The organism is Saccharopolyspora spinosa NRRL 18395, assembly GCF_000194155.1.
Lineage (GTDB): Bacteria > Actinomycetota > Actinomycetes > Mycobacteriales > Pseudonocardiaceae > Saccharopolyspora > Saccharopolyspora spinosa.
The window spans coordinates 496,181-546,156 of record NZ_GL877880.1; the positions used below are offsets into that span (position 1 = coordinate 496,181).

The 49,976-nt window shown below is 68.3% G+C and carries 44 protein-coding genes, 1 tRNA gene and 2 pseudogenes; 18 read left to right on the plus strand and 29 right to left on the minus strand.

Going from position 1 to position 49,976, the window contains the following annotated elements:
* Positions 1 to 328: 328 nt before the first annotated feature.
* Together SSPN_RS46935 and SSPN_RS0133025 are read right to left on the minus strand one after the other, a co-directional pair.
* Positions 329 to 1,384, minus strand: coding sequence for an N-acetylmuramoyl-L-alanine amidase (locus tag SSPN_RS46935; RefSeq protein ID WP_010313438.1), 1,056 nt, complete (start codon positions 1,382 to 1,384; stop codon positions 329 to 331).
* A 170-nt stretch (positions 1,385 to 1,554) separates the two neighbouring features.
* Complete coding sequence (locus SSPN_RS0133025; protein WP_010313440.1) at positions 1,555 to 2,808, minus strand: glycosyltransferase 87 family protein; 1,254 nt, start codon at positions 2,806 to 2,808, stop codon at positions 1,555 to 1,557.
* 299 nt (positions 2,809 to 3,107) lie between these two features.
* On the opposite strand from SSPN_RS0133025, the gene glf reads away from it, so the two are divergent.
* The 7 genes and pseudogenes from glf (at position 3,108) to SSPN_RS52510 (ending at position 10,489) form a co-directional block, all read left to right on the plus strand.
* Complete coding sequence (gene glf, locus SSPN_RS0133030; protein WP_010313442.1) at positions 3,108 to 4,298, plus strand: UDP-galactopyranose mutase; 1,191 nt, start codon at positions 3,108 to 3,110, stop codon at positions 4,296 to 4,298.
* Position 4,299: 1 nt separating this feature from the next.
* Positions 4,300 to 6,261, plus strand: a complete 1,962-nt coding sequence (locus SSPN_RS0133035; RefSeq protein WP_010313444.1) for a glycosyltransferase — start codon at positions 4,300 to 4,302, stop codon at positions 6,259 to 6,261.
* 20 nt (positions 6,262 to 6,281) lie between these two features.
* On the plus strand, positions 6,282 to 6,863 hold the full coding sequence (locus tag SSPN_RS0133040; protein ID WP_010313446.1) for a phosphatase PAP2 family protein: 582 nt from the start codon (positions 6,282 to 6,284) through the stop codon (positions 6,861 to 6,863).
* A gap of 271 nt (positions 6,864 to 7,134) precedes the next feature.
* Complete coding sequence (locus SSPN_RS0133045; RefSeq protein ID WP_187764805.1) at positions 7,135 to 8,061, plus strand: decaprenyl-phosphate phosphoribosyltransferase; 927 nt, start codon at positions 7,135 to 7,137, stop codon at positions 8,059 to 8,061.
* Positions 8,034 to 8,465, plus strand: a complete 432-nt coding sequence (locus tag SSPN_RS46940; protein ID WP_337466387.1) for a Uma2 family endonuclease — start codon at positions 8,034 to 8,036, stop codon at positions 8,463 to 8,465. Before SSPN_RS0133045 ends, SSPN_RS46940 begins: the two co-directional genes overlap by 28 nt.
* Positions 8,466 to 8,627: 162 nt before the next feature.
* Positions 8,628 to 10,189, plus strand: a pseudogene (locus SSPN_RS46945) (alkaline phosphatase D family protein).
* Positions 10,190 to 10,360: 171 nt separating this feature from the next.
* Positions 10,361 to 10,489 (plus strand): SDR family oxidoreductase, encoded by a 129-nt coding sequence (locus tag SSPN_RS52510; RefSeq protein WP_010313453.1) that lies wholly within the window; start codon positions 10,361 to 10,363, stop codon positions 10,487 to 10,489.
* Between the two features lie 103 nt (positions 10,490 to 10,592).
* Here SSPN_RS52510 and SSPN_RS0133065 read toward each other — a convergent pair whose 3' ends face one another.
* The 5 genes from SSPN_RS0133065 to SSPN_RS0133085 all read right to left on the minus strand — a co-directional run bounded on the left by SSPN_RS0133065 (position 10,593) and on the right by SSPN_RS0133085 (position 17,506).
* Positions 10,593 to 11,861: an NAD(P)/FAD-dependent oxidoreductase gene (locus SSPN_RS0133065; protein ID WP_044576140.1), complete on the minus strand. Its 1,269-nt coding sequence runs from the start codon at positions 11,859 to 11,861 to the stop codon at positions 10,593 to 10,595.
* Positions 11,858 to 12,265 carry a GtrA family protein gene (locus tag SSPN_RS0133070; RefSeq protein WP_010313458.1) on the minus strand — a complete coding sequence of 136 codons (408 nt, stop codon included), beginning with the start codon at positions 12,263 to 12,265 and terminating at the stop codon, positions 11,858 to 11,860. Before SSPN_RS0133070 ends, SSPN_RS0133065 begins: the two co-directional genes overlap by 4 nt.
* On the minus strand, positions 12,252 to 13,262 hold the full coding sequence (locus SSPN_RS0133075; protein ID WP_083822252.1) for a glycosyltransferase family 2 protein: 1,011 nt from the start codon (positions 13,260 to 13,262) through the stop codon (positions 12,252 to 12,254). Before SSPN_RS0133075 ends, SSPN_RS0133070 begins: the two co-directional genes overlap by 14 nt.
* 88 nt (positions 13,263 to 13,350) lie before the next feature.
* Entirely contained in the window at positions 13,351 to 13,563 is a 213-nt protein-coding gene (locus SSPN_RS0133080) for a hypothetical protein (RefSeq protein ID WP_010313461.1), read from the minus strand.
* 775 nt (positions 13,564 to 14,338) lie between these two features.
* Positions 14,339 to 17,506: an arabinosyltransferase domain-containing protein gene (locus SSPN_RS0133085; RefSeq protein WP_010313463.1), complete on the minus strand. Its 3,168-nt coding sequence runs from the start codon at positions 17,504 to 17,506 to the stop codon at positions 14,339 to 14,341.
* Positions 17,507 to 17,688: 182 nt separating this feature from the next.
* On the opposite strand from SSPN_RS0133085, the gene SSPN_RS0133090 reads away from it, so the two are divergent.
* Positions 17,689 to 19,164 (plus strand): hypothetical protein, encoded by a 1,476-nt coding sequence (locus tag SSPN_RS0133090; protein WP_010313465.1) that lies wholly within the window; start codon positions 17,689 to 17,691, stop codon positions 19,162 to 19,164.
* Positions 19,165 to 19,205: 41 nt separating this feature from the next.
* On the opposite strand, the gene SSPN_RS0133095 is transcribed toward SSPN_RS0133090, so the two are convergent.
* The 6 genes from SSPN_RS0133095 to SSPN_RS0133125 all read right to left on the minus strand — a co-directional run bounded on the left by SSPN_RS0133095 (position 19,206) and on the right by SSPN_RS0133125 (position 27,377).
* The gene (locus tag SSPN_RS0133095; protein ID WP_010313467.1) at positions 19,206 to 20,027 is read right to left on the minus strand and encodes a class I SAM-dependent methyltransferase; all 822 of its coding nucleotides are present in this window, start codon (positions 20,025 to 20,027) and stop codon (positions 19,206 to 19,208) included.
* 378 nt (positions 20,028 to 20,405) lie between these two features.
* A complete protein-coding gene (locus SSPN_RS0133100; RefSeq protein ID WP_044576143.1) occupies positions 20,406 to 21,746 on the minus strand; it encodes a hypothetical protein in 1,341 nt (446 codons plus the stop codon).
* A 239-nt stretch (positions 21,747 to 21,985) separates the two neighbouring features.
* Positions 21,986 to 23,266: a hypothetical protein gene (locus SSPN_RS0133105; RefSeq protein WP_010313472.1), complete on the minus strand. Its 1,281-nt coding sequence runs from the start codon at positions 23,264 to 23,266 to the stop codon at positions 21,986 to 21,988.
* A 624-nt stretch (positions 23,267 to 23,890) separates the two neighbouring features.
* Complete coding sequence (locus tag SSPN_RS0133115; protein ID WP_010313476.1) at positions 23,891 to 24,652, minus strand: decaprenylphospho-beta-D-erythro-pentofuranosid-2-ulose 2-reductase; 762 nt, start codon at positions 24,650 to 24,652, stop codon at positions 23,891 to 23,893.
* Positions 24,649 to 26,013, minus strand: coding sequence for a decaprenylphosphoryl-beta-D-ribose oxidase (locus tag SSPN_RS0133120; RefSeq protein ID WP_010313478.1), 1,365 nt, complete (start codon positions 26,011 to 26,013; stop codon positions 24,649 to 24,651). The genes SSPN_RS0133115 and SSPN_RS0133120 overlap by 4 nt, the downstream gene beginning before the upstream one ends.
* Positions 26,013 to 27,377, minus strand: a complete 1,365-nt coding sequence (locus SSPN_RS0133125) for a decaprenylphosphoryl-beta-D-ribose oxidase (RefSeq protein WP_010313480.1) — start codon at positions 27,375 to 27,377, stop codon at positions 26,013 to 26,015. Before SSPN_RS0133125 ends, SSPN_RS0133120 begins: the two co-directional genes overlap by 1 nt.
* A 184-nt stretch (positions 27,378 to 27,561) precedes the next feature.
* On the opposite strand from SSPN_RS0133125, the gene SSPN_RS0133130 reads away from it, so the two are divergent.
* A complete protein-coding gene (locus tag SSPN_RS0133130) occupies positions 27,562 to 28,002 on the plus strand; it encodes a GtrA family protein (protein ID WP_010313482.1) in 441 nt (146 codons plus the stop codon).
* A 186-nt stretch (positions 28,003 to 28,188) separates the two neighbouring features.
* Here the strand turns inward: SSPN_RS0133130 and SSPN_RS0133135 are convergent, their stop codons facing one another.
* From SSPN_RS0133135 to SSPN_RS0133160, 6 genes and pseudogenes are all read right to left on the minus strand, one after another.
* Positions 28,189 to 28,455 carry a hypothetical protein gene (locus SSPN_RS0133135; RefSeq protein ID WP_029535976.1) on the minus strand — a complete coding sequence of 89 codons (267 nt, stop codon included), beginning with the start codon at positions 28,453 to 28,455 and terminating at the stop codon, positions 28,189 to 28,191.
* A gap of 227 nt (positions 28,456 to 28,682) precedes the next feature.
* On the minus strand, positions 28,683 to 31,985 hold the full coding sequence (locus tag SSPN_RS0133140; protein ID WP_010313485.1) for an arabinosyltransferase domain-containing protein: 3,303 nt from the start codon (positions 31,983 to 31,985) through the stop codon (positions 28,683 to 28,685).
* 178 nt (positions 31,986 to 32,163) lie between these two features.
* Entirely contained in the window at positions 32,164 to 33,078 is a 915-nt protein-coding gene (gene glfT1, locus SSPN_RS0133145) for a galactofuranosyltransferase GlfT1 (protein WP_010313486.1), read from the minus strand.
* Complete coding sequence (gene wzt, locus SSPN_RS0133150) at positions 33,075 to 33,893, minus strand: galactan export ABC transporter ATP-binding subunit Wzt/RfbE (RefSeq protein WP_010313487.1); 819 nt, start codon at positions 33,891 to 33,893, stop codon at positions 33,075 to 33,077. The genes glfT1 and wzt overlap by 4 nt, the downstream gene beginning before the upstream one ends.
* A gap of 16 nt (positions 33,894 to 33,909) precedes the next feature.
* Positions 33,910 to 34,762 (minus strand): annotated as a pseudogene (gene wzm, locus SSPN_RS46950) (galactan export ABC transporter permease subunit Wzm/RfbD).
* A 100-nt stretch (positions 34,763 to 34,862) separates the two neighbouring features.
* Complete coding sequence (locus SSPN_RS0133160) at positions 34,863 to 35,393, minus strand: bacterial proteasome activator family protein (RefSeq protein ID WP_010313488.1); 531 nt, start codon at positions 35,391 to 35,393, stop codon at positions 34,863 to 34,865.
* Between the two features lie 237 nt (positions 35,394 to 35,630).
* Between SSPN_RS0133160 and SSPN_RS0133165 the strand changes: the two genes are divergently transcribed.
* A complete protein-coding gene (locus SSPN_RS0133165) occupies positions 35,631 to 36,830 on the plus strand; it encodes a cysteine desulfurase-like protein (RefSeq protein ID WP_010313489.1) in 1,200 nt (399 codons plus the stop codon).
* Positions 36,831 to 37,014: 184 nt separating this feature from the next.
* On the opposite strand, the gene SSPN_RS0133170 is transcribed toward SSPN_RS0133165, so the two are convergent.
* Complete coding sequence (locus tag SSPN_RS0133170; RefSeq protein ID WP_010313490.1) at positions 37,015 to 37,992, minus strand: NAD(P)H-quinone oxidoreductase; 978 nt, start codon at positions 37,990 to 37,992, stop codon at positions 37,015 to 37,017.
* Positions 37,993 to 38,179: 187 nt separating this feature from the next.
* Here SSPN_RS0133170 and SSPN_RS46955 point away from each other — a divergent pair, with 187 nt between their 5' ends.
* Entirely contained in the window at positions 38,180 to 39,700 is a 1,521-nt protein-coding gene (locus SSPN_RS46955) for a M28 family metallopeptidase (RefSeq protein WP_044576148.1), read from the plus strand.
* A 205-nt stretch (positions 39,701 to 39,905) separates the two neighbouring features.
* A complete protein-coding gene (locus SSPN_RS0133180) occupies positions 39,906 to 41,021 on the plus strand; it encodes an endonuclease/exonuclease/phosphatase family protein (protein WP_010313493.1) in 1,116 nt (371 codons plus the stop codon).
* A gap of 679 nt (positions 41,022 to 41,700) precedes the next feature.
* Here SSPN_RS0133180 and SSPN_RS0133190 read toward each other — a convergent pair.
* Together SSPN_RS0133190 and SSPN_RS0133195 are read right to left on the minus strand one after the other, a co-directional pair.
* On the minus strand, positions 41,701 to 41,916 hold the full coding sequence (locus tag SSPN_RS0133190; RefSeq protein WP_010313498.1) for a hypothetical protein: 216 nt from the start codon (positions 41,914 to 41,916) through the stop codon (positions 41,701 to 41,703).
* 165 nt (positions 41,917 to 42,081) lie between these two features.
* Entirely contained in the window at positions 42,082 to 42,570 is a 489-nt protein-coding gene (locus SSPN_RS0133195) for a hypothetical protein (protein ID WP_148272070.1), read from the minus strand.
* A gap of 71 nt (positions 42,571 to 42,641) precedes the next feature.
* Here SSPN_RS0133195 and SSPN_RS0133200 point away from each other — a divergent pair, with 71 nt between their 5' ends.
* Positions 42,642 to 43,262, plus strand: a complete 621-nt coding sequence (locus SSPN_RS0133200; RefSeq protein WP_010313502.1) for a maleylpyruvate isomerase family mycothiol-dependent enzyme — start codon at positions 42,642 to 42,644, stop codon at positions 43,260 to 43,262.
* A 248-nt stretch (positions 43,263 to 43,510) separates the two neighbouring features.
* Here SSPN_RS0133200 and SSPN_RS60750 read toward each other — a convergent pair whose 3' ends face one another.
* Positions 43,511 to 43,648, minus strand: coding sequence for a D-Ala-D-Ala carboxypeptidase family metallohydrolase (locus SSPN_RS60750; protein ID WP_237710869.1), 138 nt, complete (start codon positions 43,646 to 43,648; stop codon positions 43,511 to 43,513).
* Between the two features lie 204 nt (positions 43,649 to 43,852).
* On the opposite strand from SSPN_RS60750, the gene SSPN_RS60755 reads away from it, so the two are divergent.
* Positions 43,853 to 44,974 (plus strand): excalibur calcium-binding domain-containing protein, encoded by a 1,122-nt coding sequence (locus SSPN_RS60755; RefSeq protein WP_148272071.1) that lies wholly within the window; start codon positions 43,853 to 43,855, stop codon positions 44,972 to 44,974.
* Between the two features lie 84 nt (positions 44,975 to 45,058).
* On the opposite strand, the gene SSPN_RS0133230 is transcribed toward SSPN_RS60755, so the two are convergent.
* The gene (locus SSPN_RS0133230) at positions 45,059 to 45,343 is read right to left on the minus strand and encodes a hypothetical protein (protein WP_029535978.1); all 285 of its coding nucleotides are present in this window, start codon (positions 45,341 to 45,343) and stop codon (positions 45,059 to 45,061) included.
* Between the two features lie 55 nt (positions 45,344 to 45,398).
* On the opposite strand from SSPN_RS0133230, the gene SSPN_RS0133235 reads away from it, so the two are divergent.
* On the plus strand, positions 45,399 to 45,782 hold the full coding sequence (locus SSPN_RS0133235; protein WP_044576155.1) for a hypothetical protein: 384 nt from the start codon (positions 45,399 to 45,401) through the stop codon (positions 45,780 to 45,782).
* A gap of 227 nt (positions 45,783 to 46,009) precedes the next feature.
* On the opposite strand, the gene SSPN_RS0133240 is transcribed toward SSPN_RS0133235, so the two are convergent.
* Both SSPN_RS0133240 and SSPN_RS0133245 read right to left on the minus strand, forming a co-directional pair.
* Positions 46,010 to 46,094 (minus strand) — tRNA-Ser (locus SSPN_RS0133240).
* 50 nt (positions 46,095 to 46,144) lie between these two features.
* Positions 46,145 to 46,621, minus strand: a complete 477-nt coding sequence (locus SSPN_RS0133245) for a MarR family winged helix-turn-helix transcriptional regulator (RefSeq protein WP_010313513.1) — start codon at positions 46,619 to 46,621, stop codon at positions 46,145 to 46,147.
* Between the two features lie 97 nt (positions 46,622 to 46,718).
* Between SSPN_RS0133245 and SSPN_RS0133250 the strand changes: the two genes are divergently transcribed.
* The 3 genes from SSPN_RS0133250 to SSPN_RS0133260 are packed head-to-tail and all read left to right on the plus strand — an operon-like array spanning position 46,719 to position 48,926.
* Positions 46,719 to 47,192, plus strand: coding sequence for a MarR family winged helix-turn-helix transcriptional regulator (locus SSPN_RS0133250; protein ID WP_029535979.1), 474 nt, complete (start codon positions 46,719 to 46,721; stop codon positions 47,190 to 47,192).
* The gene (locus SSPN_RS0133255) at positions 47,176 to 48,159 is read left to right on the plus strand and encodes an ABC transporter ATP-binding protein (protein WP_010313517.1); all 984 of its coding nucleotides are present in this window, start codon (positions 47,176 to 47,178) and stop codon (positions 48,157 to 48,159) included. The genes SSPN_RS0133250 and SSPN_RS0133255 overlap by 17 nt, the downstream gene beginning before the upstream one ends.
* The gene (locus SSPN_RS0133260) at positions 48,156 to 48,926 is read left to right on the plus strand and encodes an ABC transporter permease (protein ID WP_010313519.1); all 771 of its coding nucleotides are present in this window, start codon (positions 48,156 to 48,158) and stop codon (positions 48,924 to 48,926) included. The genes SSPN_RS0133255 and SSPN_RS0133260 overlap by 4 nt, the downstream gene beginning before the upstream one ends.
* Here SSPN_RS0133260 and SSPN_RS50080 read toward each other — a convergent pair.
* The 3 genes from SSPN_RS50080 to SSPN_RS60765 all read right to left on the minus strand — a co-directional run.
* Positions 48,895 to 49,200, minus strand: a complete 306-nt coding sequence (locus SSPN_RS50080; protein ID WP_010313521.1) for a DUF397 domain-containing protein — start codon at positions 49,198 to 49,200, stop codon at positions 48,895 to 48,897. The two genes, SSPN_RS0133260 and SSPN_RS50080, sit on opposite strands and share 32 nt — an antisense overlap.
* Before the next feature lie 116 nt (positions 49,201 to 49,316).
* The gene (locus SSPN_RS60760; protein ID WP_337466388.1) at positions 49,317 to 49,787 is read right to left on the minus strand and encodes a DUF5753 domain-containing protein; all 471 of its coding nucleotides are present in this window, start codon (positions 49,785 to 49,787) and stop codon (positions 49,317 to 49,319) included.
* A partial coding sequence (locus SSPN_RS60765; protein WP_237710870.1) for a helix-turn-helix domain-containing protein occupies positions 49,788 to 49,976 on the minus strand: 189 nt, incomplete at its 5' end. It abuts the gene before it with no gap.

Below are 49,976 nucleotides of genomic sequence, written 5' to 3' on the forward strand. Positions count from 1 at the left end.
GGCCGGGACCGCTCGGTCAGCAGCTCTTCCAGCTCGCCATGCGTGATGCCACAGTCAGCGGCGCCGAGCTCCGTGATGATCGACTCGAACACCGCCCGAGAGGATTCGAACGCTCCGGCGACATCGTGGTTCGCGTACCCTGCCACAGGGCTCCTTCTTTACGTTGATGGACGTCAGACACCCACAACGTAACCAGAAGGAGCCCCTTTCATGATCACCACCCACCGACCCCCCCCGACCACAGCTCCCCTCAAAAGAGCCACACCCGTTTCAATTGAAACTGCGAGTCTTCGACGGCTGGTGGTGATCGCTGGTGGTGACCGCAGTTTCAATTGAAACTGCGATCAACCGGTGATGGCCGGTGGTCGCGTTGCATGGCTGTTGCGCGGGCGCGGATCTTGTCGAGCTGCTCGTAGCCGCGCTGCCCCGGGCAGATCGTCTTGCTCACGTCGCGGTGGCCGAAGATCGTCGGTAGCGGAACCGCCGCGCCGGGCGGGAAGTGCGAGTTGTTCGCGGGCCCGGCGATCAGCTCGGTGCGGCCGTCCGCAGGAACCCTGGCGGTGTTCAGCTTCCACCCGCTGATCGCCGCGACCGACTCGATGGTGGCGCCGGAAGGCGCGATGCGGTCGTAGTTGCCCATCATCGACACGCCGAACGTCCCGCCGTTGAAGCCCCGCGCGTGGCCGCCGATGATGTCCTCGCGCAGTCCGCCGGCGCGGCCCTCGAAGATCGTGCCGCACTTGTCGACCAAGGCGTGATAGCCGATGTCGCCCCACTTCAGCTCGACGGCGTGATAGCGGTAGATCGCGCGCACGATGTCGGCCGACCGGCCGCAGTCGTAGTCGTTGGTCCCGGCGGTGTGGTGCACCACGACCGCCTTGGTCTCGGTGCGCTCCGGCGGCCAGGTCATCTGGCTCTCGTCGGCGCCCCACTGCGCGCGGCCGACGACCGGCGGCTGCCCCGGGGCACTTGACCGGGGTGGCGCGGCGGGTGCGGAACCCGGGTTGATCGCGATGAGTTCCAGCTCGCCGGTCACGTCCGCGCCCGTCCGGCTGGCCCGCACCTCGGCGGTGTCGGCGCGCCCGGTCCACAGCGGTTCGCTGCCTTGCGCCCCGTCGATCGCCTCCAGCTCCGACCACGGGGTCCAGCCGGCGGCGCTCCGGGTGCGCACCTCCACGCGGTCCGGAGCGGGGCCGTGCCAGGTGACGCCGACCAGGTCGAAAACCCCGCCGGGATGCACTTCCCGCGTTGCGTCGCGGTTCATCGGCGCGTCGCGCAATGCGACTCGGGTGCTGGTCGTCTCGGGGGTCTCCGCCGCGCTCGCACCGGGAAGTGCGGTCGCGGTGACCAAGAGGACGATCGGGACGCTGAACCGGAGACGCATTGGCGATACCTCGCTTCCGCGACGGCGATCGGGGCGGCCTACGTGAGGCGAGTATCCGGTGGGCCCGGATCCTCCGCTGGTCAACTGCTCTGTCCGAGTGACCACGACCCGGCGTCCCCTGTGGACACCGGTGTGTCGGCCCGCGACACACCGGTGGATGTGGACAACTTCTACGATTTCAATGGAAATCGTCGGTCCGATTTCAATGGAAGTCGCGGGGCGCCTGGACCCCGGAAGCGGACGTAGGCGACCGCCGCCGCGATCAGGAAACCGATGCCGATCAGCGTGTAGGCGTTGCCGACGACCTGCTGCGAGAACGTCCAGTCCAGCTCGCGGTCCTCGGTGTTCGGCAGGTACCACTGCGGGCCGGCGAGGACCGTCAGCGCGCACAACCCGACGGTCAGCAGCACGCCGTACCAGCGGTGCCGCAACGACATGACGAACAGCAGCGCGAGCGCCGGCCCGGCCCAGACCCAGTGGTGCGACCAGGAGATCGGCGACACCAGCAGCACCAGCACGGCGTTGAGCATCAGCGCCAGCGGTGCGTTCGCCATCCGCAGCGCGTACCGCATGCCGAGCACCGCGAGCGCCAGCAGCAGCACCGAACCGAGGACCCACAGCGAGTTCAGCTCGAACCCGGTCAGCGACTGCTTCGCCAGCAGGCTGCGCAACGTCAGATTGCCGGCGTAGACGGTGCCGAAGGAGTCCCCGGTGGACAGCATCTTGTCCAGCCACCAGTCCGCCGAGTCCTTCGGCGCGGCGACCAGCCCGATCAGCACGGTGGCGGCGAACGTCAGGCCCGTCACGGCCATCGCGCGGTAGTCCCGGCGCAGCAGGAACAGCAGCAGGAACCCGAGCGGCGTCAGCTTGATCGCCGCCGCGATGCCCACCAGCAACCCGCGCGGCCACCTGGTGCGCGGCAGCAGGCAGTCGGCTGTGACCAGCGCCATCAGCACCAGGTTGATCTGACCGTAATTGATCGTCTCGCGGGCCGGCTCGATCAGCGTGAACCACGGCATCAGCACCGCGGTGGCTACCGCCACCAGCCCGGCGCGCGGCGCGAGGTAGTTCGACGAGCGGGCCAGCGAGTAGGCAGTGACGAGGATCGCGATGTGCGACAGCACCGCCACCAGCACGATCGCTCCGTCCACCGACAGCCAGGTCAGCGGGATGAACAGCAGCGCCGCGAACGGCGGGTAGATGAACGGCAGCGTGGCGGAGTCCGGGCTCTCCGGCGTCAGGTCGTCGCCGTACACCTGGTAACCGTTCAGCCACGCCCGGGCACCGAGCCGGTAGATCTCGGTGTCCATGTAGCCGCGGGTGTCGATCCAGTGCACGAACCAGATCGCGAGTACCTCGATCACGACCGCCGCGACCAGCAGGAACCGCCCATCACGTGCGCGTGCCAAGCCGATGTTCACCATCCCAGGATCCGGCCCCGCTACCGCGCCGGTCACCGGCCCGCGGCGGCTGCGGGGCGAGTCGACGCCGCGCGCGATGCTACCTGCGGCACGACTCGCCGGCCGCGTCGCCTGACGGGTAATAACAGCTGCGAATAGCTGCGGACGGTACTCGCGGAATCACCGGTTGTATGACGAAAGACCTGATCAAGGGTGGGGAGTCCGCTGAGCGAGGCGATATCGACACGCCACGTAGCTATGCGTAGCGGCGAACGTCAACGCGGTTTCGGGCCGGTGGTTTGCCCCCGCTACCCTCGACTGCTGTGAGCTTCGCAGGCTATGACCTGATCGTTGTTGGTTCCGGATTCTTCGGCCTCACGATCGCAGAGCGCGCCGCCACCCGGTTGGACAAGCGGGTGCTGGTGCTGGACCGACGTGACCACATCGGGGGCAACGCCTACTCGGAGGCGGAGCCCGAGACGGGTATCGAGGTGCACCGCTACGGCGCTCACCTCTTCCACACCTCGAACAAACGGGTCTGGGACTACGTGAACCAGTTCACCGAGTTCACCGACTACCAACACCGGGTGTTCACCAAGTACCAGGAGCAGATTTACTCGTTCCCGATGAACTTGGGCCTGTTGTGCCAGTTCTTCGGTCGCTCGTTCACCCCGGACGAGGCCAAGGCGCTGGTCGCCGAGCAGGCGTCCGAGATCGACACCGCGGACGCGCAGAACCTGGAGGAGAAGGCCATCTCGCTGATCGGCCGCCCGCTGTACGAGGCGTTCGTGCGCGGGTACACGGCCAAGCAGTGGCAGACCGACCCCAAGGAGCTGCCCGCGGCCACCATCAGCCGGCTGCCGGTCCGCTACAACTTCAACAACCGGTACTTCAACGACAGCTTCGAGGGCCTGCCGGTCGACGGCTACACGGCCTGGCTGAAGAAGATGGCCGAGCACTCGAACATCGAGGTCCGGCTGAGCACCGACTTCTTCGACGTGCGCGGCGAGCTGCCCACCGACGTCCCGGTCGTCTACACCGGTCCGCTGGACCGCTACTTCGACTTCGTCGAGGGCGAGCTGGGCTGGCGCACGCTGGACTTCGAGACCGAGGTCGTGGCCACCGGCGACTTCCAGGGCACGTCGGTGATGAACTACGCCGACGAGGAGGTCCGGTACACCCGGATCCACGAGTTCCGGCACTTCCACCCGGAGCGCGACTACTACCCGAAGGACAAGACGGTCATCGTCCGCGAGTACTCGCGGTCCGCGGAGAGCGGCGACGAACCGTACTACCCGATCAACACCCCGGAGGACCGGCAGAAGCTGGAGGCCTACCGCGAGCTGGCCAAGAAGGAGGCCAACGAGCGCAAGGTCCTCTTCGGCGGAAGGCTCGGGACCTACAAGTACCTGGACATGCACATGGCCATCGGTTCGGCGCTGAGCATGTTCGACAACAAGATCGCCCCTTACTTCACCGAGGGGCGTTCGCTGGACGGCTCGCTGGAGGACTGACGTGACCGACCGGACCCCCCGAGAGGACCGTGCTGCCGCCGCGGGTGAGAGCAAACTCAGCGACGTGACGTCGGTGCGCTCCGGAACCGCCGATGTGGCGCCCGAGCAGGTGTTGCAGCGCGTCGTGTTCCCGCGCAGCGAGGACCCGCTGGACGTGCGTCCGCTGTACATCGACGAGCCCGTGGCGCTGGACAGCTCCGCGACCGTCGTGTCGCGGCGCCGCCTGCTGGTGCCCGCGCACCGCAAGATCTCCCTGGCGTCCTACTTCAACGCCTTCCCGGCCAGCTATTGGAAGCGTTGGACCAAGGTCGACGAGGTCGTGCTGCGGCTGAAGGTGAAGGGGGCTGGTCGGCTCGACGTCTACCGTTCGAAGGCCAACGGCGACAGCGTCCACCTGGAGGGCACCCCGGTGGCCAGCGACGACTGGAAGTCGCTGGAGTTCCGGGTGTCGCTGACGCCGTTCGAGGACGGCGGGTGGATCTGGTTCGACCTGTTCACCAACGACGCCCCGCTGGAGATCGATGAGGCGGCGTGGACCACCGACGTCCCGCTGCCCAAGCAGAAGGTGCTGATCGGCACCACCACGATCCGGCCCGCCGACTGCGTGCTCGCGCTGCAGACGCTGGGCGAGGACCCGCAGGTGATGGACGTCGTCGAGCGGGTTGTGGTGGCCGACCAGGGCCCGCAGAAAATCCGCGACACCGAGGGCTTCGACGAGGCCGCCCGGCGGATCGGCGACAAGCTGCACGTGATCGAGCAGGACAACCTCGGCGGCTCCGGCGGCTTCACCCGGGTCATGTACGAGGGCGTCCACAACTCGGACGCCGCGCAGGTCATGGTCATCGACGACGACATCGCGCTGGAGCCGGACGGCGTGCTGCGGGCGAACGCGTTCGCGCGCGCCGCCTCGAACCCAGTGATCGTCGGCGGCCAGATGCTGAACCTGCAGGCCCGCTCGCGGCTGCACACTATGGGTGAGGTCGTCGACCTCACCCAGGGCATCTGGCGGGCCGCGCCGGGCGCGGTCACCGACCACGACTTCGCGAAGAAGCCGCTGCGCAAGACCACCAAGCTGCACCAGCGCATCCACTCCACCTACAACGGCTGGTGGATGTGCCTGTTCCCGCGCGAGGTCATCGAGCGCACCGGGTTGCCGCTGCCGCTGTTCATCAAGCACGACGACTCGGAGTACTCGCTGCGCGCGGGCGGGCACGGGTTCCCGACGGTGACGCTGCCGGGCGCGGCGATCTGGCACATGCCGTGGACCGACAAGAACGACGCCACGGACTGGACTTCGTACTTCCACACCCGCAACCGGCTGATCCTGGCCGCGCTGCACAGCCCGGAGGAAGTCAAGACCAACATCGTCAAGCAGGGCCTCAAGCTCACGCTCCGGCACCTGCTGTCGATGGAGTACTCGACGGTCGCGGTGCAGCAGAAGGCGATCGAGGACTTCATGGCGGGCCCGGAGGGGCTGTTCGACAGCCTCCGCTCGGCGCTGCCGGAGGTCCGCGAGCTGCGCAAGGACTACGACGACGCCAAGACGCTGCCGTCGGCCCGCGAGTTCCCGCCGCCGTCGGCGGACCCGATCATGGCCGAGGGCCTGCTCAAGCCGCCGGTGAACCCGGCGGTGATCGCGGCCCGCGCGTCGAAGGCGTTGCTGCACAACCTCAAGGAGCCGACGCAGTCGGCCACCGACCGGCCCCAGCTGAACGTGCCCGCCGCCAGCGCTCGGTGGTTCCTGCTGGGCAACCTGGACAGCGCGACCGTGTCGAACGCCGACGGCAGCGGGGTGGCGTTCCGGCGCCGCGACCCGGAGGAGTTCCGCCGGCTCGGGATGCGCGCGCTGGCGAACTACAAGCGGCTGGCGCGGGAGTGGGGGCGGCTGCGGTCCGCCTACCGCGCCGCACTGCCCGAGTTGACCAGTGCGGAGTCCTGGAAACAGGTCTTCGACCAGAAGTGACCCCGACACCCGGAGACGATGTGGCAGAGCTGACGACGGCGACCGCCCCCGAAGAACCGGCCGCCGCACCCACCGACGAGGCACCGGCAGCGGTCACCCCCGAGACCGTCGCACTGCGCAAGGTGCAGGGCGTGCTGGCGAAGCCGGCGGTGGTCAAGACCGCCCAGGCGATGTCGCTGTTCGGCGAGCACGCCGGCGGCTGGCTGGCCATCGGCGCGGTCGGCGCGCTGGTGGACCGCAAGCGCCGCGGCGAGTGGCTGACCGCCGCCGCCGGGGTCGCCGCCGCACACGCGGCGTCGATTGCGGTCAAGCGCGTGGTGCGGCGCCGCCGTCCCGCCGACCCCGAGGTCCAGGTGCTGGTGGGCACGCCGAGCAAGCTGAGCTTCCCGTCCTCGCACGCGACGTCCACCACGGCCGCCGCGGTGCTCTACGGCGGGTTGACGGGCAAGAAGCTGACCCCGGTGCTGGTGCCGCCGATGATGGTCAGCCGGCTTGTCCTGGGGGTTCATTATCCGAGCGATGTGGTCGCCGGTTCAGCGCTCGGCGGTGCCGTGGCGTGGGGCGTGCGGCGATTCATGAGACGGCGGAGGAACCGTGGCTGACAAGAACGAAACCGAGGTCGACACCGGGAAGCCCGATGCCCCGGCCGAGGCCGACGCGGAAGGCAGCAACGGTGCCCAGGTCGGCGACGCGGTGCTGACCGGCACCGGCAAGTCCGACGAGCCCGGCGATGAGGCGAAGGCCGGCGACGAGGCGAAGCCGGACGAGACCGCGCAGGAGAAGCGGGTCGAGGTCGAGGCGGATGCGGACGGCACCATCGGCGCCGAGTTCGGCGACGAGGCGCTGGAGGTTCCGTCGGCCAAGTCCGACGACATCAAGGACAAGTCCTCGGACGCCTACCACGCGAAGGTGACCGCCAAGGCGGGTACCACGGCGGGCCTGGTCTCCGGCCTGATCAAGGAGCTGCGCCCCAAGCAGTGGGTGAAGAACGTCCTGGTCCTGGCCGTACCATTCGCGGCGGGCGAGATCCTGAACCCGGGCATCCTGGGTCACGCGGTGATCGCTTTCCTCGTGTTCTCGATGGCCGCGTCCGGCATCTACTTCGTCAACGACGCGATCGACGTCGAGGCAGACCGCCAGCACCCGACGAAGCGGAACCGCCCGATCGCCGCCGGCCTGATCCCGGTGCCGATCGCGTACGCGGTGTGCGCGCTGCTGCTGGGCGGTTCGCTGGTGATCTCGGCCCTGACCAGCACGCCGCTGCTGGTCGTGATGGCGGTCTACATCCTGGTGCAGCTGGGCTACTGCTTCGGCCTGAAGCACCAGCCGGTGATCGACCTGTGCATCGTGGCGTCCGGCTTCCTGCTGCGCGCCATCGCCGGTGGTGCCGCCGCGAACCTGGTCATCACGCAGTGGTTCTACCTGATCGTGGCGTTCGGCTCGCTGTTCATGGTGGCGGGCAAGCGCTACGCAGAGGTCAAGCTGGCGATGGAGACCGGCGCGAAGATCCGCAAGTCGCTGAAGGCGTACTCGCCGTCCTACCTGCGGTTCGTGTGGGCGATCGCGGCGGCCATCACGATCATGTGCTACGCGCTGTGGGCGTACGACATCCGGGAGTTCGAGTCGTCCCGCTGGGGCCTGATCTCGATCATCCCGATGGTGGTGGCGATCCTGCGGTACGCGGTGGACATCGACAAGGGCGTGGCGGGCGAGCCGGAGGAAGTGGTCCTGAAGGACAAGGTCCTGATGGTCCTCGGCGTGATCCTCGCCGGCTGCCTTTTCCTGGCGTTCTACCTGTAGGACCGAACCACCGGCGCCCCCGACCGAACCAGGCCGGGGGCGCCGTTGTTTTCGCTGCACAGCGTCTCTGTTGGGTCGAACTCGTCGAACGGACTCTTCACGTAAGTCCTCGGCCGGTGTCCATCTACCGGTTGGCACTGATGGAACTCGGCTACCAATTGCGAGCGCAGCTCCCCAAGTCCTTCGCTGCGCTGGCTGAGGTTGAAGTCGTGCTCTTCGAGCACTTGGCCACCGTGCGAATTCCTGATCGGATCGTCGTCCCCGTCGAATTGGCGCAGGAGAACCCCGCACGAAACCGGGCCTCGGATCTGGTCTTGGCGGTCGAGGTGGTTTCGCCGGGCTCGGGAAGGACCTACAGAGTCCTCAAGTTCGCCGAGTACGCGGAGGCCGGGATTCCCAACTAACTGGATCGTCGATCTTGAAAAGCCGACCAGCTTGGCCGCGTACGAGCCCAAGGACGGGTGGTATCTCCTGCCCCGGTGAGGTATGGGGTGTTCATTCTCCGATCATTCGGAGGGCGGCAGGTCTTCACTGTCCGGGGTGAGAGTTGGATCGTTTCCCGGACGATGGAGGTCGTTTTGTCCGAAACCACACTTTCGCGGCGCGGAGTGCTGCTCGGCGGGACCCTGGCGGGCGCTGCCGCATTGTCCACCGTGGCCGGTTTGCCCGCGGCCGCGCTGACCGGTGCCGGGGTGGCCCGCCGCGACGAGGTCTTCACGCTGGGCGTCGCCTCCGGCGATCCCGCGCCCGACGGCGTTGTGCTGTGGACCCGTCTGGCGGCGAACCCGCTGGCGGAGGACGGCATGGGCGGCATGCCGAACCGGACGTTCCCGGTGAGCGGTTCACGCGCGTCGTGCAGCGCGGCGAGTCGCAGGCCGCACCGGAGTTGGGCCACAGCGTCCACGTCGAGCTGACTGGGTTGCGCCCGGACCGCGAGTACTTCTACCGCTTCCGCGCCGACGGTTCCCTGTCGCCGACCGGCCGCACCCGCACCGCTCCGGTGCCCGGTGCGCTGACCAGCCTGTCGATGGCGTTCGCGTCCTGCGCGCAGTACGAGCACGGCTACTTCACCGCCTACCGGCACCTCGCCGAGGAGCACCCCGACCTGGTGCTGAACCTCGGCGACTACCAGTACGAGTACAAGGCCGGGGTCTACGTCGCACCGGGCGGCAACCCGCGCGACCACGTCGGCCCGGAGACCGAGACGCTGGCGAACTACCGGCAGCGGCACGCCCAGTACAAGGCCGACCCGGACCTGCAGTACGCGCACTCGGTGGCCCCGTGGGTCGTGGTGTGGGACGACCACGAGGTCGACAACAACTGGGCCGACGAGGTTTACGAGAAGCCGGAGATCCCGCAGCCGAACTTCTTGGAGCGCCGCAAGGCCGCCTTCCAGGCCTACTACGAGAACATGCCGCTGCGCCGCGCGCAGGTGCCGCACGGCATCGACCTGCGGCTATACCGGCGGATCCAGTGGGGGCGGCTGGCGACGTTCCACATGCTCGACACCCGCCAGTACCGCGACGACCAGGTCGGCGGCGACAAGTTCCCAACGCAGGACCCGGCCCGGCTGGACCCGAAGCGCAGCCTCACGGGCGCGGAGCAGGAGCGCTGGCTGCTCCAGGGCCTGCGCAGCTCCAATGCCAAGTGGGACGTGCTCGGCCAGCAGGTCATGTTCGCCGAGATCGACTACCTCAACGGCGCGGAAAAGGCCTACAACCCGGACGCCTGGGACGGCTACGTCGGCTCGCGGAACCGCGTCATCCAGGGCTGGCAGCAGGCGAAGACCCGCAACCCGGTGGTGCTGACGGGCGACGTGCACACCAACTGGGCCAACGAGATCCGCCGCGACTACGAGGTGGTGGCTACGGAGCTAACCACTACGTCGATCACCAGTGGCGGCGACGGCTCGCCGGACCTGACGGCCGAGGAGAAGGCGTACCTGGCGGAAAACCCGCACGTCCAGCTCTACAACAACCAGCGCGGCTACATCCGGACGAGGTTCACGGCGAACGAGCTGCGAGCGGACTACCGGGTGGTCCCGTACGTCTCGAAGCAGGGAGCCCCGGTGGAAACCCTGGCGTCCTTCGTGGTCGAAGACGGCAAACCCGGCCTCAACAAGGCCTGACGGCGACGGCGGCGTGCGGTCCCAACAGGCTGCACGCCACCGTGGTTCAGGTTCGCTGGCGCGTGGTGGCGGCCAGCGTGCCGAGCAGCGCCAGCGCCTCGCTGCTCGTCGAGCCGGGCTACGCGTGGTACGCGACGAGTTCCAGGCTGCGCTGGACCCCACGTCGGCGGGGTGCATTCGATCGGCCGCATCGGACGCCCGGCGGAAGTCGCCGAGACCGTCGCATTCCTGGTCTCCGACGCCGCGACCTTCATCACCGGCACGCTCGTCACCGTCAACGCCGGATGGACCGCGCAGTAAGCGGTTCCGCTTGCCGCACCGGCGCGGGATCCGCTGTTTCGCCGCCCCCGCCGCCCCCGCCGCCCCTGCCGCCCCTGCCGCCCTCGGCACGCTGGGGCCGGGTTCACTCCAGGTCGAGGCGGAGGCGGTTGGTCACTTCGTGGGCCATCGCTATGGCGTAGGACTGGCCCCTGTCCTGCGGGTAGATCTGGGACATCGTCGCCAGGGTCACGCCGGGCATCGCCGTGTGGTGGCCGGGGATCAGGGACCGGTACTGCGGAGTCACGATCGGTTGGGCGAAGCCCGCCTTGGAGAAGTGCCAGTCGAGGATCCAGGACCGGTCGAAGTCCGGGTTCAGCTTGCGCAGCCAGGGGATGTAGCGCTCCAGCAGTTCGGCCGGATCGGTGGTGAACCGCCAGTCCTCGCGCGGCACGTAGTTGCCGACGTAGACGATGTGCCGCCCGCCGTACTCGCTGCGGTCGACCATGTTGGTGTGCTCGACGACCGCCAGGAACGGGAACGCCGGGTCGTTGATGTTCAGCCAGTAGTGCGGGATGACGCTGCGGTCGCACTCCAGGACGAAGCAGGTCGCGCCGAGGTACTGGTTCTGCCACAGCACGTGGTCTGATGCGATCCCGGCGGCCTTCGCGAACACCGGTTGCGGCACGGTCACGATCAGCCTGTCGAACTCGTAGCTGCTGCCGTCCCCGGCGCCCACCAGCACCTTCGCGCCGGGCTGGCGGATCGACTCGACCGGCTTGCCGAACTCCACCTTCCCACCGCGCTCGGTCACCGCGTCCAGCAGCGCCCGGTACACCTGCTCGAAACCGCCGTGCACGTAACCGAGTTCGAAGGTCCGGTAGTGGATCCGCGCCCACAACCAGGCCATCGAGATCTGCTCGGCGTGGACGCCGAACTTGCCGGTCAGCAGCGGCTCCCAGATCGTCTCGGTGACGCGCGGTCCGGCCCAACGGCGCATCCAGTCCAGCGCCCGCACCGAGTTGAACCGCTGTCCATTTCGGACGAACTTCAGCACCGCCGACGACGCCCCGAAGCGGAACCGGTCCAGCAGCGAGAACTTCGGGAACCGCAGCATCTCCTGCGGCGTGCCGAAGTCGTGCAGCTCCCCGTCGATGTACACGCCGGTGCTGGGCTTGTGGAACCGCAGCAGGTGCCCGAGGCCGAGCTCCTCGACCAGCTCGATCATCGCCCGGTCGGTGCGGAAGCTGTGGTGGTAGAAGCGCTCCAGCGGCGTCCCGCCGACCTCGATCGACGCCGCCAGCCCGCCCAGTTCCGCGGACGCCTCCAGCACCGTCACGTCGTGCCCGGCCTTCACCGCGTCGAACGCCGCGGTCAAACCGGTCGCGCCCGCCCCGACGACGCCCACTCTCATCCGAAGCTCCACTTCTTGTTGATCGAGTACTGGAAAATCAGCACCACCGGCAGCGAACCGGCCTTGACCAGGTTCGGGTCGATGCCCAGCCAGCCGGAGAACACCTGCAGCAGCACGAACGACCACACGATCCCGGCCACGCCGACGGCGTAGAACCGCAGGAACCGCACCAGGATCCGGTCTCGCTTGCGGAAGTTGAACAGCGTGTTGAGCACGAAGTTGTTGGTGATCCCGGCCGTCGTGCTGATCGCGTTCGCGATCTGCTCGTGCAGACCGACCGCGTTGAACAGCAGCAGGAACAGCAGGTAGTCCAGCAGCACGCCGCTGGCGCCGATCACCGCGTAGCGCAGCAGCGACCGGCTGATCAGCCGGTCGCTGCCGCCGATCGGTTCAGTCTTCGTCATGCGAGATCACGTTCCGCACTATGTAGAGGGGGCGCTGCTGCACCTCGTGGTAGATCCGGCCGACGTAGCTGCCGATGACCCCCAGAGACAGCATCTGCAGCCCGCCGAGGAACAGCATCGCGACCATCAGCATGGTCCACCCGGAGACCGTGATCGAGGGGAAGAACAGGCGCAGTGTCACCGCGTAGATGATGCCGAGCATCGCCAGGCCCAGCGTGATGAACCCGATCCGGGTGATCAGTTTCAGCGGTACGGTGGAGAAGCTGGTGACCCCGTCGGCGGCCAGTCGCATCATCTTCCGCAGCGGGTACTTGGTCTCGCCGGCCATCCGCTCGTCGCGGTCGAAGAGCACCTCGCGCTGCTCGAACCCCATCGAGGCGACCATGCCCCGGATGAACCGGCTGCGTTCCCGGAATCCCCGCAGCTCCTCGGCGGCGCGCCGGTTGAGCAGCCGGAAGTCGCCGGTGTCCACCGGGATGTCCACCTCAGCGCAGCGCCGCAGCACCCGGTAGTAGGTGTGCGCGGTGGCGCGTTTGAACGGGGTGTCGCGGCGGGTGCGCCGCCGGGCGGACACGATCTCCGCGCCGGACAGCCAGCTGTCGATCAGCTCCAGGCTGACTCGCGGCGGGTCCTGCAGGTCGGTGTCCATCACGATCACCGCGTCGCCCTGCGCGTGGTCCAGCCCGGCGGTGATGGCGATCTGGTGGCCGAAGTTGCGGGCGAAGTCCACCACCCGCACGCGCGGGTCGTTCTTGGCCAGGTCCTGCAGGACGTGCAGCGATCCGTCTGCGGAGCCGTCGTTGACGTAGACGAACTCGTAGTCGAATTCGGGGCGGGTGGCCGTGGTCTCGACGAGCTCCTCGTGGAACCGGCGGATGCCCGCCACCTCGTTGTAGACCGGCAGCACGTATGAGATCAGCGGTGGCGCGCCCTCGCGGGTGGCCTGCTGCTGATGCTGCACCGGAATCCGGACCTGTTGGCGCATCGTGTCGGCCATGATGGTCACTCCCCTCGCCATCCCCACCGTGGAAAAGGAACGCTCTGCATGCCCCGGTCGTTGCCCGGCATTGGGTAATCCGCCACGATCAGGTGGCTCCACTCGGCGTAGTCGGGGTTCTCCCGGCCCCCACCAGCCGCGTGGCTATCTCTTCCCAGGTGCCGGTCTCGCCCGCTTCGCCGATGCTCCGCTCGTAGGCGGCGGTCCCGCCGAATCCCAGGCCCGCAGGCAGGCTGACCAGGTACGTGGGCGGTTCCGCCAGGTATCTGACCATCGGTGCGGCGTCGGGGGTGGTGGCCACGTGGCCGGCGATGCCGCAGCTGCCGCCTTCGGCGGCGAGGTTCTGAGCCCGGATGGAGTAGCCGCGGGATCGGCATGGCGGTGAACGAGGAGAGCAAGATCGCCACCGTCACCCCCACTGCTGGTTCGCTGATCGCGGCGGGCAGCCGGACGAGCAGCCGCCGCGGGCGATCCCGTCGGGAGCGTCCAGGTAGGACAGGCAGCTGCCAGCGGCACCCCCACCGCCAACCACCACGCAGGGTTGTTCAGCGGCCGTACCGGCTGCTCTCCCCAAGGACACCCGTACTGCGAGTGCAGGAATTGTGCTTTCCAGCGAATGTCTGCGCCGCTGCGAACACGGCCAGCGCGGTGCACAGCAATCCGACCACCACGGCCCGGTCGGAGGCTGGCCGGCGTGCACGGACAGCGATCAACACCACACCCACCGTCAGGGTAGCGGCTCCGACGGGACCATCGCGCCAAAATTGTGCGTCCATTCGGAGGGTGTCGTGATCATCGCTGCGGGTTCTCCGACATCGTCTGGCGAGGACAGTCCCCACGCGGCGTACGGAAAAGCCGCTGTAAAACCTGTTTTGAGACGCGTTCCGCGTGCCGGTGAGATGGCGGCCTTACGGCAGTGGCGGCGATTTCGCGGGAAATCGCCTCAGCCACACGACCGTCACGCCGTTTCGCCGCCTCGACATGATCGGCTCGCCCCAACACATCCCGGCGCCACCACATCCAAAACAGCCTTTCTAGCAGCCCGGTCACGACACTTGACCAGGCGAAACCTGCGGTCAGTGCTCCTCGAACGGGTAGGCGGGGTCGCCGTCGGCGCCACCGATGCGCTCGCGGTGCCGCGTCGTCGCGTAGACGTCGCGGTCGATCGGATAGCGGACGTAGTAGAGGTGGCCCCACGCGTTGCCGGGGGCGTGGCGCAGGCGGGTGGGGAGCTCGAGCCGCTGGGACAGCATCGGCACCCCGGCGAACACGCCGCCCATGTCGGGCCCGAACGCCATCGAGCCCTCGCCGGCGGGCGGTGTGATCAGCATCCGAGGGCTGGTCGCGACGCCGTGCGACACCTTCGGGTAGTTGAAGAGGCAGGGGAAGACGAAGCTCATCGGCCAGTCGATCAGCACCGGTTCCCGCTCTTCGAGCGCCTGCCGCAGCGGCACCACATCCCGCACGGCAGGGCCGCTGACGGTCAGCCACCCCTGGTCGTCGCTGGTGCGGTCCTCGGCGCGCACCCGCACCCGCTCGGCCCCGGCCGGGATCTCGTCGGGCTCGATCGTGAGCAGCCGCCAATCGCGGAAGTTCCGCCAGTCGATCGGCCGGCCGTGACGCGGGTCGTCGAACGGCAGATCCGTCGGCGGTGGATCGCGCAGCTCGCGCGTCGCCACCTGCCGCCCGCCGGCCGTGCCGAACTCCAGGGCCAGCGAGTTGCCCTGCTCGGGCCGACCCGAGACCCACAGCGACAGCGTCTGGTCGTCGGTGAGGCCGGGCAGGCCGAACCAGGCCGAGGTCAGCGAGCCGGTCGTCTGCGGTCCGCCCGTCGTGCTGGTCCAGGCGAACTGGCTCGCCGACGTCGACGCCACCTCGCCCTCGGGTGCCTTCGGATCGTCGGGCTTCTTCGCCTGCAACGGCTCGCCCGGGTGCTCTTCGCGCAGGTCGGGCTCCTGCGGCGGCGCACCACCCGCGGTGAAGCCGTCGAGTTCGGCGGTCCCGGCCACCGGCATCAGCCGCTTGGCGATCGGCAGCGTCTCGATCTCGCTCTCCAACCCGCAGCTGTTGGCCCGGATGCTCTGCCAGTTCATCCGGGCGATGGAGAAGCGGTCGCCCATCGTCTGCGGCGCGGCGATGAAAGATCCGATCAGCACCGCCACCGACGCCAGCGCCGCCAACCCCAGCAGCGACGACGGCATGACCGTCCACATGAGACCGCCGGGGCCGGGCTCCTTCGACAGCTTCGCGCGGACCCGGACGAAGCCGAAGGCGAGCACGCCGACCGCCGCACCCGTCGCTAGCCACAGCGCCGGGTTGTCCATCGGCAGGTCGGGCCGGACGGGCGTGTCGGACCACGGCATCGCCAGGTTCGACTGCGACGGCCACGCGTTCGGTCCCATGAACGCCAGGGCCCCGGCCACCGACGCGGCGATCCCACCGGACACGCCGACCAGCCGCGCTTCCCGCTTGGCGTGGTCGAGCCGGCCGACCCGCCCCAGCAGCACGACCGTCACCGCGAGCAGCGCGGAGCCGACCCCGGCGAGCGCCCCGAAGTGGTGCGTCCACTTCGACGGCGTCAACCACATCGCCACCAAAACCGCGGCTACGGCGCCGAGCAGCATCGGCAGGTCGGTCAGCCTGGTCCACCGGTGCACCTGCCGCATCGCGCACGCCGCAGCGATCAGCACGGCCGTCACGACGAGGAGCACCACCATCCGTTTGCCGGAGGCGCCCCACATGCCCGTGCCGAGCAGGTTCGCGTACCGGTCGAACTCCTGGTACCAGCCGAGGCTGGGCCCGAACTCGTCGTGGATCGCGGTCGCCTGCTGGATCCCGTTCAGCGTCGAGTCGGCGAACATCGCCACCATGCCGACCGATCCCACGCAGCCGAGCAGCACGACGCGCATGGGCACGCTGATCCAACGCGGCAGCGCGCCGCGCTCCACCAGCACCCGTCCGATGCGCGGCGCGAGCACGATCACGGTGATCAGCGCGCTGACGCCGGTCGGCGTGACCGCCCCGGTCAGCCCGGCGATCAGCGCGGCGACGCCGAGCCAGAAGAATGGTGCCCGCGTCCGGGACATCTTCAGCAAAGCCGCGACCAGCGCGGACGTGCCGAGCGCAACGAACGGCTCAGGCCGGATGCCCAACCCGAACGGCAGCCAGCAGGCCAGGAAGAACACCGCCGCGAGCAGGTGCAGCGGCAGGCGCCGGGTGCCCCGGCACAGCGGCGCGACGATGCCGCGGCTGACGATGATCCAGGTCAGCAGCCCGGCGATCGTGCTGGGTACGCGCAGCCAGGCGGGCGCGAGGCTGTCCGCCGAAACCCACCGCATCAGGTGCTGGACCAGCGTGAACGGAGTTTCGGAGGCGTTGAACCAGCGGTAGTAGTTGCCGATGTCGCCGGCCTCGTCGTAGTTGCGGACGGTCATCATCGCGAAGCCGTCGTCGTCCGTGAGCGGCCCGATGACCAGCCATCCCGCCAGCACCGCGGCGACCGCGGCATCGACCGGTAGGAGCAGCGGACGCAGGCGGATCGCGCCGAATGCCGGTGGGGCGTGGACGAACAGCAGGACCAGCGACACGAGCGCGAGCACCAGCGCGGCCGTGATCAGGGTGCTCTTGGTGTCGGTCGGCGAGGTGTCGAACCAGGAGAAGGTGCGGGCGGTCACCGACATCCCGGCCAGCTGCGCGGGTTCGAGATCGGTGGCGAAGGTGAAGATCTCCGGCGCGGCCACCCCGGGCAGCACGATCGGCGGTCGGCCGCCCGGGGTCACCACGGATTGCCCGGAGTCCGCGTGGATCGCCAGGCCGCAGGTGCCGGGCGGCAGCGGCACCTGGTGCTGGTCGAGCACGAGCTCGGGTTTCCCGTCGCGGGTGGTCAGGACCAGGCCGTCGCGGGCGCTGCCCGGCGGCAGGGTGGTCAGGACCGTGGTCCGCTCCGCCCGGTCGAGGGCGGCGTGCAGCACCGGGCACGGCACGGACGCGTCGAACGAAGCTGGTCGGTAGGGCGCGAAGAACGCGGTCGTGGACTCGGCACCTGTCCAGCTGACCTCGGTGCGATCCACCCAGACCGGTGCCAGCGGAAGGGCGAGCGCACAGCCGAGCCCGACGATGCCGACGCAGCACGCCAGCAGGTGCACCAGCCATTGACCGAGCCGGGACCGCTTGGGGCGGTCGGCTTCGACGGGCCGCGGTTCGGCCGGGGGATCGAGTTGCGCCGAGCTGCTCCAGTACTTCACCGCGCTCCTCGGAGATCGGAAATGCGTCGCCGGACATCCTGACGAAACCTGCGCCCGCCTGCTGGTGGTGGCGCTGAATTCGTCCAGCCGATTGACGATCTGCGTCCCGCGCAGGTTGCCCGCGCGCGGGCAACGTTCCGGGCCGGTTCGGCGTGCATGTGTCGAGCAGATGGGAGCGGCAGGTGGACGTTGCCGAGATCGCGGTGGAACGGCCGGAGCGGGCGCGGGTCAGGGTGCCGGTCTGGCCGCTGGTGGTCGGCATCGTTTCGGGCGCGGTGTTCTGGGTCGTCCACGGTGCCCTGATCGACGACAGCTACATAACCCTGAGCTACGCCCGGAATCTGGCGTTCCACGGCCATTGGGGGCTGATCGGCGCCGAGGTCTCGAACTCCGCGACCGCGCCGCTGAACGTCCTGGTGCTCGCCGCGGTCATCGAGGTGGTGCGGGAGCCGGTCGTCGCGCTGGGCGTGGTGTTCGTGCTGGCCAACATCGCGCTCTCGGCGTTCCTCGGCATCGCTGCGCGGACCAGCGGATTCCCCGGCTGGATCGGGTCGCTGGGAGCGCTGCTGGTCGCGACGAACCCGCTGGTGCTGTCGACGGTGGGGCTGGAGATGACGCTGGCCTCGGCCCTGCTCGGCTTGCTGCTGCTGGCGGCGGTGCGGCGCCAACCGGTGCTGTTCGGCCTCGCCGCCGGGCTGTTGGCCCTGACACGGCTGGATCTCGGCATGTTCGTGCTGGTGGTGCTGATTGGTCGGCCGAGCCTGTGGCGCGGCTGGTGGCGCTGGCTGCTGACGGCCGCCGCGGTCACGTTGCCGTGGTTCACCTTCAGCTGGTTCTACTTCGGATCAGCGGTCCCGGACACGCTGGTGATCAAGCAGCTGCAGAAGTCCTGGGGCGATTGGGACTTCAGCAACGGGCTGGAGCTCTACCACGAGGCTTTCCCGACAGCGGTGGCGATTTCCCTGATCCCGGCGGTGCTCGGCCTGGGGTGCCTGCCGGTCGTGTGCGTGCTGCGAGTGTTCCGCCGCGCCGCACTGCTTTGGCCTTGGGCGCTGATCGGTCTCGGCGCAGTCGCGCACTACTACGTCTACACGCTCCTCGGGGTTCCGCCGTACCACTGGTATTACGCGCCGAGCCTGATCGGCTTGTCGTTGCTGCTCATCGGCGTTCTCGGCGCGGTCCGGTGGCCCTTCGCGGCCGTGGTGGGGTGTGCGGTGTTCGCCGCGCAGGTCTGGTTCACCGGGCAGCAGGGGCTGCCGTGGCGCGAAGCGGCGATCACGACGAACTGGGCGACTCCGGCCGACTACGCGCGCATCGGCGCCGAACTCGGACGGACCGTCGGCGACCGCACCGTTTCCAGCCCGGGCGAAATCGGGGCGCTTGCGTACTACTGCGATTGCGCGATCGTCGACGAGTTCGCGGACCGCGGCTACCTAGCGCCCCAGATCGAGCAGCGCTTGGCCGGCGCGACTCCGTTCGTCCGCGCGTTGCTGAAGTTCAACTACCGCCACTTCACCCCGACCGAACCGCGCCCGATCGACGTCGTCCTCCGCCGCGAGCCCGGCCCCGGCCCGGACCCGCTCTGGAAAATCGCCTCGACCTGGGTGGAACCCGCCCACCTGGTCCTGGAACCCGTTCCGGCCGGTCGAGTCCCGTGACCGGTTTCGGTTGCCATCGCACCGAGAACGCTTACGGGCAGCTACCTGCGTCGGGCGATGGCCATGATGTGCGGGCTGGCACCGAGGAGCTCCGGAACGGCTTCGACGCGGCGGATGGCCCGCAGTACCGCATCCCGGTGCGAGGCCTCGGCGAGGCGCTCGGGGTCCGTCGTGTAGGCGCCCGCGCTCTCGATGGCGAGCAGTTCGACGTCGGCGAAGCCCGCCTCGGCGACTTCGTCGCGGAGCTCGGCGGGGCGGTGGAAGAACGTCAGCGTGAACCAGTTCGGGTGCTTCTCCGGGTCGATGTTGCGGTGCACCCCGTCGCGCACATCACCGACCACGAGTTCCTCGAACTCGGGGTCGGAGATGTCACCGCTCTGGATACCGTCGAAAGTGGATGCGTACCTGGAAACCGCTGCGGCGAGCAGGATTCCCCCCGGCCGGAGCACCCGGCGAGCCTCGCGCAGCGCTAGCACGCGGTCCTCGCGTTCGAGGAGGTGGTAAAGCGGGCCGAACAGCAGAACGGCGTCCGCGCTGCCGTTGTCGAAGGGAAGCTCTCGCGCGTCCCCGACGTTCGCGGAGCTCAACGGGGCGTCCGCTTGCTCCCGCGAGGCCGCCGCTGCGGCTTCCACGTGTGGTTGCCACGCATCGATCAGGTGGACCTGATATCCGTTGCGCGCCAAGGGAAGCGCGTATGCGCCGCGCGCGCCGCCGACGTCGTGGACCACCGCAGGGGGTGTCGGTAGGAACCGGTCCAGCAGCTCGGTCGTGCGAAGCGCCTCCAGCAATCCCCAGGTGGAGAGCCGGTCGCGTTCCGGATCCAATCGGTAGTAAGCCGAAATCGCGGTCTCGAAGTCCTCCATGCAACCGACGCTACGCGCGGGCGCAAGCGGAAAACGGCCGCGCGTGGCGGCCTTTTCCGGTAGTCCGCGATTTCCATTGAAATCGAAGGTCCGATTTCAATGGAAATCGCGGATCGGTGGTCAGCCCTTCTGCCAGCCGCCGACCGTGACGTTGGTGCGCACAGGTCGCGAACACCTGACCGCTCTGGCCGTTCAACGCCGGGTCGACCGACTTCGCCACGTCGGAGGTCGCGATTTCCATTGAAATCGAAGGTCCGATTTCAATTGAAATTGGGCCGCACCGCGTCGGGCGAGGTGTCTGCACGGGAAGCGGCCGTCGTCGTTGGAACGGGTGCCCGGCGGCCTGACCGCCACCGGGCAACGGAGCATCGGCCGAGCTCAGTTCTTCGGGAAGTCCACCACCGCACCGGTGTCGCGGTGCCATTCGACGAAGCCGTGCTCGAACCCGTTCGCCCGGCCCTGCGGGATGTCGTGCTCACCCGTCACCGGATAGCCCAGGTAGGAGCGTTCCCAGCCCAGCTGCGACCAGCGGGCGCGGATTCCGCCGTACACCTCGTTCGCGCCGGTCTGCGGTGCCCAGTAGATCGACGCCCCGCCGGTGCCGGTGAAGTGGTTGTACCGGCCCCGGCCATCTGGCGTGCCCCGCTCGTCCGTGGTCGGGTAGCCGAGGATGCCGGTGGGGCCGCCCAGTTCGACGTAGCGCTGCGCGATCAGGCCCTGCAACGAGTGCGCCCCGGTCTGCGGGCTCCACACGATCCCGGCGAGCAGCCGCCCGTCACCCGAGAACTCGTTGTACTTGCCGACGCCGTCCCCGCCGTCCAGTTCGTCACTGATCGGGTAGCCCAGCGGGCCGCGCTCCCAGCCGGTTGCGGCCCACTTGTCCCGGATCGCGCCCTTGACCGAGGCGACCCCGAATTCGCTTCCGTAGATCGAGGCGCCGTGGCCCTGCGGCGTGACGAAGTGGTTGTAGGCGGCGCGCTCGTCCGGCGTCGGGTAGCTGTCCGTGGCGACGTAGCCGAAGCGGTCCTCGCCGAGCGCGCGGTAGTGATCGCGCAGGGCCGCCACGACCAGGTGCGCCCCGGTCCGGGTGGACCAGTAGATCGTGGAGGGGTATTCGCCGGTCGCATCCCGGAAGACGAAGTCGCTGTAGCGGCTGGTGCCGCCGACGGAGCTCAGCTCGTCGGTGACCGGCACGCCGAGGCCTTCGTGCGCGCCGAAGTCCAGGTACCGCTGGAAGATCTGGCCCTGGACGATGGTCACCCCGGTGTCGGGCGTCCAGTAGAAGCGGGCGTTGGTGAAGTCTTGCCAGCGAAGGGCGTCGCCCGCGACCACCTCGGCGCCAACCGGGTTGCCGGCCTCGGCGCGCATGGCCGGGGTGAGCGAGTCGTAGCGCCGCTGGATTTCGCCGTCACCGGGTGCGGCCGCTGCGGTGGTCGGTTCCGCTGCGGACGTGGTCGGTTCCGCGGCGGTGGTGCCGGGGGTGGGCTCCGTCGGGGTGGTGGCCGGTTCCGATGTCGCCGTTTCCTCCGCGGTGGTGGGCCTTTCGGCCGTTTCCGAGGCGTCGGAGGCAACCTTTTCACTGGTGGCCGGTGCTTCCGGCGCGGTCGTGGTGGTTGCCGTGGTCGGTTCCTCGGGCTGTGCGACCGCCGGCGCGGTCGCGGCCAAACCGAGTACGGCTGTCGTTGCGGCCACTGCCGCAACGAGACGTTTGACGTTCACTCGTAACCCTTTCGGTCAGGTCACCTGGTGATCGCCGGTGGGAAGGGAAACGTTGCCGGGTGTTACCCGTTCGAGTCCTTCGCTCTTTTTGCCTGACAGATCTGAACCTTCTTCTGCGGTCGGCGATTCGGGCAGGTATGCCCGGCTCGATTCGGGGTGAGCCGTGGATCGAGTCTGTCGGCGGCGAGGACCGGCGTGGGGTGTCCGGTGGGCCCCCACCCACCGGACGACTCGCGTACTCAGTTCTTCGGGAAGTCCACCACTGCGCCGGTGTCGCGGTGCCATTCGACGTAGCCGTTCTCGAATTCGCTCGCCCGGCCTTGCGGGATGTCGTGCTCGCCGGTCACGGGGTATCCGAGGTAGGAGCGTTCCCAGCCCAATTGCGACCAGCGGGCGCGGATTCCGCCGTACACCTCGTGCGCTCCGGTCTGCGGGGTCCAGTAGACCGATGCTCCGCCGGTGCCGGTGAAGTGGTTGTACCGGCCCCGGCCATCTGGCGTGCCCAGCTCATCGGTGGTCGGGTAACCGAGCACGCCCGCAGGCCCGCTCAGTTCGAGGTAGCGCTGCGCGATCACGCCCTGCACCGAGTGCGCCCCGGTCCGGGGGCTCCACACGATCCCGGCAGGGAACCGGCCATCGCCGTTGAACTGGTTGTAGCGCCCCACACCGTCCGGTGTGGACAGTTCGTCGGTCACCGGGTAGCCCAGCGGTCCGCGCTCCCAGCCGGTGGCCGCCCACTTGTCCCGGATCGCGCCCCGCACCGCGTTCGCGCCGGACGGCTGGGTCCAGTAGATCGAGGCATTCTCGTGCTGGGCGTCCGGCGTGAGGAAGTGGTTGTACGCGCCGAAGGCGTCCGGTGTCAGCCGCGTGTCGGTCGCCGGGTAGCCGAAGCGGGCGTCCTCACCGAGCTCGCGGAAGTGCTCCAGGATCGGGCCCACCACCAGGTGCGCGCCGGTGCGCGTGGACCAGTAGATGGCTGAGTGGATCACGCCGTCGCGGGTCAGGAAGTCGCTGTACCGGCCGCCGCCGCTGCTGGCCAGCTCGTCGGTGATCGGCACGCCCAGCTCGTCGTGCCCGCCGCGCTCCAGGAACCCGAGGTAGATCATCCCGCGGACGACCGTCACGCCGGTGTCGGGAGTCCAGTAGAAGCGGGCGTGGGTGAAGTCCTGCCAGCGCAGACCCTCGTCCGCCACGACCTCCGCTCCGGCGGGCTCGCCGACCTGCGCCTTCTCCGCTGCGGACATCGCCCCGTAGCGCTGCCGGATCGCGCCCTCGCCCGGATCGGGCTCGGCGAGTGCCGATGTTGTCGGTTCGGTGGGTGCCGATGTAGTTGACTCGGTGGGTGCCGGTGTGGTCGGTTCGGTGGGTGCCGGCGTTGTCGGTTCGGTGGGTGCCGGTGTAGTTGGCTCGGTGGGTGCTGACGTGGTCGGTTCGGTCTGCGCGACTGCCGGCGATGTGGCAGCCAGCCCGATGATCGCTGCGGTGGCGGCCGCTGCCGCCACGAATCGTTTGACGTTCACTCGCAACCCTTTCGGTCAGGTCACCTGGTGATCGCCGAAAGACCCCCGCAGGTTGCCCGGCCTCGCGTTCCTTCCGCGAAAGGACCACCCGCGGTCCTGGCGCTATGAGCGAGTGCCGGCCGAAGGCGGCGGAGATCCGCAGAGCCCCGCTTCGGGCTGCCAGCGGCACGGGGCACCGGGAGTTCGTCGAACTCCTGCGCGAACTCGTCGGAAACGATCGTGCGAGCGAGCTGGGTCGGACGGTCCCGGCGGGCCTTCGAACCGGCCGCGGGTGAACGTTCCGTGGGTCCTCCGGCGATTCAAGGCAGGTTGGAGGACCCACGGACACGGGCACCCGGTGAACCCCACTTCGCCAGGCATCCGCGCTTCCTCTGCGCGCAGCGCGTCGGGAAGTCACATATTCCGGACGGAACGCCTTCGTCGCCCCGTCACCACGGTGATCGCCGGAAGGGGGCAAAACGTTGCCTGCGGAGCCGAAATTTCTCCAATGTCCCCAGCGCGGTATGCCCGCGAGTGCTTTCAGGCGCTATCGCACCCAGGACTGACCACGGGCCTTGACCTGCGGAGACGCGGGAAAGTAGCGGGGCCGCCGGAGGTGGTTCCGACGGCCCCTTCCGATACCGGTCAGATCGGCAGGCGGCGGAAGATGGCGCGCGGCACGTGCCGCAGGATCGACATCACGAACCGGAACTGCGCGGGGGCGTACACCAGCGGACTGCCCTTGCGGACGCCGTCCACGATCACCTTGGCGACGCTTTCCGGGGTGTTCGCCATCGGCGCGGCCTTCATTCCCTCGGTCAGCTTGGTGTGGGTGAAGTTCGGCCGCACGACAGTCACCTTGACGCCGTGCTCCTCCAGCGCGTAGGTCAGGCCGGTGAAGAACACGTCCAGGCCCGCCTTCGAGGAGCCGTAGACGAAGTTCGACCGCCGCGCGCGCTCACCGGCGGGGGAGGACATCACCGCGACGTTGCCGTGGCCCTGCTTGCGCAGCTTCGCGGCCAGCAGCACGCCCAGCGACACCGGGGCCACGTAGTTGATGTCGGCCACCGCGCGGGCCGCCTCGACGTCCGTCCAGCCCTTCTCGTTGTCGCCCTGGATGCCGAAGGCGATCAGGGTGACGTCGACGTCGCCGTCGGCGAACGCCTTGTCGATCACCTCGGCGTGCGTCTCGGCCTTGCGGGCGTCGAACGTCAGGATCGACACCGTGCTGCCGGTCTTGCGCAGCGTCTCGGCGGCCTCGTTCAGGCGCTCCGACTCCTCGGGACGATCCGCGAGGATGATCCGCAGCGGGCGGGCTTCGGCGTACTGCTTCGCCGTCGCCAGCGCGATGTCGGAGGTGCCGCCGAGCACCAACAGGGATTGGGGGTTTCCAACGGCGTCGATCACAGCTCAAGCCTCCGGCTCATGTCTGAGGCGAAAATGCCTTCGGGGTCTACGGATTGGCGGATCTTGCGGAACTCGTCCACGCGCGGGTACATCCGGTGGAACGTCTCCGCCGTGGCCCGCGAGTCCTTCGCGGTGTACAGCCGGCCGCCGATCTCGAGCACCATCTCGTCGAGATCGGTGCACAGCTGGGATAGGCCCGATTTGATCGGGAAGTCGACGCAAACCATCCAGCCGGGGTGCGGGAACGACAGCGGTGCTCGGTTGCCCTCACCCATCTGCTTGAAGACGTTGAGGAACGAGTAGTGCCCGGAGTGCGCGATCTTCAGCAGGATCCGGCGCAGATCCTCGTGCGCGTTCAGCGGCGTGCTGAACTGGTACTGGAGGAATCCCTTGGAACCGTAGGCTCGGTTCCACTCGCCGAACATGTCCAGCGGGTGGTAGAAGGCGGTCAGGTTTTCCACCACACCGATCTTGCGCTTGGGTGACTTGCGGAACCACGCCTCACCCAGAGCGCTGAAGGTCAGCTTGTTGGCCAGCCCGTTGGGGAACACGTCGGGCAGCGTCGCCAGCTTGGGCGCGTCGAACTTCAGCGGGTTCGCGCGCAGCTTCGGCGGCAGGTCGTCCAGTTTGGCTAGCGAGCCGCGGCTGAACGCGGCGCGGCCCAGCTTGGCACCGGTGGAGATGGCGTCGAACCACCCCGAGGAGTACGTGTAGTTGTCCTCGGAGCCGTTGCGGACCAGTTCGAGCGTCTCGTCGAGGCTGTCGGTGCGCTCGAGGTCGGCCACGAAGTACGCGGTCTCGGTCCGGGTCATCCTGATCTTGGCCCGAACGATGATGCCGGTGAGGCCGATGCCCGCGACGGTCGCCCAGAACAGCTCCGATTCGGGGCCGTCCGGCGTCACCGTCCGGACTTGCCCGTCCGCGGTGATCAGGTCCATCGACACCACGTGGTTGCCGAAACTGCCTGCGCTGTGGTGGTTCTTGCCGTGGATATCGTTGGCGATCGCGCCGCCGATGGTCACCTGGCGGGTGCCGGGCAGCACCGGAACCCACAGGCCGTGGGGCAGCGCGGCCTTCATCAGCTGGTCCAGGCTGACGCCGGCGTCCACGTCCACGATCGCGGTGTCCGGGTCGATGTCGTGGATTCGGTTCAGCGGGGTCATGTCGATGACCACACCACCGGCGTTCTGCGCGACATCGCCGTAGCTGCGGCCCAGGCCTCGAGCGAGGACGCCGCGCTCGTCGGCGGTGCGTACCGCCTCAGCGATCTTCTCGACGTCAGCGGTGCTCAGCACGCGCGCCAGCGTCGGCGCTGTGCGACCCCAGCCGTAGAGCTCCTTGGTTTCGAGCGCGGCGGTCATCAGAGGCTAAGCCTCCGGGAGAGGTCGGAGTGGAAGATGCCCTCCGGGTCGACCGCGGCGCGGATCTTGCGCCACTCCTCGATCCGCGGGTACATCTGCTCGATCATCTGGGCCGAGGTGCGGGACTCCTTGGCCAGGTACAGCCGGCCGCCCGCGGTCAGCACCATCTCGTCGAGCTCCTGGCACAGCCGGTCCAGGCCCGGGGTGATCGGGATGTCGACGGTCAGCGTCCAGCCCTTGCGGGGGAACGACATCGGTGCCTGGTTGCTTTCGCCGAAGGTCTTGAGCACGTTCAGGAACGACACGTGGCCCGACGCGCTGATCTTGTCGATCGAGCGGCGGAACATCGCTTCCTGCCCGAACGGCACCATGAACTGGTACTGCAGGAAGCCGTTGGAGCCGTAGACGCGGTTCCACTCGCCGACCAGGTCGAGCGGGTGGAAGAACTGGGTGATGTTCTGCACCATGCCGAACTTCGTCGGCGCCTTGCGGTACCAGACCTCGTTGAACGCGGTGATGGTGAACTTGTTGACCAGGCCGTTGGGGAAGATCGGCGGGGCGGTCATCAGCTGCGGCGCGTTGAACTTCAGCGGGTCTTTGCGCAGCTTCTTCGGCAGGTCCTCGACGCGGGCCGAGTTGCCGCGGGTGAGCAGCGCGCGGCCCAGCTTGTCGCCGCGGGCCAGCGAGTCGAACCAGGCGACGGAGTAGACGTAGTTGTCGTCCGAGCCGTCGGTGAAGTGCTCGATCAGCTCGTCGAGGTTCTTCGTCTGCACGTTGTCGACCAGGAAGTACGCGGTCTCGACGCGCTTGAGCTTGATCGTCGCGCTGATGATGATGCCGGTCAGCCCCATGCCGCCGACCGTGGCCCAGAACAGCGCGGAGCCCTCGCCGTCCGGGGTCAGCGTGCGGACCTCGCCGTCGGCGGTGAGCAGGTCCAGCGACAGCACGTGGCTGCCGAACGAGCCCTGCGAGTGGTGGTTCTTGCCGTGGATGTCCGAACCGATCGCGCCACCGATGGTGACCTGGCGGGTGCCCGGCAGCACCGGGATCCACAGGCCGTAGGGCAGCAGCCGGCGCATCAACGTGTCCAGCGACACGCCAGCGTCCACGACCACCGTCGCGTTGTCCACGTCGATCTGGTGCACCCGGTCGAGGGCGGTCATGTCGATGACGGTGCCGCCCGCGTTCTGCGACGGGTCGCCGTAGCTGCGGCCCAGACCGCGGGCGATGACGCCCCGTTCACCGGCCTCGCGGACCGCCTTGGCGATCGCCTCGACGTCCGGGGTGCTGACGACGTGCGCCCTGGTCGGCGCGGTGCGCCCCCAGCCGGTCAGCGTCTGAAGCTCGTCCTTTACCGATCCCACCCAGCCGAGTCTATCCGCGTTGACGTGGCAGATACCGGCGGGTACATCCGGTCCCCGGCGGTGTGCGATGCGTCGTCGCTACACTCGCTTGGGACGTTCGCGGAGTTCGATCTCCCACGTCTTCGGCGTCTAGCCGGGTGCCCCAGGTGCCGAATGCCCTGTCGTCGGATCCCGAGGTGAACCAGTGGCCGTGGCCGAACCCGCAGCCCAGACCGAACCGAAGCGCCTAGGCGTCTTCAACCAGCTGTTCCGCTTCATCGTCATCGGCGGCGGCTGCGCGATCATCGACTTCGGCACCTACTCGCTGATGTTGGGTGTGTTCGGTTGGCCGGTGTGGCTGTCCAGGGGGATCAGCTTCGTCCTCGGAACTTCCGCGTCGTACGTGATCAACCGGAAGCTCACCTTCCACGGTGCGAGCACTGGGAACACGACGGCGAAGGCCGGTGCCTTCGCCCTCGTCTACCTCGTCACGTTCTTCGTGAACTGGGGCACCAACCAGCTGCTGGTCATGCTCACGGGCGCCGAAGGCACCCCGTGGATGATCACGGCCTGCTGGATCGCCGGGCAGGGCCTGGGCACGCTGATCAACTTCGTGATGCTCAAGTGGGTCGTCTTCCGCGAATGACCCACAAGGGTCCCAGTCGCCGCCCGGCTCCCCGTGGTGCGCAATTTCAATGGAAATCAGAGGTCTGATTTCCATTGAAATTGTGGGCGTTATCCACAGCCGTCGGCGTGTCGGGGTCTGACACGCCGATTTTCCGCGATTTCCATTGAAATTGCGGAGAGAAACCGGTGCCCCGCCGAGGTGGCGTCAGTTGCGGAATCCGGTGCCTCGGGCCGGGGCTCCGTAGGCGTTGGTGTCGGAGCGGGTCGTCTCGACGTGCGCCGTGGCCACGTGCGCGAAGTTCACCGCGAAGCGGCCGCCGTCGGCGGTCGCGAGCGACTTCGTCTGGCCGTTGGCCATCAGGTCGGCGAGCACGTCGCGGAGCGCTTCGGCCTCGGCCGGGGCCAGCGCGATGTGCAGCGGCTGGCCGACGCCGGCGAGGTGCAGCACGAGTCCGGGTCGCGTTTCGGGCATCGGATCTCCCAATCGCAGGGTGACGGGTTCCTTGCGCCGCAAGGACTTCTCCGTCCAGCGCAGCACGAACCGGCCGTTCCGGCACCGGATTTCACCCTCAGCGGATCCCGGAACCCCCGCCCACCGGCCATTTTCGCTCACGGCGTACCCCAGCACCCCCCCAGCGGCGATCCGAGAACGCCGAGGGGCGCCCGCGACCAGGTCACGGGCGCCCCTCGCGCGGCAGGTCACTGCTCGGGTTCTTCCTCCGGCGGTTCGAACGCCTTTACGTCGTTGCGGTCGTCGCTGTTCGGGACGTCGCCCGGCAGGTGCACCGTCTTCGACAGCGGACCCGGCGTCCAGTTGCCCCAGTGCGTCTCCTCGTGCACGTCCATCGCCGCCTGCGCGGGCAGCGCGTCCGGCTCGTACGGGTCGACCGCGTACAGCGAGCCCCAATCGCGGTGGATGTTGTTCTTCAGGTAGGTCGGCAGCTCCCGCATGCTGGTCGACACGTTGAGCCAGCCGAACGGTCCACCCGCGTCCGGCGACGACCAGCCCTGCCCGATGTCGCGCACCTCGGCGCCGGCCGCCACCCGGAACTTCGGGATCTCGGCGATGCCGTGATGCACGCCCGGCAGCTGCAGGCACGGGTTCACCAGGGCGGCGGTCCACTCCACGAACGTCGGCTGGTCCCCGACGAAGTCGGTCATGTTCACCAGCTGCGGCGCCCGCGGCGCGCTCACCGCGACCCAGCCGTTCGGGCCCAGCGAGTTGTCGGTGGCCACCACCCGCATCTTGGTGGCGCCTTCGGATTTGCCGCCGAGGGTGAACCGGAAGTCCCGCCACGCCGGGCCGGGCTGCTGCACCACGTACTTGCGCTCGGTGATCAGGAAGCCGTTGTCGGTGTCGTGGCCGAACTCCAGCGCCACCGAGTTCGCGCCCAGCTCCGCGCCGGCCAGCGAGAGCACCACCGGCACCTCGCCGGTATTCGCCCGATCCGGCAGGTCGTACCACTGGGTGCGCAGCTCACCGGTGCCGACGCCGGCCGCGTCGTAGCTGCCCCACACCGGCGCGTTGTCGTTGCCGAACTGGTGTGGCGGCTTCCAGTCGGGTTCCTGCATGTCGGAGCCGTCGCCGGGCGGTACGCCGGGCCGGTTGAAGCCGACCATCTTGGCCCGCATGTACTGGTCGGCGTCCTCCTTGCCCTCCAGCCGCTTCGGCGGGACGCCGATGTCCTTGTCCTCCGACGGCGCCGCCTTGCCCGGCTGGTCGCCGGACACCCGCAGCATGCCGGACTGCGGGTTCGTCTCCACGTAGACGTAGTCGGACAGTCCGCAGCTGGAGCCGACGATCTGCTTGATGTTGTCCGCGCCGAGGCTGTAGCTGCCCCACTGCTTCTGGATGACCTTGCCGAAGTTTGCGAGCTCGAACAGCACCAGCAGCGCGCACAGGATCGACAGCGGCGCGGTGCCCAGCCGCAGCGCGCGGCTGCGCTTCTCCTCGCCGCCGAAGCGCTCGTCGACGACCTTCGGGTTGTTCTCGTCGATGCGCAGGTGCTCGATGAACGCGACGATCAGCGCGATCCCGGCGATGACCAGGAAGACCGTGCTCAGTTCGTGGCCCCGGATCTGCGGCGGCATGTTGAACCAGGGCACGCCCCAGCCCGAGACATACCACCAGGCGTTGGGTCCGGTGGCCGCGAACGCCAGTATCACCATGAGCATCGCGACGAACGCCGCGCGGTTGCGCTTGGACCGCAGCACCGTGCTGCTCGTGGCCAGCGCCGTGAGCGCGGCCAGCGCGCCGCCGAACGCGGCGAAGATGCCGAAGTGGTGGGACCACTTCGTGGGGGTCAGGACCAGCACCACGAAGGACAGCGCGGTGACCGCGAGCAGCCGTCGGCTCGGGCCGAGCGCGGCGCCCCGGATGCGGCCCCGCCGCAGCAGCACCACGGCGCAGGTCGTCAGGCACAGCATGACCAGCAGCACCGGGAACCGGCGGGTCATCGAGCCGTCCGGCGTCTGGCTGAACAGCAGGTTGTAGCGGCTGAGCTCCTCGTACCAGCTCTGGCTCGGGCCGAGTTCGGTGCGCAGTGTGGTCGCGTCCATGACCGACTGCCAGGTCTGGTCGGCGAACACCAGCGTCAGGATCACGAACCCGGAGGCCGCGATCGGGGCCAGCACCGGCACCCAGCCGAACTCCTGAGCCCGCTTGCGCACCAGCCGGAACAGCGGCTTCAACGCCGCCACGAACGGCAGCACGGACACCATGCCGTGCGGGTTCGCGCCGACCGACAGCGCCGCGACGACCAGCCCCAGCGCGGCGGGCATCAGCCGCCCGGTGGCCACCGAGCGCTCGACCGCGCACAGCGCCAGCAGCGAGAACAGCACCACAACCGGCTCGGGCCGCAGGCCGTTGTCGTAAGGCAGCCAGAACGCCAGGAACACCGCGGCGGCGGCCCAGCCGGCGGCGTTGCTGCGCCGCACCTGCTGGCCGAGCCGCGGCAGCACCTCGCGGCTGATCAGCAGCCAGCTCACGATGCCCATCAGCAGCGCGGGCAACCGCACCCACGGCGTCACCGTCGACACCTGCACCCACAGCGCGTACAGCTCGTAGAACCAGCCGAACGGCGCCTCGGGCACGCCGAACCAGCGGAAGTAGTTGCTGACGTAGCCGAAGCTCTCGCGCGCCCGCGCGATGGTCAGGATGTAGCCGTCGTCCGAGGTCATAGCGCCGATGACCCACCAGACGGCCAGTGCGCCGATCACCGACACGTCGCGGAACGTCGGCTTCCACCAGCCGGCCGGGGCCCACTTCGGCGGGCGGCGACCGGCCCGCACGTCCAGCCGCCGCAGGCAGATCAACGAGCCGATGAACGCCAGCACCGCGAGCGCGATCACCGCGATCTTGATCGTGGTCGCCTGGCTCTCGTAGCGGTTGTCGACGCGGGCCTCGAAGGAGACGCCGCGCACGTCGTCGATGCCGTCGTTGAGGCCGGAGTAGATGCCGGTCAGCTGCGCGCGCTGGTCGCCGCGTAGGTTCGCCAGCGTCTCGGTGCCGACGCTGGCCGTGGTGCCGAAGGCGTCGGAGTGCAGCGAGAGCGAGCAGTCGCCCCCGGGCAGCGGCACCGTGCCCACCTGCTGGCCCTTGGTCAGCATCGTCAGGTGACCGTTGTCGACCTGCAGCGTGAGGCCGGTCAGCTTGCCGTAGTCCGACGACGGCGGGTTCGTGCTCAGCAGCGTGGCCGGGCCGTTGGTGCGGAGGTCCAGGCTGCGCACGGCCGTGCACGGGAACTCGGCGTTCAGCCACACCGGGGAATAGCTGACCAACGGCGCCGACACCGACTTGGTGCCTTCGGCCGTCGGCCACTTCAGGGTCGTGATGTTGTAGTTGACCGGAAGGAACGGCACGGCCAATGCGAGCACCGTGCCGAGCAGCCCGAAGACCGACGCGAATAGCTTCAGCCGCTTGGCCGACGGTTGTCGGTGATCGGTCTCGATGAGCACCGAAGCGTCGTCCGTTCGGCGGCTTTCTTCCTGGCCACTGAGCACGGGCCGAGGATAGTAGTTGCTGGTCCGGGCCCTTTCGCGGCATTCGACGGGTGTGCAAATGAACACTTCGTGCAACGCCGTGAGCTGCGATCTCAGGAAGCTCTCAGGCCTTTCTCAGCGTCCCGTGACCATTCGGTGACCGCTGTTCCGTCGCGGTTTCAATTGAAACTGCGACGGGTCAGCGGCGGAAGAACTTTTCCTGTTGGCCTTGGCGGAGCAGTCGCAGCCATTCCTTGAATGCCTTCGGGTCGCGCTTCTGCCCCACGAAGTACAGGCCGAAGCGGAGCACTTCCAGCGCGCCGATCTTGCGCATCCCCGGCTGCGACAGCAGGTAACCGCGGTTGCGGTAGGTGTAGTAGCGCTTCGCCGCGTCCGACGGGTCCTGGGCGTGGAACCGGCCGCCCAGCATCGGCTTGAACTCCGCCGAACCGTCCGGGTGCAGGAACCGGGTGCGCAGCGTGGTGCCGAACGGCAGGCCGGAGCGCACCACCCGGCGGTGCACCTCCACCTCGTCGCCGCGGAAGAACAGCCGGTAGTCCGGCACGCCCACCACGTCCAGCGTCGAGGCGCGGAACAGCGCGCCGTTGAACAGCGACGCGATGCCCGGCAGGAAGTCGCCGTCGCCGAGCTCGCTGACCCGGCGCTTCCAGGTCAGGCCGCGGCGCAGCGGGAACGCCAGCTTGTCCGGGGTGTCGATGTTGACCACCACCGGCGACACCGCGGCCAGCCGCCGCTGCTTGGCGACCTCCAGCAGCGTCGCGAGCGCGTGCTCGTCGGCTGGGCGGCCGTCGTCGTCGCCCAGCCACACCCACTCCGCGCCCAGCGACAGCGCGTGCAGCATGCCGAGCGCGAAACCGCCGGCGCCGCCGAGGTTGCGCTGCGAGACCAGGTAGGTCGACGGGATCGGGCAGTCCGCCACCACGTCCTGCGCGGGCTGGTCCGGACCGTTGTCGACCACCACCAGGTGATCGGGCAGCCTCGTCTGGCTCGCGATGACCTTCAGGGACTCGGCCAGCAGCTCGCGACGGTGCCTGGTGACGATCACCGCGACTACGGACCCGGCAGGCAGCTGCTGTGCGGAGTCGGTGCTCATGAGCCTTCTTTGCTCCCGATCTTGGCCGCGGATTCGCCGATCCGGGCCAGGGTTTCCTCACTGAGGTGCTCGAAGGGGTCGTAGCCCTTGTAGTGCGTCAGCACTTCGCGCAGCGATCCCTGCTCCCGCATCCCGCCCTTGTCCATCCAGATGGCGGTGCTGCACAGCTCGATCAGGAACTCGTCGGAGTGCGAGGCGAAGACCAGGATGCCCGATCGCTTGACGAGGTTGTTGAGCCGGTCCCGCGCCTTCTCCAGGAACTCGGCGTCGACGGCGCCGATGCCCTCGTCGAGGATCAGGATCTCCGGGTCGATCGAGGTCACGACGCCCAGCGCCAGCCGCACCCGCATACCGGTGGAGTAGGTGCGCAGCGGCATCGCCAGGTAGTCGCCGAGCTCGGTGAACTCGGCGATCTCGTCGATTCGCTTCTCCATCTCCTTGCGGCTCATGCCGAGGAAGAGGCCGCGGATGATGATGTTCTCGTACCCGGAGATCTCCGGGTCCATGCCGACACCGAGGTCGAACACCGGCGCGACCTTGCCGATCACCCGCGCGCTGCCGCGGGTGGGTTCGTAGATGCCGCTGAGCAGGCGCAGCAGCGTCGATTTGCCCGCCCCGTTGTGTCCGACGAGGGCGACCCGGTCGCCGTGCCGCAGCGACAGGTTGATGTCGTGCAGCGCCTCGATGATCGGCACCCGGCTGTCGGTGCCGATCTTGCCGCCCGCCTTGCCGAGCACGGCCTTCTTCAGCGAGCGGGACTTCGCGTCGAAGATCGGGAAGTCGACCGCTGCATTCCAGACGTCAATGCTGACCACGGTTGTTCGGCCTCACTCAGACCCAGTAGGAGACACGGGCACGGTAATTGCGCAGCACAATCAGGGCCAACGCCCAGCCCACAACGGTGATCACGCCGACCACCAGCCAGTGGTGCCACACGATGGGGGAGCCGAGCATAGGCTGCCGGATGATCTCCAGGAAGTGCATGAACGGGTTGACCTCGGCCAGTTGGGCGCGTTCCGCGATCACGGGGTTCGGGTTCGTCTTGAACTCGTCGTAGTTCCACACGATCGGCGTGCGATCACGCGACGCTCTGCGTCACCGGCGGGATGTCCCGGAAGCGGGTCGAGATCGTGCCCACCACGAGGATCACCCAGGCACCGTTGAGCGCCAGCACGGCGAACGCCGGGATCGCCAGCAGCGAGACCAGCGTGAGCGGCTTCGGGAAGATCAGCAGCAGCACGAAGTAGACGACGAGGTTGTGCGCGAAGAAGAGCACCTGCCGCCACAACAACCGGAGCACGTGGATCGAGACCGGGGCGGGCAACTGCTTGATCAGGCCCTCGTTCGAGATGAAGACCTCGGAGCCCTCGTTGATGCAGTTGCCGATGAAGCCCCAGATGATGAAACCCACGGCTAGGTACGGCAAGTGCACCGAGAGTTGCTCGTTGAACAGCTGCGAGTACAGCAAACCGAGCGCGGTGCACGTCACAGCCATGCTGATGGTGATCCACAGCGGGCCGATGACGGAGCGTCGGTAGCGCTGCTTGATGTCCTGCCAGCCGAGGTGTGCCCACAGCTGTCGCTGCCCGAAGGCATCGCCGATGTCCTTGAAGGCTTTACGCCAGGTCTGCGACGAAGTCTCGGGAGGGGCTTCAGGTCGGTCTAGCGTGCTCGTGGACTGCACAGTGCGTCAGAGTACCGACCACGAGTGTGCCCCCCGGGTGAGGGCATCACTCGACGGCGCCGCGCCCGCCTGACGTCGGGCGCGACGCCTCCACAGAGCGTCACAGGTATTGACCGGTGCCCCGGGTGTGGCCGGCTTCGGCTTCGCCGCTGCTGCCCACGGGTAGGCCTCGGCGCATCTGCTCCAGTTGGGCCCGGGCCGCCATCTGCTGGGCGAACAGCGCCGTCTGCAGGCCGTGGAACAGGCCCTCCAGCCAGCCGACGAGCTGGGCCTGCGCGATCCGCAGCTCCGACTCGGACGGCGTCGTCTCCTGGGCGAACGGCAGCGACAGCCGCTCCAGCTCCTCGATGAGCTCCGGGGCGAGGCCCTGCTCCAATTCGCGGATCGAGGACTGGTGGATCTCCTTGAGTCGGCTGCGGCTGGCCTCGTCCAGCGGTGCCGCCCGGACCTCCTCCAGCAGCTGCTTGATCATGGTGCCGATGCGCATCACCTTGGCCGGCTGTTCGACCAGGTCGTTGATGTCCTCGCCGCGCTCCGGCTGGTCGTCGGCCTTCATGGCGGCACCGATCGGCATGCCGTCCTCGCCGACGACGAACACCTGCGGCCTGCCCTCACTCGGATCGTGGGTCATGTCTCCATCCTGGCTTGTCGCTGCAAGATTCGAAATCCCGGGGCAGCGCTGTGTGCCCGCCTTTCCAGCCCCTGAGATCTGACCATGCGCGACCGGGGATCCCGCAGTCCGGGCGGCGTCCGGGGTTCCGCCACCCGCACCGCTACGCAGGGTGAGCTGGAAGCGTCTTCGCGCGAGCGATGCGATATCTGCCACCCGGGGGCGAGTTCGGGTGGCCCCATACGTAACGTGTGGCGCATGGCGTTCGACGTCGCGGCGGTTCGCGGGCTCTTCCCCGCGCTCGGCGACGGGTGGGTGCACCTGGACGCCCCGGCAGGCATGCAGGTTCCTGAACAAGTGGCAACCGCGGCGTCGACTGCGCTGCGGGCCCCGGTATCCGGTCCGGGCGGGATCTTCCCCGCATCGCAGCGCGCCGAGGCGATCGTGGAAGCCGCCCGTCGCGCTATTGCTGACCTCATCGGTGCGAATCCGGCCGGGGTGGTGCTCGGGCCGAACTCCGCCGTGCTGCTGCAGCGGCTCGCCGATGCGCTCGGTGACGGCTGGATGATCGGTGACGACGTTGTCGTCTCCCGGTTGGACCACCCGGCCAACGTCGCGCCGTGGCAGCGCGCGGCGCAGCGCTCCGGAACCACGGTGCGGTGGGCCGAGGTCGACATCGAGACCTGCGAGCTGCCGACCTGGCAGTACCAGGAGCTGGTCACCCCGCGGACGAAGGTCGTCGCGATCACCGCCGCGTCCGGAGCGGTGGGCACCCGGCCGGACGTGCGGCAGGCGGCGGACGCCGCAGCGGAGCACGGCGCGCTGGTGGTGGTCGACGCCGCGGCCGCGGCGCCGTTCGTGCCGCTGGACATCACCGCGATGGGTGCCGACGTAGTAGTCGTGAACGCATCGGCGTGGGGCGGGCCGCCGGTGGGTGCGCTCGTGTTCAAGAACCCGGCGATGCTCGACCAGTTGCCGTCGGTGGCTCTGGAGTCCGGCGCGCGCGGACCGGAGCGGTTGGAGCTCGGCCCGCACGCGTACCCGCTGCTGGCCGGGTTGGTGGCGTCGGTGGACTACCTGGCGGGGCTGGACGATGCGGCGGTCGGGCCGCGCCGGGAGCGCCTGCTGACCTCGCTGGGCTCGGTGAAGTCGTACCAGGCGGGGTTGCTGGCGAACCTGACCAACGGGCTGCGGAAGATGCGGCACGTGATGGTGATCGGCGACGCGATGCGCCGGGTGCCGTCGATGGCGTTCACGGTCAACGGCGTTAAGGCAGAGGAAGCGGTCGAGCACCTCGCGGACCGCGGGGTGTGCGCGTTCGAGGATCCGGGCACGCACGGGGTGTTCGCGGTGCTCGGCGTCGGCGAGGTCGGCGGCGCGGTTCGCGTCGGCCTGGCCCACTACACCAACGCCTCCGAGGTGGACCAGCTCGTCCGGGCGGTCGCCGAACTCGGCTGAAATCCCGCGATCCAGGCGCATTCCGCGTCGCGGTGCCGGTTGGGAGGGTGGAGCGAACGGCCTGTTCGCCTCCTCTACCGGCACAAACGGTCCGTTCGCTCCACCCCGAAGCGTGCATCGTGAGTACCGGGATGCTACGGCGACCCAACACACTCACGAGCCTTGAACAGCGGAAATCTTGCTTTCAGCGGACGAGGAGGATCTTGCCGCGGACGTCGCCCGCTTCCAACGTCGCGTGCGCTCGCGCCGCCTCCGACAGCGGCACCCGCTCGTGCACCAGCGTCCGCACCTCGCCCGCCTCGACGAGCGGCCACAGCCGCTCCCGCACGTCGGCGACGACCGCAGCCTTGCCCTGCGGGCCCTCGACAGGCCGCCCGCGGAGCCCGAGCACCGACAGCCGCAGCCGTTTGACCAGCATCTTCCCCAGGTCGAGCTCGGCCTTCCGGCCGCCCTGCATGCCGATGACGGCCAGGTGCCCGTCGGGCGCCAGCGCGGACAGGTTCCGGTCCAAATAGGACCCACCCATGTTGTCCAGGATGACGTCCGCCCCGCCGAGTTCCTTGACGATCGCGACGAAGTCCTCGTCCCGGTAGTTGATGACCGGGTCCGCGCCCAGATCCGCGCACAGCTGGCGGCTCCCGGCCGATCCGGCGGTCGCCGCCACGCGCGCGCCGAGCGCCTTGGCGATCTGGATCGCGCAGGTCCCGATGCCGCCGGCCCCACCGTGCACCAGCAGCAACTGTCCACTCCGGAGCCCGGCCTCCATCACCACGTTGGACCACACGGTGCAGGTGACCTCGGGCAACCCGGCGGCCTCGACGAGGTCCACCCCGGTGGGCTTCGGCAGCACCTGCGCGGCGGGCACCGCGACCCGCTCGGCGTAGCCGCCGCCCGCGAGCAGCGCGCACACCTCGTCGCCGACCTGCCAACCGGTCACGCCATCGCCGATTTCGTCGATGGTGCCCGAACATTCCAGCCCCAGGATGCTGCTGGCGCCCTTCGGCGGCGGGTAGTTGCCCTCCCGCTGGCTCAGGTCCGCGCGGTTCACCGCGCTCGCGGCGACGTCGATGAGCACCTCGCCCGGACCCGGTCGCGGGTCGGGTTGCTCGGTCCACTCCAGCACGTCCGGTTCGCCCGGCTCACGAATCGAGATCGCGTACATGCCCTGGACGGTAGTCAGCGCGGAACGCTTCGCAGCGCGTGGTTCGGCGGGGTGATGGAAGATCGGTCAACGCGGTAAAAATGGGAATTTTTCCCTGCTTATTGATTCTTCTTGGTGCAGGCTTGACTTCAAGGAGTGATCCTCTCAAGGCTAGCCAACACAAAGTCCACCCGAAGCGGGGAGCAGGATGAGTTTGCGAACCATCACACCCAAGCGCTCTGCGGCAACCCTCGCCGTGACGTGCGCGGCCGCGTTGTTGACCGTCGCCCCGGCGAGCGCGGCGCCGGCCGATCTCGGCTCGAAGATCACCGGCAATGCTGTGAACCGCCACCTGATCGCCTTGCAGCGGATCGCCGACCAGAACGGCGGGAACCGTGCATCCGGCCTGCCGGGCTACGAGGCGAGCGTCGACTACGTGGCCGGCAAGCTCCGCAACGCGGGCTTCGACGTCACCACGCCGGAGTTCACCTACCAGGCCTACTACCTGGACTCGTTCAACCTGGCGGTGGCCGGGCAGCCGGTCGAGGGTGACGCCCTGGAGTACTCGCCGGCCACGCCGCAGGGCGGCATCACCGCGCCGCTGGCGGTCGCCCCGGCCGACGACACACCGGGCTGCGAAGCCACGGACTACGACGGCACGGACATCGCCGGCAAGGTCGTGCTGATCCAGCGCGGCGCCTGCACGTTCGCGCAGAAGGCGCAGGTGGCCGGCGAGCGCGGGGCTGCGGGCGCGATCATCTACAACAACGCGGACGGTCCGCTCAACGGCACGCTCGGCGACCCGGAAGCCGCGAAGATCCCGACCGCGGGCGTCACCAAGCAGGTCGGCGAGGCGCTCGCCGGGCAGGCCGGCGCCGAGGTGAAGCTGGACGTCCAGGCCCGCCTGGAGACCGTCACCACCCGCAACATCATCGCGCAGACCCGCACCGGTCGCACCGACAACGTCGTGCTGGCGGGCGCGCACCTGGACAGCGTTCCGGAAGGCCCCGGCATCAACGACAACGGCACCGGCTCCGCGGGGATCCTGGAGACGGCGCTGCGGTTGGGCGGCAGCCCGAAGGTCAACAACGCCGTCCGCTTCGCCTTCTGGGGCGCGGAGGAGTCCGGCCTCGTCGGGTCGACGAAATACGTGCAGAGCCTGAGCTTCGAGCAGCAGCTCGACATCGCCCTGTACCTGAACTTCGACATGATCGGCTCGCCGAACGCCGGCTACTTCGCCTACGACGGTGACGACTCCGACGGCGTCGGCGCCGGGCCGGGCCCGCAGGGCTCGGGGCAGATCGAACAGGACCTCGTCAACGCGATGGCCGCGCAGGGCATCGAGGTCGAGGGCGACGACTTCGACGGTCGTTCGGACTACGGCGAGTTCATCGCGGTCGGCATCCCGGCCGGCGGCCTGAACACCGGCGTCGAGGAACTGAAGTCCGAGGCGCAGGCGGCGAAGTGGGGTGGCACCGCGGGTGTCGCCTTCGACCCGAACTACCACTCGGCGAAGGACAACCTGGCCAACGTGGACCGGGTCGCGCTGGAGCGCAACGTCATGGCCCTCGCGAACGTCGTCGAAGGCTACGCGCAGAGCACCGAGGCGGTGAACGGTATGCAGACGCGCGCCCAGCGAGCGCAGCTGCGCGCCGTGCAGGCCCCGATGCTGGCGCAGACCCACGCCGGCCCGGCGAAGACCAAGTCCGGCCACCACAACATCGCCTGACGGGCCGGAACCAGCGGAACGGGGCGCCCTCGACAGTGCAACGAGTTCGAGGGCGCCCTGCCCCGTTCCCGGTGGTCCGCGATAGGTCCGATTTCCATTGAAATTGCGGAAAAACGTCACCCGGGTGGGGTGGACGGTGTAGGCCGATGGAAGGAGATGTCGTGAAAGTGCCGTTCTCGCGGTCGCCGCCGTCGCCGCCGCACTGGTGGTTCCCGCCGCCGATGCGGCGCAGTCGGTGCGCTTCGCGACGTTCAACGCCTCGCTCAACCGCGCCACCCAGGGCGAGCTACTCGCAGACCTGTCCACATCGGGCGATCCGCAGGCGGCTGAGGTGGCGGAGGTCGTGCAGCGCCTCCGCCCGGATGTCCTGCTGCTCAACGAGTTCGACTACGTCGAGGGCGGCGCAGCGGTCGGCGCCTTCCGCGCCAACTACCTGGCGCGGAGCCAGGGCGGTGCAGACCCGATCGACTACCCGTACGCCTACACCGCACCGGTCAACACGGGTGTGCCGTCCGGGATGGACCTCGACAACGATGGCACCACCGGCGACCCCGGCGACGCCTACGGCTTCGGGGCGTTCCCCGGCCAGTACGGGATGGTGGTGCTGTCGAAGTACCCGATCGGCGATGCCCGCACGTTCCAGGGGTTCCGGTGGGCGGACATGCCGGGCGCGCGGCTGCCGGACGACCCGGCGACGCCGCAGCACGCAGACTGGTATTCACCGGAGGAGCTGGAATCCCTTCGGCTGTCGTCGAAATCGCACTGGGACCTGCCGATCGACGTCGGCGGACGGACCGTGCACTTCCTGACCTCGCATCCGACGCCGCCGAGCTTCGACGGCCCCGAGGACCGAAACGGCCTGCGCAACCAGGACGAGATCCGCTTCTGGACGGACTACGTCACGCCGGGCCGCGCCGACTACATCTACGACGACACGGGCGCATTCGGCGGTCTCGCGCCGGGTGCCCGGTTCGTCATCGCGGGCGACCAGAACTCGGATCCGGTCGACGGCGACAGCAACGGCGCCCGCCAGATCCTGCGCGCGCCCCGCGTCATCGACCCGCTGCCGGGCAGCGCGGGAGCCGTTGAGGCCAGCACAACCCAGGGTGGCGTCAACGCGGACCAGCGCGGGAACCCGTTCTTCGACACCGGGGACTTCAACGACGAAGCGCCCGGCAACCTCCGCGTGGATTACGTCCTGCCGTCGGCGCCCCTGATCCCGTTGCGCGCCGGGGTCTTCTGGCCGGCCTCGAACGACGAGCTCGCGCGCCTAAACGACGCCTCGGACCACCACCTCGTCTGGATCGACCTGCTCGCCTGATCGCGGTCGAACAAGGGGCGCCACCGGATGTGCCGGGCACGCCGCCGGTCGAAGCTCGCGGCGTGAAAACACTGATCGCGGCGGTTGCGGCAGGGTGCTGCACGCCCCGACCGCAGCCGCAGCCGAACCCGCGCGACTCGCGCTCCCGGAACCGACCGGCCCGGATGCGGTCGGGGATTACCGCGCTGCACCTGGTCGACCACGACCGCCCCGACACGTGGGTGCCGCACGCGGACCGCGAGCTGATGGTGTCGCTGTTCTACCCGACCGAGGACCGCGACGGGCCGCGCACCAAGTACGTCACGCCCGAGGAATCGCGGCTGATCCTGGAGAGCCTGCGGGTGAAACGGTGTTCCCGGCGAGATCCTCAGCACGACCCACACACGAGCGGTGGTGGATGTGTAGCCGCCGGACCGGAAACTGCCGCTGGTGCTCTCGCCCGGACTCAGCTTCCCGCGCTCGTCGCTGACCGGGCTGGCCGAGGACCTCGCCAGCTGCGGTTGCGCCGCAGCCAGCCGGCCAGGCCGATCAGCAGCAAGGCGGAAAACGGAGCGATCAGTTTCTTCAGTTTTCTCCTCGGATCAAAGGGGTACGAACTGATCGCATGCTGCCAGCCGCCGACAATCGGAACAACAAGATCAACGAACTGATCCGGAATTAATTTCGACTGAACCGGAGATCATTTTTTCCGGGCGAATTCGGTGACCGCCGCATATCGCACCGGATGCGTATTGACGACGGTTCGAGACCCGCTTCGCGGCACCAACAACCCCGGCACCCACACCAGACTGAACGAAGCGAACGGACCGTTCGTGCCGCCTAACGACGCGAACAGGCCGTTCGCTTCACATCGGTTGGCGAGGCGGAACGAGACCGCGCCCGTTGGGATCGCCACCGAAACCTCTAGGCAGAACGGGTTCTACAGCGGCCTCTGCAGCACCCAACGGGCTCACGGACTTCTACCTGCGGTTCTAATCAACTTCCCCGGCCTATTGCCAGAACCTCTAAGCAGGCCCCCGGCTCAGCTGGGGTCGGTGACTCGGGCCAGGAAGTAGAGGGCTCAAGAGGGCTCCCGTGGTCTGGTGGCGCACCAGGAATAGGAACCGCAGAGACTAAGCCTCGCTGGAGAGTCGCAATTGGACAGATTTCGGGCGGAAGCAACGAGGTTCTCCAACCAGGTATCCGGCGGCAACTCCCCGTTGGGATCCAGATGCGGCGGCACCTCCGACAACTGCAACTGATCCGGCGTCCCCTGGGCCAGCGGGCCCCACAAGTCCTCCGGCCGCGTGGCGCTATCCGGCCTTTCCCCTTGCGCGTACTCGCCCTTCACATACCAGGCCTCGGTGCCCTCGTCGACCAACACCGTTGGACGCATCATTTGGGTTGTTCTCCACGCCGTTTTCCACCTCTTCACCACCAGCGCATGGTCCACCACACCCCACCAGTCCAGCATCCGCACGAACGCCACGACATTGGCACCATCAACACCATCGACCACTCCCGGTGACACAAGACGACGAACACGCGACAGTTGAATCCGCGAGGTCACCAATTAGGTGCGCACCCGGGTGGAGCGTGCGCGACCGATGTAGGAGCGGTGGATGTGGTAACAGGATTCCTATGAACGTGATGGCGATGGCCCGCCAGGAGCGGGCGGAGATGGCCGATTTCCTCCAGTCTTTGCGGCCTGAGCAGTGGGAGGAGCCCAGCCTGTGCTCGGGCTGGAACGTGCACGACGTGGTCGCGCACGTCGTGAGTTACGAGGAGCACGGCACAGCTGACCTGCTGAGACGATTCGCCAAGGCGCGATTCCGCCCGCACAGGTTGAATGATGTGGCGCTCGCGGAGTACCGGAGCCTGCAACCGCAGGAGCTGCTGGAGTTCCTGCGCGCGCACTTGGAGCCACGAGGCGCCACAGCCCGGTTCGGTGGAGGGGTGGGCTTGGTCGACTGCTTGATCCACCACCAGGACATCCGACGCCCGCTGGGCATGCCTCGAAGGGTGCCGGCGGAGCGCCTGCTGTACGCCCTGCGGTTCGCGGTCACCGCCCCACCTCTTCGCGGGTTCTGGCACGCACGCGGCGTGCGCATGGTCGCCACGGATGTGGACTGGGCCAGGGGCAAGGGCCCCGAGGCGCGCGGTGAGGCCGAAGCCGTTCTGCTGACGCTCGCCGGACGGGCCGGGGTGGCGCGAGAACTGACCGGCCCAGGAGCATCCATCCTCCAACGTCGCCTCGGTTGAAAGCGGATCGCTGTACGGCCGGGAGTGCGGCCGGGACGTAATGATCGCCCCGGCTGGCGAGCGGTCACACCTTCCAGGACCAGGACCAGGACCAGGACCGGGTGCCGTAGGGGTACTCCATCCGGCTGCCGACGGGTGAAGGTGTCGTAGCGGATGATGCCGGACATCCCCGAGGTCTGCGCATGGCCGATCGTCTGGCTGACGGACTTGCCGCTGATCACGATGTCCGCAGCGATGCCGTAGGAGTGCTAGCTGTTGGGCGCGCCGCCGACGTTCCCGTTGTGCGCCTTGCTGCGGAAGCCCGAGTTGATCTGGATCGGGGCGTCGCCCGCCTTCTTCCGGATCGCCTCCAGCTTGTACATCAACCGCCGCACGTTCTCCTTCACCGTGGACTCGTCGAGGTTTACCACCGCCTAAGCCGGCGGCCGTCCTTGGAGTGGAACTCGGAGAAGCCGAAGTGGGGGATCGAACCGTCGGAGTCCTCAAGCGCGTTCAGCTTCTGCTGCGTGTCGCGCTGTGTTCTGTCAGTAACGAAATTCGGGAAGGTGCGATCTGTTGCTTGATAGCAATTACGAAACAGGAGGGTGCTGGTGATCGCGGGCATCATCATGCTGGTCGGGATGGCAGCAACCGTCGCCATGAGCATTATCTTGTGGCAGCAGAAAGCATCGGGACGCACCATCTGGCCCTGGTTAGTGGTCGGCTTGTTGACGATGTGCCTGTGGCCGATCTCGTTGTGGGTTGCGATCGGACTGTGGTGGTACTGGCGGGGTACACCCGTACCGCCTGCTGCGGGCCATTACCCGCAAGTCATTCCGGGGCAGGCACCACCGGTCCGTCGGGGAGCTCGGGGGCCCTTGATCTCCGTGGCGTGCGTGCTCGGGTCGCTGATCACGATCGTGGTGTTCAGCGCACTCCTCCCGCCAGCACCAGCGCAAACGAACCAGGCGACGCCCGCCAACAGCACGGTGCCGTCTTTAACATCGCAACTGCCTCCATCGGCATCGCAGATCCCAAGCGTGCAGCTTCCGCCGGAAGCGGTCGTGCGCGGAGTTCTCGATGCTGACCGAGTCAGTGTCCAGATCGCGGGGCAAGCAGCTCAGCAAATTCGGATTGCCGGAGTTGACAGCCCGGCCACGGGTGCTGACCCCGAATGCTGGGGCACGGAAGCGAAAAGCTTTACTGAGAAGACGCTTTTGGGACAGACCGTGCGTGTCGAGCTTGATACGGCGTGGCAACCTGGTGCGCCGGATGAGCAAGCTGCGGCAATCTTCCTTTCTGGCGGAGTGAACTACTCGCGTCTCGCGTTGGAACAGGGCTTTGCCCGCTTGTCCGTGGATGGGCCTGCCGAGCTGATCGACGAGCTCTCCCAGGCGGAAACGAACGCGCGGAATGCGCAGGTGGGGCTGTGGGGAGCCCCGTGTTTCGGGGCGCTTCGACTGGCGCCGCCACCTCCACCGCCGGCACCCGAGCCGGTACCGCAACCGCAACCGCGGGCGGAGCCGCAACCGCAACCGCAACCGTGGGTGGAGCCGGAGCCGGAGCCGGAGCCGGAGCCTTCGCCGGACAGCGACAGTGGGCAGTCCCCGCTGGCCTCCTACCCGAACTGCAAGGCCGCGAAAGCTGCAGGTGCGGCACCGCTGTATCGGGGTGATCCCGGTTATTCGTCGAAGCTGGACCGAGACGGCGACGGGGTCGCGTGCGAATCCTGACCTGCAACTAAGCGACGTCGAGGAGCCCGGCGAGGGTGGTGGCGGTTTTCTCCGTGTCTTCGCCGGGTTCGAGGGCGAGGTCGATCAGCCGCATTCGAGTGTCGATGCCGTGCCGGTGGAAACCGTCGGGCGGCAGCACGACGAACGTCGTCGCCGACGTCGAACGATCCGGGGGTCAGTGTCGCCGCGCAGCACGAGTTCGGGCAGGACCACCGGACGCCCTCCGGCGGTCCGGTCGGCGTTGGCGTGGGCCTGCAACACGTTCGGGTCGGCGACGTTGTAACCAGTATCGGCTTCCAGCAGGGGCCAGCCGCCGACGAGTGAGTCGCGATCCTCGGTGACCGCGATCGGCTTCGCCTGGCTCCCCACCGCCACCGGTGGCGAACGCGCGAGTGGCCATCGCGGAGGTGTCCGAAGGCCAGGTGTGGGAGACGATGTTGCCACCGTGCTCGAACACGTGCGCCGAGCCTTGCTCGCCGAGCAGCGGGTCGCCGAGCAGCGGGTCGCCGATGCGCAGCAATCGGCGCGGGCGACCGCGTTCGTCGAGGAGGCCGACGTCGAACCTGATGTCGGGGCGGCCGTCGATTTTGGCGAGGCTGCGCACGGCTTCGACGAGCTCGTGCCCGGCACAGGTCACATCCCGGTAGGCACCCGAACTGTTCGTGCCGGGTTCGATGCCGCTGTCGCCGCCAACGTGTTGCTGCGCGAGCGCGACCAGGCGGCGGGCGATCTCGGTCTGCTCGGCCGACCACCGCACCGACTGTCGGGCGACGTGGTCGGCCAGTGGGTTCCCCGGCAATGCCGGTAGGACTTTGCGGTGGTCGAAGTAGCTCCACTGTCGGCTTCAAGGGAATGGCGGTACTCCCGCGTCAACGTTCCCCACTCGCCCGGCGCGTACTTGTACCGGCCTTTCATGATCTCCATCCTGGTGTCGGAGTGTCACCAGGCGAGCGTTCTGCGAGCGCTGTGCTCGCTCGGCTCAGTACTGACAAGATCGCCCCTGACCGGCGTTCGGGCAGGTCAAGGTCCATTCAGCGGAAGCGGGGGGATTCGAACCCCCGGTCGCTCTCACGACGCTCGCTTTCAAGGCGAGTGCATTCGGCCGCTCTGCCACGCTTCCCTGCCGCAGCGTAGCCAACCCGCGAAGATCTGCCTACAGCCGGTCCGGGGTCAGTCCAAGCCGCGCAGGCGGGTCGTCAGCCGCTCGAAAACTGCGCCCAACGCCTTCATCTCGTCGGGCTCCAGCAGGTCGATCATGTGCGCTCGTACGCCCGCGACGTGCGTAGGCGCTGCATTGCGCAGCTTCGCCAGCCCTTCGTCGGTGAGCACCGCGAGCACGCCTCGGCCGTCGCTGGGGCATTCGCCCCGGCTGACCAGCCCGGCCGTTTCCAGGCGGCGGATCTGGTGCGAGATCCGGCTCTTGGAGTGCGCGATCTGGTTGGCCAGCTCGCTCATCCGCATCCGCAGGTCGGGTTGCTCGGACAGACTGACCAGGATTTCGTAGTCCGCGATCGAGATTCCGTGGGCGAGCTGCAGTTCGCGGTTGAGCCGGTACTCCAGCAGCGCGCTGCCGACGATGTAAGCGCGCCAGGATGCCATTTCGCAGTTGCCCAGCCACTTGGTTCGCTGCTCGGTCGCCTCGGTCACGCGGCCAGGTTACCGGCAGGCTGACGGTACTGGTGCAGGTTCGGACGTACGGAAAATAATTTGCTTCCTAACCATTCAATTCGAGTACGATCGCGTCGTGCCCGGTTTCCTGGAACGAGACCCGCAGCGTATGCCGCTGAACTGGCTTGTTGGGCTGACCGGTCGGCGGTTGTCGCAGTACTGGGAGCAAGCGGTGGCGCGGAGCACCGCCCTGAGCCAGACGGCGCTGCTGGCGCTCACCGCGATCGACGAACGGGAGGGCCGAACACACCGCGAGGTGGCCGAGAGCTGCTGGGTGCGCCCGGCGACGCTGACCCCGGTCATCGATGCCCTGGAGGCCGACGGGTTGCTGACCCGGCAGCGCGACACCGTCGACCGGCGCGTGGTCCGGCTGCGCATCACCTCGGTGGGGCGGGCGGCGCTGGGCGACGCGTGGCGGGGGGTTCGCGCGGAGTTCCGGCGGATCGACCCGGGCGCCAGTCCGGCCGAAGAGGCCCTGATCCGTAAGTACCTGCTCACGATCCTGAGCGGTCTGAACGAGAGAGAAGGCGGATGTGACCACAGCGGTTGAAGTGACCGAGCTGGTCAAGCGCTACCCGAAGGCCAAGAACAACGCGGTGGACGGGCTCAGCTTCGAGGTGCAAGCGGGGGAGATCTTCGGGCTGCTCGGCCCGAACGGCGCTGGCAAGACCACCACCGTCGGCATCCTGACCACCAGGGTTCTGCTGACCAGCGGAACCGCCCGCGTCGCGGGGGTCGACGTGGCGGCCGATCCGGTCGCGGCCCGCAGCAAGGTGGCGGTCGTTCCGCAGCGGGTCAACCTGGACCGCTCGCTGAACGCCCGCCAGAACCTCATTTGGCACGCCGCGTACCACGGCGTCGCCCGCAGCGAGCGGCAGCGGCTCGCCGATGAGCTACTCGACCGGATGGGCTTGGCGGAGAAGGCGAAAGCCCGCGTCGACGACCTCTCCGGCGGGCAGGCGCAGCGGCTGATGATCGCCCGCGCGCTGATCCACAAGCCCGAGGTGCTGTTCCTGGACGAGCCGTCCACCGGGCTCGACCCGCAGGCCCGCCTGTTCGTCCACGACCGCATCAACGACCTGCGATCCGAGGGCGTGACGGTCGTGCTCACCACCCACGACATGGACGAGGCGGAGAAGCTGTCCGACCGGGTCGGCGTCGTCGACCACGGCAGGCTGCTGACGCTGGACACCCCGGAGGCGCTGATCAGGTCGCTGCCGGGCCGCGGCACGGTGGACGCCACGCTGCGGACCAACGGCTACGACCCGGCCAGGGTCGCCGAGCTCTTATCTGATGTGGACGGTGTCCAGCGGGTCGAGCAGATCGGTACCAGCGCCAACCAGGCAGGGGAAGCCGAACTGCGCCTGCGCCTGTACGTGGGCGAGGAGCCCGCCGCGCTGCTCGGCCCGGTCGCGCAAACGCTGCACGAGCAACGGGTTTCGGTCAGCGACCTTTCGCTGGGATCGGCGACGCTGGAAGACGTCTTCATCGACCTGACCGGGAGGGAACTGCGATGAGTCCTGTCCGCGCATTCACCGCGGTGCTGGGCCGCGACGTGTTCGTGACCGGTCGGGAGCTCCCGAGCTTCCTAGCGCAGGTACTGGTGCAGCCGGTGGCGCTGTTGTTCATCTTCGGCAAGGTGCTCAGCGAGCTCGGCTACGCCCAGCCCGGCTACGCGCAGATCCTGCTGCCGGGCATGATCGCACTCAACGCGTTCCTGGTGTCGCTGCAGAACACTTCTTTCCCGCTGGTGCTGGACTTCTCGTTCTCCCGGGAGATCGAGGACCGGCTGCTGGCACCGCTGCCGATCAGCTGGGTGGCGGTGGAGAAGATGCTGTTCGGCGCGCTGCGGGGGCTGCTCGCGGCGGTGCTGGTGGTGCCGATCGGGATGGTGATGCTGGGGAACATCAACTGGAACCCCGGCGGCCTGGCGTTTGCGCTGCTGTGCATGGTCCTGGGCTCGCTGTCCGGTGCGGCGGTCGGCCTGACGGTCGGAGCGGCGGTGCCGCCGCGGCGCATCAACATCATGTTCGCGGTGATCCTGGCGCCGCTGATGTTCACCGGGGCGACCCAGTTCCCGTGGGCGCAGCTGGAACACCTCCGCTGGTTCCAGGTCCTCTGCGCGATCAACCCGCTGACCTACGTCAGCGAAGGCATGCGCGGGGCGCTCCTACCGGACGTTCCGCACATGCCGCCCTGGATCTGCGTCCTGGCCCTGCTGATCGCCACAGTGGTCTTCGGAGCCCTCGGCATCAAGTTCTTTCTCCGCCGAGCCCTCGACTGACGCCTGCGTGCTGTTCGGATGGAGCGAACGGCCTGTTCGCCTCGATAGGTGAGGTGAACAGTCCGTTCGCTCCACCCACGTCCCACCGGTCCAGGTGACCGGCCTTGACCCTGGCCAGGAATCCGGCCCAGGAGTGCTGGTTCACGCATAACGTGGCGCCGTCGCGGTCCTTGGTGTCGCGGATGTAGGTCGCCGACTCGCCGATGGCCAGCTCGACGCACTCGTTCGCGCCGCTCCCGCTGCGGCTGCTCTTGCGCCAAATCAGACTGCTCATCCCAACGCCTTCGCTTGTGAGCGGATCAGTTCCGTCGACTCACCAGGCGGCAGCGCTGCCGAGGAGATCTCGTCGAACATGTCGAGGAACTGCCGAACCTCGTTCACATTCTCCACCTACGCACCGCCGGCGGGGTACTCCAGATAGACAGCTGGCAGGTCGCCGGGATCGCTGTAGTCGATGACCGTGAAGCCGCCCGACATGGTGCCGTAGGAACCAAGGCTGAATGGCACGACTTGGATCGTCACGTTGTTGCGCTCGGCGCTGGCTACAAGGTGATCCAGCTGCTCGGTCATGACCTCGGGCCCGCCGACGACTCGATGGATCACCGATTCGTCGATCAGAGCCTGTAGTCGTAGCGGTGTCGGTCTGCTCAACCTCACCTGTCGACTGATGCGAGCGTTCACATAGCGCTCAGGGCTGGCAGCATGAAACTGCCTGCCGCTCGCATTGATCGCCCTTGCGTACGCATGTGTTTGCAGAAGTCCCGGAATAACCAGCGGACCGAGGACACGCGCGGAGTCAGCCTCGCCTTCCGCCCGCAGGAAGGCGCGAAATGCCTTGGGTGACCCGTTCGGCGTGACGATTCACGCGGCTCGTTCACCTGCGTCCTCCCACAACGCTGCGGCTTCGGCCCGCTCGTCATCGCTTGCGTTGTAGAGCGCGAGCAGCGCCTGCAATGTCGCCCAACCTGGCCGGGAGTGGCCGGTTTCGTAGCGGCTCATCGCCCACGTGGAAGCCGAGCATCGACAACGCGAACAAGGCAGCCGCCACCG

Coding starts and splice junctions, on each gene's coding strand:
- SSPN_RS46935 (WP_010313438.1), bottom strand. CDS start 1,384: ATGCGTCTCCGGTTCAGCGTCCCGATCGTCCTCTTGGTCACCGCGACC.
- SSPN_RS0133025 (WP_010313440.1), bottom strand. CDS start 2,808: ATGGTGAACATCGGCTTGGCACGCGCACGTGATGGGCGGTTCCTGCTG.
- SSPN_RS0133065 (WP_044576140.1), bottom strand. CDS start 11,861: ATGAGAGTGGGCGTCGTCGGGGCGGGCGCGACCGGTTTGACCGCGGCG.
- SSPN_RS0133070 (WP_010313458.1), bottom strand. CDS start 12,265: ATGACGAAGACTGAACCGATCGGCGGCAGCGACCGGCTGATCAGCCGG.
- SSPN_RS0133075 (WP_083822252.1), bottom strand. CDS start 13,262: ATGGCCGACACGATGCGCCAACAGGTCCGGATTCCGGTGCAGCATCAG.
- SSPN_RS0133095 (WP_010313467.1), bottom strand. CDS start 20,027: ATGGAGGACTTCGAGACCGCGATTTCGGCTTACTACCGATTGGATCCG.
- SSPN_RS0133120 (WP_010313478.1), bottom strand. CDS start 26,013: ATGACCGCCGCGCTCGAAACCAAGGAGCTCTACGGCTGGGGTCGCACA.
- SSPN_RS0133135 (WP_029535976.1), bottom strand. CDS start 28,455: ATGCCCGAAACGCGACCCGGACTCGTGCTGCACCTCGCCGGCGTCGGC.
- glfT1 (WP_010313486.1), bottom strand. CDS start 33,078: ATGAGCACCGACTCCGCACAGCAGCTGCCTGCCGGGTCCGTAGTCGCG.
- SSPN_RS0133160 (WP_010313488.1), bottom strand. CDS start 35,393: ATGACCCACGATCCGAGTGAGGGCAGGCCGCAGGTGTTCGTCGTCGGC.
- SSPN_RS0133165 (WP_010313489.1), top strand. CDS start 35,631: ATGGCGTTCGACGTCGCGGCGGTTCGCGGGCTCTTCCCCGCGCTCGGC.
- SSPN_RS0133170 (WP_010313490.1), bottom strand. CDS start 37,992: ATGTACGCGATCTCGATTCGTGAGCCGGGCGAACCGGACGTGCTGGAG.
- SSPN_RS46955 (WP_044576148.1), top strand. CDS start 38,180: ATGAGTTTGCGAACCATCACACCCAAGCGCTCTGCGGCAACCCTCGCC.
- SSPN_RS0133200 (WP_010313502.1), top strand. CDS start 42,642: ATGAACGTGATGGCGATGGCCCGCCAGGAGCGGGCGGAGATGGCCGAT.
- SSPN_RS0133260 (WP_010313519.1), top strand. CDS start 48,156: ATGAGTCCTGTCCGCGCATTCACCGCGGTGCTGGGCCGCGACGTGTTC.
- SSPN_RS50080 (WP_010313521.1), bottom strand. CDS start 49,200: ATGAGCAGTCTGATTTGGCGCAAGAGCAGCCGCAGCGGGAGCGGCGCG.